Here is a 51,949-nt window from a genome sequence, read left to right on the forward strand (position 1 = left end):
GTGCGGTGCCGGGTCGGCCCCGGCCGGGTCGCCCCCGGCCAGAGCCGGCGCCGCCGGCGCAGCCGCGGCCAGCGCGCACAGACCCACTACGAGCGTACGTATCGAATGGCGGAACACGTTGTCCTCCTTCGGGGGCCTCTCGGGTGGCAGCACCCCCGCCTCATACGACCCGCTCTCGTACTCCGCTGCCCCCTTGGAGCAAGCCCTTCGGGTGACTGACGGAGCGTGACCGGCTTTCGACGTACCGTATGCACCGCGGGCGTGATATAGCGGCACCCCGGAGGCCCCCGGGACAGGCTCTCCATCACCGGTCCTCCGCCGCGGAGGCGCCGCGGAAGTCCTCCGCGGCGGCCATTCGGGTGGTGAGCCGGGCAGCCCGGCGATCCAGGCAGGGACAGGACAAGGAGGATTCAGACAGGGACAGGACAAGGAGGATTCAGACAGGGACAGGGCAAGACGGCGCAGGACCGGAAAGAACAGAGCGGGACGGGACAGGACGGGACCGGTTGCCACTCGCACTACCGCCCTGTCCGGGCCGTCCACCGACACCCTGCGTGACACCTCCACCCGGGGCCGCTCCACCCGGGGCCGCCCCGCCCGGGCCGGGAGCGAGCCCGCGAGCCCCCTGACGCGACCGGCCCGCGTCAAGGCGACCGGGTTCTTCTGCCGCGCCGGATGACATACGCGTGCCGGGACGGGCGAGGCGGCATGCTGGGATCCATGGCGACTGGCGTGGCGGTGGTTGCGGCACTGGCAGCCGCCTGCTGCTTCGCCGTCGCGGTCGTCATGCAGCAGGCCGCCGCGGCCTCGGAACCCGAGAGCGCGTCCCTGCGCCCGCGGCTGTTCCTGGACCTGTTGCGCAGACCGCTGTGGCTGGCCGGGGCCGCGATGTCGGTCTTCTCCTACGTCATCCAGGGCGTCGCTCTGGTGTTCGGTCCGCTGGTGCTCGTGCTGCCGCTGGCTGCGATGGACCTCGTCTTCGCCCTGCCCCTGGTCGCCTGGCGCCGCAGGAGGCGCCTCACCCGCAGGGAGGTGGTGGGCGCGCTGTGCACGGCGGGAGGCGTGGCCGCCTTCCTGGCGGTGCTGCCGCCGTCCACGGGAATCGCGGCGCCGGACCTGAGGGACTGGCTTCCCCTCCTGGCCCTGGCCACCGCCTGCGTGTGTGTCCTCGTGCCGGTCGGGCTGCGCAGGCCGGGCCGCGCCCGCACCGCCCTCTACGCGGCGGCCGCCGGCGTGCTGTTCGCCCTCCTCGACAGCCTGACCAAGAGCGTGGCCGGCCTCTTCCGCGACAACGGCGTCGGTGTGCTCGCGCACTGGGAACCGTACGGGCTGCTCCTCGTCGGAGGTACGGGCATGCTGCTTGCCCAAAGTGCCTTTCAGGCCGGCCCTCTGACGATCAGTCTGCCCATCATCGACACCCTCGAGCCGATCGGCGGCGTCCTGATGGGCGCCCTGGTCTTCCAGGAACGCCTGGCCACGTCCGGGGCGCTGGCCGTCCAGGGGCTGGGAGCCCTGGCAGCCGTGGCCGGCATCGTCGTCCTCGACAGGTCACCCTGAGCGCGCGACCGCGATGCACGGTTCCACGCCGCTGGACATCTCCGGACGCGGGACCGGGGCGGGGCCAAGAGCAGAGCGGCGCCGGTTCGCGCGGCTTCGGCTCTTTCTCCTGCCGGAGGCATCGCGGGTGCCGGCGCATCAGCCGGTCACCCGGCCGTCACCGGCCCTTGGTTCGCCTCGATCTCTGTGATCAGGGCCTCGATACGGGTCTTGATCTCGTCGCGGATCGGGCGTACGGCCTCGACGCCCTTGCCGGCCGGGTCTTCCAGCGTCCAGTCGAGGTACTTCCTGCCCGGGAAGACCGGACAGGCGTCGCCGCAGCCCATGGTGATGATGTAGTCGGACGCCTGGACCGCCTCGGCGGTGAGGACTTTCGGCCTCTGCCCGGCGATGTCGACGCCCATCTCCCGCATGGCTTCGACGGCGGCCGGGTTGACCTGGTCGGCGGGCAGGGAACCGGCGGAGCGGACCTCGATCCGGTCGCCCGCGAGGTGGGAGAGGAATCCGGCTGCCATCTGCGAACGCCCGGCGTTGTGGACGCAGACGAACAGCACGGAAGCGAGCGGGTCGGAGGGCACGGGGTCTTCCTTCACGAGTTGTACGGCTACGGGGCGGGCCGGGAGTGCCGGCGACGAAGCGGTGCCCGGCACGTTCCCGGTGAGGGCAGGCGGTGACGTCAGGTCGAGGGCGGCGCCATGGTCAGCAGCTTGCCCATCGCGGCCAGTACGGACGGCTCGACCCGGTAGTACACCCAGGTGCCGCGCCGCTCGGAGGTGAGCAGCCCGGCCTCCCTCAGCTTCTTCAGGTGGTGGGAGACGGTCGGCTGGGAGACGCCCACGTCGGAGATGTCGCACACGCATGCCTCGCCGTCCTCGTGCGAGGCGACCGCGGAGAACAGCCGCAGCCGCACCGGGTCGCCCAGGGCCTTGAACATCCGGGCGGCCGTCTCGGCCTCCTCCGCGGTGAACGGGCGCTCGGTGAGCGGCGGGCAGCACGGCGCCACAGCATCGGACTCGGGCTCGATCAGCGGCAGCACCTTCGTGTTCGACATAAATCTATGTTGACATATGTCGAACCAAGTGGACGAGGGGCGAACGGCTCAGCCGCGAGCGAGATGGGCCGCCAGATGCCGCGCAACGCGGGCCGCGTCCCGGCCGACGCCGCGCAGGGAGTTCGACGACAGGCTGCGCTGCCACTCCAGCCCGACGAACACCAGGCCCGGGTGGGCGGGGGAGACGCCGTCGCGCTGCCGAGGCCGGCCGGAGCCGTCGAGCGCCCCGTCCAGGTCGGCGAGATAGGGCAGGTCCGGCCGGTAGCCGGTGGCCAGCAGGATCGTGTCCACCTCCTCCCGCGCCCCGCCCGGCCAGATCACCTCGGCGCCGTCGACGCCGGTGAACAGCTCCCGCCGGTCCGGTGCTCCCTGGGCGAGTGCGGCGCGGTAGCGGCCGTCGTCGATGACCAGCTGTGTCGGCGGAGTGCGCACCAAGCGGCCGAGCGGGGCCGTGTCCAGGCCGGTGCGGGCGAGCCAGAAGTGCAGCTCACGGCCGAGGAGGCGCTGCCGGGCGAACCTCACCGGTTTCCGGCCTGCGAGCGTCACCCGTGCCGTCCGGGCGAGCTCGGCGGCGATCTGCACCGCTGAGTTCCCCGCCCCGACCACGACGATCCGCTGCCCGGCGAACGGGGAGGGGTTGCGGTAGTCGGCGGCGTGCAGCACCGAGCCGGTGAAGCCCGTCAGCCCCGGCAGTGCCGGCCGGTACGGGCGTCCGAAGGTGCCGGAGGCGGTGACCACGGCGCGTGCCGTCAGCCGGCTGCCGTTCTCCAGGTCCAGTTCGAACCCTCCATTGGTCCGTCGGGCGCGGGTGAGGCGGTGACGGGTGCGGATGTCGGCGTCCAGGTGCGCGGCGTACGCGGTCAGGTAGGCGACCACCTCGTCCCGGTGCGGGTAGCGGTCCGGATCCCCGCCGGGAAACGGCATTCCCGGCAGCGAGCTGTAGCGGGCGGGCGAGAACAGGGTGAGGCTGTCGTAGTAGCGCGGCCACGACCCGGCCGCCTGCTCGGATGCCTCCAGGACCACCGGCCGCACCCCGTGCCGCAGCAGAGTGTGCGCCGCGGCGAGCCCGGACTGTCCGCCGCCGATCACCGCCACGTCGATGTGCTCCACCAGAAGACCCCCTGGATTTGATGAATGTCTATGTTGACGCTTATCGAATCAGATGCCATGCTTGCCGCGCAAGCCATCGACGAATGTCGAAACAAAGGGGAATCTCGTGACCGCGCCCACCACCGACCAGCTGCCCGTCGTCGTCATCGGCGCAGGCCCCATCGGCCTGGCAGCCGCCGCCCACCTCGTCGAGCGCGGCCTCGAACCGTTGGTCCTGGAGGCCGGCCCCTCCGCCGGCACGGCCGTACGCGACTGGGCGCACGTGCGGCTGTTCTCCCCGTGGGCCGAGGTCACCGACCCGGCCGCCGAGAAGCTGCTCGCCCCCACCGGCTGGGTCCGCCCCGACGGCGCCACCTACCCCACCGGCGGTGACTGGGCCGAGCAGTACCTCCAGCCGCTCGCCGACGTCCTCGGCGACAAGGTCCGCTACGGCGCCACGGTGACCGGTGTCGCCCGCGCGGGCCGCGACCGCATCGTCGACGCAGACCGCGACGAGCAGCCCTTCACCGTGCACATCGAGCTGGCCGACGGCCGCGAGGAGCGGATCAGCGCCCGCGCCGTCATCGACGCTTCCGGCACCTGGTCCGCCCCCGGCCCGATGGGCGCCGACGGTCTGCCCGCCCTGGGCGAGAAGGCGGCGGCCGACCGCATCTCCTACCGCGTCCCCGACCTGGAGGACCCCGCCGTCCGCGCCCGGTACGCGGGCAAGCACACCGCCGTCATCGGCTCCGGAGCTTCCGCCTTCACCGCGCTCGCTCACCTCGCCGACCTGGCCAAGGACGAGCCGGGCACGCACGCTGCGTGGGTACTGCGCCGCGGCATCGGCGCGAACACCTTCGGCGGCGGCGAGGCCGACCAGCTCCCCGCCCGCGGCGCCCTGGGCCTGCGTGCCGAGGCCGCCGTCGAGGACGGCCACGCCTCCGCCGTGACCGGCTTCCGCACACAGGCCGCGGAGCGGGACGGCGACCGGCTGGTTCTGGTCGCCGAGGACGGCCGCCGCCTGGACCCGGTCGACGAGGTGATCGTGCTGACCGGCTTCCGGCCCGACCTGTCCTTCCTCTCCGAGGTCCGCCTCGGCCTCGACGAACGCCTCCAGGCCCCGACCGCGCTGGCCCCGCTCATCGACCCGAACGTCCACTCCTGCGGCACCGTCTACCCGCACGGCGTGGGCGAGCTCTCCCACCCGGAGAAGGACATCTACCTGGTCGGCGTGAAGTCCTACGGCCGCGCGCCCACATTCCTCGCGATGACCGGCTACGAGCAGGTCCGCTCCATCACCGCCGCGATCGCCGGCGACCACGAGGCCGCCGAGCGCGTCGAACTGACCCTGCCGGAGACCGGCGTGTGCGGCGGTGCGGGCCTGTACGACGACCCCGACGCCACCCAGGGGAGCCAGGACGGGGGTTGCTGCGCAGCCCCGGCCGCTCTCCAGATCGGGGTCGGCGCCCCGACCGCCCCCTCCGGCGGCTGCTGACCGGCCAACCCACCCCATCCAGCAGGAGGAACGCCATGTCCCGCGTCCAACTTGCGCTCCGCGTCGCCGACCTCGACGCGTCCATCGCCTTCTACAGCAAGCTGTTCGGCACCGAGCCCGCCAAGCTCCGCGACGGCTACGCCAACTTCGCCATCGCCGAGCCCCCGCTCAAACTCGTCCTGATCGAAGGCACGGCAGAAGAGGCAACCCGCCTGGACCATCTCGGCGTCGAAGTCGACACGACCGAGTCCGTCCACGCCGCCACCACCCGCCTGCGGGAGGCCGGCCTGGCCACCACCGAGGAGAACGACACGGCCTGTTGCTACGCCCTCCAGGACAAGGTCTGGGTCCACGGCCCCGGCCAGGAGCCCTGGGAGGTGTACGTCGTCAAGGCCGACGTCGGCACCCTCACCAAGCAGCAGAGCAGCACCTGCTGCACCGACCCGGCCACCGCCGACACCAAGGAACCCGCCGCCGAGGGCGGCTGCTGCTGACCAGCCCATGACGGACCTCCGCACCACCGGGGCCGCGACCGGAGCAGGGGACCGGTCGCGGCCCTGTCCGAGTACCGGTCAAGCCGGTTCGGCAGCCAGGGCGCGCAGTGCCGGGATGCCGGGACGGGTTCGGGATGACCACCCACGGACGCCCTGCGGAGGGGGAGCGGCAGTACCAACGAGCGGGGCCGCGCCTTCCGTACCTCGAACCGGCTCAGGGCCGCACCAGGCAGTACGGCTGGTGCCCCGCCTCGTGCAGCCGGTGGCTGAAGTCCTGACACTCATGCAGCGATCGGAGGCGGTGGGGTGCCGCGTTTCGGGCACTCGACCAGGTACTCGCCCGGTTACAGGTACGGGCGGGTGATGAGCTCAATCGCGTGACCGGCAGGGTCCTTGAAGTACACCCCTCGACCGCCGTGCCCGTTGTTGATCTCGCCCGGGCGCCGCATCTGCGGATCGGCCCAGTGCTCGATGCCGCGCTCGCACAGTCGCCGGTACGCCCGATCGAACAGCTCGTCGTCGACCAGGAACGCGTAGTGCTGCATCTGGATCTCCACCGGCGGCTCGGCGAACTGGAGCAGCACGCCGTCGGTGAGCTGGATGTTGGTGAACGGACCCCAGGACGGCGCTTCCGGAAGTTCCAGGAGTTCCCGGAAGAACCGGGCCGACTCGTCGCGGTCCTTGGCGGCGATGATGGTGTGGTTGAACGTGACTGCCATTCGGCTGACCTCGCTGTCGCTCGACACGGAGAAGGGACTCTCGGTGCACGAGCACGGGGAGGCCCACGTGCCGAACCGGGGAGGTGCTCTCTGCGCACCCGCTGTGCGATCAGCCCTCCACCGGACAGCCAATCCGTGTGTGGCGTAGCGCCGGTCCGGTGTTCACGTCGACCGACGTTACTTGATCTCACCGGCCGTGCCAACAGGACGGGAGGGGAGCCTCCTCACGGACGGGTGGCAGGCGATGGACGGTCTCCAGGACCGCCCCGCCAACCGTCCGATGCCCCGCGGAAAGCACTTGCGTCTGCTGTCCTCTCATGGGCAGGGCGCGGTGGTGATCGGGACGGAGAGCGAGCTCCCCGTGCGTCGACTTCGGCGGTCACGGTGAGGGCGTGCTGCTCGTTCATGGCGGTCCACGTGACGGCACCGTGGTACGCGTGAGCGCCGGCGAAACCGTGAAGTGCCCGGCCGGTGAGGAGCGCTGGCACAGCGCCACCGACACCACCCTCATGGCGTGCATCGCCCTCGTCGTTGGTGACGGCGACGGCAACGGCACCACCTGGCTGGAGCCGGTGACCGACGACCAGTACGCAAGCACCCTGGCCGGCAACTGAACACTCCCCGCCGTCCAGACCTCCACTCATGGGCCGTATCCCTCGATCTCCATGCCGGTGTGCGGCAGCGGCACCGCGCTGGGCGCCGTCGGAATCCTCGCTCTGCCCCTGCCCTTCATCCTGCGGCCGTACTGCCGCTCGCCGGCGCGGGCACGGTGAAGCGGGCGCTCCGCAAGGGGTGGCTCTGGTGCGGGGTCGGGGCCACCACGCCGGCTCTCCGCCTGCTGTTGCTCAGTGCCCGGCCCAGCGTTGCTGCCGGCGCCGTCGTGTTGGTGCAGGTTGTCCGCGCGGTGCGGTTGGCCCTCACGGGATGTCTGACCGTTCACTCGTTCGGACGGCTCTGGATAGTGGCAGGGCCCTTCCGCGGACACGGTGGACGCATCGGACGCCAGGAAGGACGACGCCATGACGCAGCAGCCGGCGACGCCGGAACACCATCCGCGAGACCAGGTCGGCGCGACGGGCGGGACAAGCTTCTGGGCGACGGGCGGGACGGTGTTCGCCGGGGTGGTGCTGCTGGTGGACGGCCTGCTGAACATTCTCAAGGGCATCACGGCCATCGCGTCCAACGACATCTACGCGCGCGTCAACGACTACGTCTACCACTTCAACCTGACCGGCTGGGGCTGGGCTCTGGTGATCGTGGGCGTGCTGGCCGTCACCACCGGCCTCGGCATCCTCACGGACGCGCTGTGGGCCCGGGTCGTGGGCGTGTTCATAGCCTCGGTCAGCCTGATCGCCAACTTCCTCTGGCTGCCCTACCTACCCCTCTGGGCCCTCATCTCCATCGGCCTGGACGCCTGGGTCATCTGGGCACTGACCGCCCACCGCTCACCGCGGTCCGCTGCCCTGTGACCGGTATGCGGGCAGACCCGCGCTGAACGAGTCCCACCGCGGAGAGCGCGGAGTCCGCCCGGGCGCCCTCTTGCCGAGTTCCTGCCTTGACTCTGCGCCGCCGCGGGCCGGTGACCCGGGTAATGACAACGTGCGGAGTCATAACGTGCGGAGTCATGAGGTGCCTCCCCGGAGAAGCTGCGACGAGGAAGGGCCGACCGGACCCTGCCGGCACCTGACGAGGGCGGGGCTCGAAAGCCCCGCCCAAGACCAGCGAAACCCCGGCTCAGGGCCACACCAGGCAGTACGGCTGATGCCCCGCCTCGTGCAGCCGGTGGCTGAAGTCCTGCCACTCGTGCAGCAGTTGGTACACGTTGAACGCGTCCCTCGGGCCGCCGCGGTCCGGGACCGTGGACCAGATGAAGGCGGCCGCGCCGACCGCTTCCTCGCCGATGCCGCGGAGGGGGTCGACGACCGTCATCGGAAGCTTGACGACCGCGTAGTCGGGGTGCAGGACGACCAGTTCCAGGGGCGGCACCTTGTGCAGGGGCACGCCCTCGATGCCGGTCAGCACCATGGCGGCCATCGTCTCCGGCTTGATCTTGGTGAACATGCCGTTCATGCCGAGTTCGTCGCCGCCGAGTTCCTCGGGGCGCATCGAGATCGGGACGCGGGCCGCCGTCGCGCCGTCGGGCGCACCGAAGTACTTGTACGTCACCCCCACCCGACCACCATTCCTGCTCCCTGCCCCGAGACGGTCGGACCGCTCGGACTCCCTCGCCCGACGTGCTTCGGCCGCTTCCTCAGCCTCGCGCCGGTGCCTTCCCCGCCGGGCACGCCGAGGACCCAGGCCGTCAGTCCCCTCGCCCAGTCCGCCACCGCGATGCATATCTCCACCCGACTGCTTTTCTAGGACGCGTGTCCCCCGCCGCGCAACCCGATCATCGTGACAGTGACCTCCCCCGCGGTCGCCCGCCGAAACGTGCGCCCAACCATCTGTCCGCGGGAGCTCGCGGTCCTCGACACGATCCTTCGCCTTGTACATACGGTTCATACGTACGCCGGGCCCAGTTTCGCAGATGAGCGGGGCGGAATCCTCGAATCCCGCCGTTCGTCACGCTCCGTAGTGGTCATGTGGCGCTTTCCGGCCCCCGGGCCCCCGGCGCCGCTGGCCTACCCTGAACAGGTCACTGCCCACCGGATTCGGAGAACCCCGAGAAACCCCCCGAGAAGTCGGAGAAGTCGCAGGTCATGAGCGAACTGCCATATCCATACGAAGCCCCCGTCTCGCAGACGCTGTTCGACCGTGCGGCGGCCGTCACGCCCGGCGGCGTGAACTCGCCGGTGCGTGCCTTCCGCGCCGTGGGCGGTACACCCCGGTTCATGGTGTCCGGCAGCGGTCCGTACCTGACGGACGCCGACGGCCGGGAGTACGTCGACCTGGTGTGCTCCTGGGGGCCGATGATCCTCGGGCACGCGCACCCCGAGGTGGTCGCCGCCGTGCAGGAGGCGGTGGTGCGCGGTACGTCCTTCGGTACGCCCGGTGAGGGCGAGGTCGCGCTCGCCGAGGAGATGGCCGGCCGGGTCGGGCCGCTGGAGCAGGTGCGGCTCGTCTCCAGCGGGACCGAGGCCACCATGTCCGCGATCCGGCTGGCCCGCGGGTTCACCCAGCAGTCCAAGGTGATCAAGTTCGCCGGCTGCTACCACGGGCATGTGGACTCGCTCCTCGCCGCCGCCGGGTCCGGGGTCGCCACCTTCGCCCTGCCCGACACCCCGGGCGTGACCGGCGCCCAGGCCGGTGACACGATCGTGCTGCCGTACAACGACCTCGACGCCGTACGCGCCGCTTTCGCCGCCCACCCGGACGAGATCGCCTGTGTGATCACCGAGGCCTCGCCCGGCAACATGGGTGTCGTTCCGCCGCTGCCCGGGTTCAACCAGGGGCTCAAGGACGTGTGCGCGGAGAACGGCGCGCTGTACATCTCCGACGAGGTCATGACCGGATTCCGGACCAGCCGCGCCGGGTGGTACGGCGTCGACGGGGTCGTGCCCGACCTCATGACCTTCGGCAAGGTGATGGGCGGCGGCTTCCCCGCCGCCGCGTTCGGCGGGCGCGCCGACGTCATGGCGCACCTCGCCCCGGCCGGGCCCGTCTACCAGGCCGGCACCCTGTCCGGGAACCCGGTCGCCACCGCCGCCGGGCTCGCCCAGCTGCGGCTGCTCGACGAGGCCGCGTACACCACGGTCGACGCCGTCTCGCAGCAGATCCAGGCCATGGTCTCCGAGGCGCTGACCAAGGAAGGCGTGGCGCACACCCTGCAGAACGCCTCCAACATGTTCTCCGTCTTCTTCACCGACCGCCCGGTGCGCGACTACGACGACGCCAGGGCGCAGGAGTCGTACCGCTTCACCGCGTTCTTCCACGCGATGCTGGCGAACGGCGTCTATCTGCCGCCCTCGTCCTTCGAGTCCTGGTTCGTCTCCACCGCGCACGACGAGACGGCACTCCAGCGGATCGCCGACGCCCTTCCGGCGGCGGCCCGGGCGGCCGCGGAGGCGACGGCGTGAGCGACGAGACCGGAAACAAGCAGAACGACGACATCACCGTCGTCCACCTCATGCGGCACGGCGAGGTGGAGAACCCGGACGGAGTCCTGTACGGGCGGCTGCCCGGCTACCACCTCTCCGAGCTGGGCCGGAAGATGGCCGAGCGGGTCGCCGAGCACCTCGCCCCCCGCGACATCACCTACGTCGTCGCCTCCCCGCTGGAGCGGGCGCAGGAGACGGCGGCGCCGATCGCCAAGGCGCACGGGCTGGACCTCGCCACGGACGAGCGGCTGATCGAGGCGGCCAACGTCTTCCAGGGCAAGACCTTCGGCGTCGGCGACGGCGCGCTGCGCCGGCCCGCCAACTGGAAGCACGTGGTCAACCCCTTCAGGCCGTCCTGGGGCGAGCCGTACATCGACCAGGTGGTGCGCATGATGGGCGCGCTGAACGCGGCGAAGGACAAGGCGCGCGGGCATGAGGCGGTGCTGGTCAGCCACCAGTTGCCGATCTGGATCGTGCGCTCCTACGTCGAGCGGCGCCGGCTGTGGCACGACCCGCGCAAGCGGCAGTGCACGCTCGCCTCGCTGACGACGTTCACCTACCGGGGCGACCGGATCGTCTCCGTCGGCTACAGCGAGCCGGCCCGCGATCTGGTCCCGGCCCATCTCCTCGCGGGCGCCAAGCCGGTGAAGGGGCAGGGCAAGGCGTTCGGCGCGTAGAGCACGGCGCGTAGAGCACGGAGTGTGAAGACGCAGTACGCCCTCGGTCACGTACGAACATATTCGTGATGTTTGTTATGAAATTCATATGAGGCCGAGGAACCCCCCGCGTTCGTCACGGCCTCTGAGTGGGTGACCACCAGAGGACGTGACGGATCGGGGAACTCCATGCGCACCTTCTCCCGAAGGGGAATGCTCGGCCTCGGCGCGGGCGCCGCGGCCACCGTCGGACTCGCGGGCTGCGGCAGCCTCAAGCCGTCGGACGGACCGAGCCGCACCAGCGGTTCCCAGGGCGCGAGCACGCCCGGCACGACACCCTCCGCACCCTCCACGTCCCCCACCCCCTCCGCGCGCCCCATCGGCGACGGCTCGACCTCCTTCACCGGCAAGCAGCCGCACCAGCCCGCGAGGCCGGTCCCGCTGGAGCCGGGCCAGACCCCGCCGCAGTTCGTCATCTTCTCCTGGGACGGGGCCGGCGAGGTCGGCAACGGCCTGTTCCCCCGCTTCCTGGACCTCGCCGAGCGGCACGAGGCCCACATGACCTTCTTCCTCTCCGGGATCTACCTGCTGCCCGAGTCGAAGAAGCGCCTGTACGACCCGCCGAACAACCCGCGCGGCGCCTCCGACATCGGCTACCTGACCGACGACCACATCAAGGACACCCTCACCAACCTCCGCCGCGCCTGGCTCGAGGGCCACGAGATCGGCACCCACTTCAACGGCCACTTCTGCTCCGGCAGCGGCTCGGTCGCCACCTGGACGCCCAGGCAGTGGCGCAGCGAGATCGACCAGGCCAAGAGCTTCGTGAAGCAGTGGAGGACCAACACCGGCTGGAGCGACCAGCCCGCCCTGCCCTTCGACTACGACAAGGAGCTCGTCGGCGGCCGTACCCCCTGCCTGCTCGGCCAGGACCGGCTGCTGTCCACCGCCCGCGAGCTCGGCTGGCGCTACGACGCCTCCTCGCCCGGCGGCCGTCAGGTGTGGCCGGAGAAGCGGCTGGGGATCTGGGACCTGCCGTTGCAGCAGATACCTTTCCCCGGCCGCGGGTTCGAGGTCCTCTCGATGGACTACAACATGCTCGCCAACCAGTCGGTCAACTCCACCAACGCCCCCGCCCACAACCACCCCGGCTGGCGCGAGCAGTCGACGCAGGCCTACATCCAGGGCTTCAAGCGGGCCTACGAGACGAACCGGGCCCCCTTCTTCATAGGCAACCACTTCGAGCAGTGGAACGGCGGCATCTACATGGACGCCGTCGAGAAGGCCCTCCAGCACATCGCGCGGGAGAAGGAGAAGGGCGAGGACGTGCGGATGGTCTCCTTCCGGCAGTTCGTCGACTGGCTGGACGTACAGCAGCCGGAGGTGCTCGCCAGGCTGCGTACCCTCGACGTCGGGCAGCGGCCGGCCGGCGGCTGGAAGGAGTTCCTCAAGGACACCGGCGGCGGTACGGGCACGCAGAGCGCGGAGGGCGCGCCGGACGCGGCCTGAGGGGCGGTTCCCCGGTGGTGAGGGGGGTGGGCAAGATCCCCGGAACGGGCATGCGAAACTTTTCACATGAGTGCCGTCAGTCGCGCCCCCCTGTGCTCGAACCGGGCGAACCGTTCGCCCCGTCCGCACCGCACGCTCCCGAGCCGCGTCCGTCGCCGCGCCGCCCTGCTCGCCGCCGGGACCGCCGTCGCCGCACTCACCCTGTCCGCGTGCGGGTCCGGAGGCACCTCCGGAGGCTCGGACAACACCAACTTCATCACCGGCTCCAACGGCATCGCGACCGTGAAGAAGGGCGAGCGCAAGCCCGCCCCCGACCTGTCCGGCGAGACGCTCGAGGGCAAGCAGCTCGACATGGCCGACTACAAGGGCAAGGTCGTCGTCCTCAACGTCTGGGGCTCCTGGTGCGCCCCCTGCCGCGCCGAGGCGCCGAACCTGGTGAAGGTGGCCGAGGAGACCGCCGCCAAGGACGTGCAGTTCATCGGCATCAACACCCGCGACACCAGCACCCAGCCGGCCCTCGCGTTCGAGAAGCAGTACGAGGTGCCGTACCCGAGCCTGTACGACCCCACGGGCAAGCTCATGCTCCGCTTCGAGAAGGGCACCCTCAACCCGCAGGCCATCCCGAGCACGATCGTCATCGACCGGGACGGGAAGATCGCCGCGCGCGCCCTGCAGGCACTCAGCGAGGAGAAGCTGCGCACGATGCTCGACCCGGTCGTCGCGGAGAAGTGAGCCGCCGTGCTGTTGGCCGCGGCCATTGACCCCAACCAGACGGTGTTCAGCGGAGCACTGCTGCTCGCGCTGCCCATCGCCGTGCTCGGCGGGCTCGTCTCCTTCTTCTCCCCGTGCGTCCTGCCGCTCGTCCCCGGCTACCTGTCGTATGTGACGGGCGTCACCGGTACCGACCTGGCGGAGGCCCGGCGCGGGCGGATGGCCCTCGGTGCCTCGCTCTTCGTGCTCGGCTTCACCGTGGTCTTCGTCTCCGGCGGGGCGCTGTTCGGATACTTCGGACAGACCCTGCAGGACTACAGGGGCACCCTGTCCAAGGTGCTGGGCGCGCTCATGATCCTCATGGGCCTGCTCTTCATGGGCCTGATGCCCTGGCTGACCCAGCGCGAGTTCCGCCTCCACCGGCGGCCGACCACGGGCCTGGTGGGCGCGCCCCTGCTCGGGGCCCTGTTCGGGATCGGCTGGACGCCGTGCATCGGCCCGACGCTCTCCGCGGTCCAGACGCTCTCCTTCGAGCAGGCCAGCGCCGGACGCGGCGCCCTGCTGACCGTCGCCTACTGCGCCGGGCTCGGCATCCCGTTCGTGCTCACCGCGATCGCCTTCCGCAGGGCGCTGGGCGCCTTCGGCTGGGTCAAGCGCCACTATGTCTGGGTGATGCGCATCGGCGGCACGATGATGATCGTGACCGGTGTGCTGCTGCTGACCGGCGCCTGGGACCTGCTGGTGCAGCAGATGCAGTCCTGGTCCACCGGCTTCACTGTGGGGATCTGAACATGAGCAAGACGCCAACCGGCAGCACGACGGCCGACGGGACCCCGGCTCCGGTGCCCCCCGGGGAGGAGGAGCTGGGCGCCGCCGGCACCCAGCTGTCCACCGCCCCCGCCGAGACGGCCGTCCCCGGCTCCTTCGGCGGCAACCGCGCGCCCGGCCTGGCCGGCGGGCTCGCCTGGACCGGCCGCGAGATCCTCGGCTGGGCCCGCTGGTTCTGGCGGCAGCTGACCTCCATGCGGGTCGCGCTGCTGCTGCTGTTCCTGCTCTCCCTCGGCGCCGTCCCCGGCTCGCTGATCCCGCAGGACGGCACCGACGCGATGAAGGTCGAGGACTTCAAGGAGGCGCACCGGACGCTCGGGCCGATCTACGACAAGCTCGGCCTGTTCCACGTCTACAGCTCGGTGTGGTTCTCCGCGATCTACATCCTGCTGTTCATCTCCCTCATCGGCTGCATCGTGCCCCGCACCTGGCAGTTCGTCGGCCAGCTGCGCGGCCGCCCGCCGGGCGCCCCCAGGCGGCTGACCCGGCTGCCCGCGTACGCCACCTGGCGCACCGCCGCCTCGCCCGAGGAGGTCCGCGAGGCCGCGCTGAAGGTGCTCGGGCAGCGCCGCTTCCGCACCGACCTCACCGGTGACGCCGTCGCCGCCGAGAAGGGCTACCTGCGCGAGGCCGGCAACCTCGTCTTCCACCTCGCGCTGATCGTGATGCTGGTCGCCTTCGCCTGGGGCCAGTTGTACAAGACCGAGGGCAACAAGCTGATCGTCGAGGGCGACGGCTTCGCCAACACCCTCGTCCAGTACGACGACTTCAAGTCCGGCAACCTCTTCAACGACGACGACCTCGTGCCGTTCAGCTTCAACCTGAAGCAGTTCACCGGCACCTACGAGCGCACCGGCCCCCAGCGGGGCACCCCGCGCGTCTTCAAGGCGGACGTCACCTACAGCGTGGGCGCCCACGGCAAGGAGCAGAAGGCCACCATCTCGCCCAACCACCCGCTGCAGGTCGACGACGCCCGGGTGTACCTGGTCAGCCACGGCTACGCCCCGACCGTCACCGTCCGCGACGGCAAGGGCGACGTGGTCTACCGGCAGGCCGTGCCGCTGCTGCCGGTGGACGGCAACGTCACCTCGCAGGGCGCGATCAAGGTGCTCGACGGCTACCGGAACGCCCGGGGCGAGACCGAGCAGCTCGGCTTCTCCGCGTTCTTCGTGCCGACCTTCGCCGGCGCCGGCAAGGGCACGATGTTCTCCCAGTTCCCCGCGCTGGACTTCCCCGTCCTCGCGCTGACCGGCTTCCACGGCGACCTGGGCGTCGACTCGGGCCTCCCGCAGAACGTCTACCAGCTGGACACCAAGAGCCCGAAGCTGAAGCAGTTCAAGGACGACAAGGGCGACATCGTCGCGGCCCGGCTGCTGCCCGGCGAGACGATGACGCTGCCGAACGGCGCCGGCTCCATCACCTTCGAGAAGGACATCAAGGAATGGGCCGGCTTCCAGATCGTCCAGCAGCCCGGCACCGGCTGGGCGCTCGCCGGCGCGCTCGCCGCGATCGCCGGCCTGGCCGGCTCCCTGTTCATCCAGCGCCGCCGCGTCTGGGTGCGCGCCGTGGAGGGTGCCGACGGCGTGACGGTCGTCGAGATGGCGGGCCTGGGCCGCAGCGAGTCCGCGAAACTCCCCGAGGAGCTCGGCGACCTGGCCGCCCTCGTCCACGACAAGGCACCCGCACAGACCGACGCCGACCCCGACCGGGAGCCGGACGCCGGCACCTCCGTACCTGCCGAAGGGGCTGAGAAGAAATGACTCTCGCCGCCGCCACCGAGCTAGCCACGGCGACGCTAGCCACGGCGACCAACGAAAACCTCGCGAACCTCAGCAACATGCTGATCTACTCCGCGATGGCCGTCTACACGCTGGCCTTCTTCGCCTACATCGTCGAATGGCTCTTCGGCAGCCGCAGCAAGGTGGCCCGCACGGCCGCCGCGCTGACCGCCGGGCCCGGCCAGGCCAAGGCGAAGGCGAAGGCGAAGGGTCCGGCGGTGACGGTCAAGTCCGCCGGGGGCACCACCGTCCTCGAACGGCCCGAAGTCGTCGTACGGTCCTCCGCCGGCGCCCGTGACGTACCCGACGGGCCCGGCGCGCACGGCGGCGACGAGCAGGGCGACCTGTACGGCCGGATCGCCGTGTCCCTCGGCGTGCTCGCCTTCCTCGTCCAGCTGGGCGGCGTGATCGCCCGCGCGGCCTCCGTGCAGCGGGCGCCGTGGGGCAACATGTACGAGTTCAACATCACCTTCTCCACGGTCGTGGTCGGTGTGTACCTGCTGCTGCTCGCGCTGAAGAAGAACGTGCGCTGGCTCGGCCTGTTCCTGACCACCACGGTCCTGCTCGACCTCGGCCTCGCGGTCACCGTCCTGTACACGGAGAGCGCCCAGCTGGTCCCGGCCCTGCAGTCGTACTGGCTCATCATCCACGTCTCCACCGCGATCTTCTGCGGCGCGGTCTTCTACGTCGGCGCGGTCGGCACCCTGCTGTACCTGTTCAAGGACTCCTACGAGAGCAAGCTCGCCGGCGGCGGCAAGCCCGGCCGCTTCGCGACCTCCGTCCTGGAGCGGCTGCCCGCCTCGGCGTCCCTGGACAAGTTCGCCTACCGCGTCAACGCGGCCGTCTTCCCGCTGTGGACGTTCACGATCATCGCGGGCGCCATCTGGGCCGAGTCCGCCTGGGGCCGCTACTGGGGCTGGGACCCCAAGGAGACCTGGTCGTTCATCACCTGGGTCGCCTACGCCTGCTACCTGCACGCCCGCTCCACGGCCGGCTGGAAGGGCCGCAAGGCGGCCTACATCGCGCTGATCGCCTTCGGCTGCTGGCTGTTCAACTACTACGGCGTCAACATCTTCGTGAGCGGCAAGCACTCGTACTCGGGCGTCTGAGCGGCCGCTCGGGGAGACTGGTGCCATGACCGGAACCATCGAACAGGGCACCAGCCAGACCCACGGGAACACGCACATCCTCGCCTTCCTGGTGCGGCTACCCCAGCCCATGGAGAAGGTCTGGCCCCGGCTGGCCACACCGGAAGGACTCGCGCGCTGGTTCACCGACGCCGACGAGCTGGAACCCCGGCTCGGCGGCGCGGTGACCCTGCGCGGGCTCGGCAGCGGGCGGATCACCGCGTGGGACGTGGACCGGGTCGCCGAGTACACCGTGGAGGGCGGCGGCCGGATCCGCTTCCACCTGGAGCGCCACGGGGACGACGGCGCCACCCTCCGTTTCACCCACGAGTTCCAGGGCGAGAGGGAGTCGGAGCAGGGCTGGCGGGCCCGCTTCGAACGTCTGCTTGAACTGACTGCGCGCCCTTGACCATGCGCCCATGACCACGCGCCGACGTCCTCGTCCGACTACGCGCCGATGTCCTCGTGCCACAGATCCGGATGCTTCTCGATGAAGCCCCGCATCAGCGCGACGCACTCCGGATCGTCCAGCACCACGACCTCCACGCCGTGCCCCGCGAGCCAGTCGTGCCCGCCCCGGAAGGTGGTCGCCTCACCGATCACCACCCGTGGGACGCCGAACCGGCGCACCAGGCCGCTGCAGTACCAGCAGGGCGAGAGGGTCGTCACCATCGTCGTACCCCGGTAGGAGCGCTGCCGGCCCGCGGCGCGGAACGCGGCCGTCTCCGCGTGCACGGACGGGTCGTCGTCCTGGACGCGGCGGTTGTGGCCGCGGCCGAGAAGGGTGCCGTCGGCCGCGTGGAGCGCGGCGCCGACGGGAACGCCGCCCTCGGCCGGCCCGGCGCGGGCCTCGGCGAGGGCGGTGGTGAGTCACGCACGCGCCCGTGCCTGATCCAGCGCCTGATTCCGTGCCTGGTCCATACGCACACTGTGCGGTCGCCACGACCGCCCGGCAACGCCGCCGGACCCACTGGGTACCCTGTCCCGACCATCGCCGCGTGTGCGGCGGTTGGGCCCGGGTGGGTGGGAGGAAACGGTCATGGTTGCTGCTCCGGTCCTGGAGGAGCTGCGGGAGGTCTGCCAGCCGCAGGCGAAGCTGGCGAGCCGCAACGGCGAGCACTGGGCGGGCCGCCTGTACATGCGGAAGATCTCCCTGCGCTTCACCCGGCAGCTGGTGCGCACGCCCGTCACCCCCGACCAGCTGACCTGGACGATGGTGGTGTGCGGGATCGCCTCCGGGGCCGCGCTGCTGATCCCGGGCCTGACCGGTCCCGTCCTGGCCGCCGTGCTGATGCAGCTCTTCCTGCTCTTCGACTGCGTGGACGGCGAGGTCGCCCGCTGGAAGGGCCAGAACAGCGCCACCGGCATCTACGTCGACCGGCTCGGCGCCTACCTCGCCGACGCCGCCCTGATGGTGGGCGCCGGCTTCCACGCGGCCCGCTCCGGCTTCGGCGGCTGGGTGTGCCTGGGCCTCGCGACCGCCCTCGGCGTGGTCCTGCTGAAGACCTCCACCGACCTGGTCGACGTGGCCCGAGCCCGGCGCGGCCTGCCCGTCGCCGACGACGAGTCGACCCGGCCGCGCTCCCAGGGCGTGGCCACGGTCCGCCGGCTGGCCGCCGCCTTCAAGGTCCACCGCCTGACCAACGGCATCGAGGCGTCCCTGCTCCTGCTCGCCGCGGCGATCGGCGACACGGTCACCGGCGGCGTCGACGTCACCCGCTGGGCCCTGATCGCCCTCGCCGCCATCACCTGGGTGATGGTCCCGGCCCACCTGCTGTCGATCCTGTCGTCGTCCCGGCTGCGCTGAGAGCCCGGCGCCCGGTCGTCCGGTCGTCCGGGCTCCCGTACCGCTGCCGTGACGTACCCGTCCGGCCCGGCGGACGCTAGGAACCCAGCAGCGCCAGGATGCGGTTCACCGCCTCGACGACCGGTCGGCCCACGGTCTCGACCGTCGCCGCGATGCCCGCGACGGCCATCAGCGCGCGGTGCCGCTCCTGGGGCGGCGCGGCGGGGTCGGCGGTGATGTCCGGCAGGGAGTCGTCGATGACCTGGGCGCTGGCCGGCGGCACACTGGCGCGCAGTTCCCGCACCAGCTGGAGCAGCTCGTCGACCGCGGCCTGAAGGGCGGGTGAGACGGCCGTGGTGTCGGCGGACGGCGCCTGGTGCTTGACGATGCCGGTGTTGCCGTGCCCGCCGTGCAGGGTGACGTTGTCGCCGAAGTAGTAGTTGTCGCCGCTCATGTGCTGATCCCCACGTTGCCCGTGCCGCCGTAGATGTTGACGTTGTCGCCGAAGTAGTAGTTCTTCGGGTCGACCGTGAGCTGGTCCACCCGGACGTGGAACTCCGCCTCCGGATTCTCGATCGCGTGGACGATGCTGCCGACGAGCTGGTCGAGGTACTGCGGATTGCCGCTGGTCACCATGGCGACGGACGGACCGGACGTCTCGACGGCCAGGACGTACTGCATGGGCGCCGACAGCACGGACGCCAGCTCCACGATGCTGAAGACGAGTGCGGCCACGGCGCCCAGCCAGACGAGCATGACGATGGTGCCGGCCACGTCCGCGCTCGCCAGACCCGTGAGGCCGCCGAGGATCGTGAGGGCGAAGGCCACCGACAGAATGATCGCGAGGCGCTTCAGGAAGAGCAGGGTGGCTTCCTTGCGCCTGGGTGTGAGGGTGAAGGTGTGCACCCGCGCGATGTTCTGCAGCGGATAGGCCGCCCGGCCGACCCACAGCAGCCGTTTGCCGACCCGCAGATCGACGCCGCGCATGGCCTGCGGCGGAACGGCGGGCGGTGGCGGGATGTCGTAATGCCCGGGCGGCTCGGCGCTCTCCAACGGTCCCCCTGAGGTACGGGTGATGTCCATCACTGAGTGAAGACCATTAACTCCGCACCGTGTCCTGGGTGCAAGCCGATAACCACCGACAACTGCGTGTCGGATGTGGAGGATTGGCGAAAGAGTGCGGCCGGGCCGTCCGGCAGGCCGCGACCGCGGTTCCCTCAGCCGTCCTTCGGCTCCTCGCCGTGCTCCTTGCGGCGCAGCTCCTCCTCGCGGCGGCGCAGGTCGGCCTCCCAGTTCTTCAGGAGCTGCTCGTCCTTCTTGTTCTCCTGGGCGAGGGACTTCAGGAACTCGGGGTTGTCGTCCGGGGCGACGTACTGGGCCCGGTGGCCGCGATGCCACTCCGAGGGCGTGCCGCCGCCCGCCGCGAGCTGCCGGTTCTTGCCGGCGACGAGCCAGACGATCGGACCGACGATCCAGAACAGCAGGATGATGAAGACCCAGGCGATCTTGGGCAGGTGCTTCACCTCGTCCTCGGGCGTGTTCAGGCAGTCGATGAACGCGAAGATCACCAGTGCCAGCGGCACGAGGAACATCAGCACCCTGAGCATGTCGACAAGACCCCTGGAAAACGACGGCGGGGCTCTGCGAGACGGCCCCGGTGACAGGGCCAGGGTAGCGGGTGGCGAAAATCGGGTCCTGCGATCAACCGTTCCGGGGGAGGAACCCGTGCGTCCGGCAGCCGTCGAACAGAACTTCCGCGTCCGCGCCGAACGTCTCACCGGCTGGGGAACCGCGCTCCTCGGCGTCGCCGCGCTCCTGTGGGGCCACGCGGCCCGGCAGGTGTTCACGCCCGACCGCGGCCGGTGACCACCCGGCTGCGCCGGCACCACGACGACCTGGAGCGGGCCACCCGGGACTGACGCGTGCCGGGCGGCGGTGTGGGGCGGTCGCAGGAGCCGCGGGCGCCTCGGCGATACTGGGACACATGGCTTACGACGATCTTCGCTCCCTGCTCAGGGCGCTGGAGCGCGAGGGTGACCTCAAGCGCATCAAGGCCGAGGTCGACCCGCACCTGGAGGTCGGTGAGATCGTCGACCGAGTGCAGAAGTCCGGCGGTCCCGCCCTGCTCTTCGAGAACGTGAAGGGCTCGGCCATGCCGCTGGCCATGAACGTCTTCGGCACCGACCGGCGCCTGCTCAAGGCCCTCGGCCTGAAGTCGTACGGCGAGATCACCGACAAGATCGGCGGGCTGCTGCGGCCCGAGCTGCCGCAGGGCTTCGTGGGCGTGCGGGAGGCCTTCGGCAAGCTCGGCGCGATGACGCACGTACCGCCGAAGAAGGTGAGGTCGGAGAACGCCCCCGTGCACGAGGTCGTCCTGCACGGCGACGACGTCGACCTCGACCGGCTGCCGGCGCTGTTCACCTGGCCCAAGGACGGCGGCTCCTTCTTCAACCTGGGCCTGACCCACACCAAGGACCCGGAGAGCGGCATCCGCAACCTGGGTCTGTACCGCCTGCAGCGCCACGACAAGCGCACCATCGGCATGCACTGGCAGATCCACAAGGACAGCCGCAACCACTACCAGGTGGCCGCCCGGCGCGGCGAGCGCCTGCCGGTGGCCATCGCCTTCGGCTGCCCCCCGGCGGTGACGTACGCCTCGACCGCTCCGCTCCCCGGGGACATCGACGAGTACCTGTTCGCCGGATTCCTCGCGGGCAAGCGGACCGAGATGGTCGACTGCAAGACCGTACCGCTGCAGGTCCCGGCGAACGCCGAGGTCGTCCTGGAGGGCTGGCTGGAGCCGGGCGAGATGCTGCCGGAGGGCCCCTACGGCGACCACACCGGCTTCTACACCCCGCAGGAACCCTTCCCGGCGCTGACCATCGACTGCGTGACGATGCGCAGGCGGCCCCTGCTGCAGTCGATCGTCGTCGGCCGCCCCCCGACGGAGGACGGCCCGCTCGGCCGCGCGACGGAGCGGTTCTTCCTCCCCCTGCTGAAGATCATCGTCCCGGACATCGTGGACTACCACCTCCCCGAGGCCGGCGGCTTCCACAACTGCGCGATCGTCTCCATCGACAAGAAGTACCCCAAGCACGCCCAGAAGGTGATGCACGCCATCTGGGGGGCACACATGATGTCGCTGACCAAGCTGATCGTGATCGTCGACGCCGACTGCGACGTGCACGACCTGCACGAGGTCGCCTGGCGGGCCCTGGGCAACACGGACTACTCCCGCGACCTCACGGTCGTGGAAGGCCCCGTCGACCACCTCGACCACGCCTCCTACCAGCAGTTCTGGGGCGGCAAGGCGGGCATCGACGCGACGAAGAAGCTGCCCGAGGAGGGCTACACGCGCGACGGCGGGTGGCCGGAGATGGTGCTGTCCGACCCGGAGACGGCCGCGAAGGTCGACCGCCGCTGGAAGGAGTACGGCTTGTGACCTCGGCATCCGCCGCGCTGCCGCAACCAGGACGCACCAGGGCCTTCCTGCGCCTGGTCATGATCGAGCACTCGATCTTCGCGCTGCCCTTCGCCTACATCGCCTCCCTCACGGCGATGTACGAGTGGGACAGGACCATCCACTGGGGCAGGCTGCTGCTGGTCACGGTCTGCATGGTGGGCCTGCGCACCTTCGCCATGGCGGTCAACCGGATCATCGACCGGGAGATCGACGCCCGTAACCCCAGGACCGCGCACCGCGAACTGGTCACGGGCGCCATGTCCGTCCGCCACGCGTGGACCGGCGCCCTGATCGCCCTGGTGGTCTTCCTGGCGGCGGCGGCCCTGCTGAACCCGCTCTGCCTGGCGCTCGCCCCCCTCGCGGTGATCCCGATGGTGGTCTACCCCTACGGCAAGCGGTTCACGAACTTCCCGCAGGCCATCCTGGGCCTGGCCCAGGCGATCGGCCCGGTCGGCGGCTGGCTGGCGATCTCCGGCGCCTGGTCCTGGGAGGCGGTGATACTGGGCCTGGCCGTCGGCATCTGGATCGGCGGCTTCGACTTGATCTACGCCTGCCAGGACGTGGAGACCGACCGCGAGACCGGCGTCAAGTCGGTCCCGGCCCGCTTCGGCATCCCGGCCGCCATCTGGTCGGCCCGGGCCTGCCACCTGGTCACCACCGCCCTGTTCGTCTGGTACGCCGTCGTCACCGACGCCGGCGCCTTCTTCTGGCTGGGCCTGCTCATCGTCGCGGGCGCGTTCGTCTACGAACACACCATCGTCCGCCCGCACGACCTGTCCCGCGTCGACCGGGCGTTCTTCTCGACGAACGGCTTCATCGGCATCAGCCTCTTCGTCTGCGCGTTGATCGACCTGCTGATGCGTGGGCTCACCTTGTAGCCCTTCCGGGTGGTCGTGTTCGATTTACGGTTGCAGGAGAGCGAGCGGGCCGTAGGTTCCCCTCGTGCTCCCTGATCCGGGGATGTCCCGAGGGCTACGTCTGTGCTCCGGCCCCGAGGACGTCGAGCAGGGCTCGGGTGGCCGGGCTGGGGTTGAACCGGCTCCACGCCAGGTATTCGATGCGGTGCGGTCCGTCGACCACCGGGACCAGCGCCAGCCCGGGGTCGTCGGCGGCCAGTGGCCGGATGAACGCCGACGGCAGCAGTGCGACGCCGAGCCCGCGCGCGATCAGCCGGGTGATCAGTTCGACGACACCGGCTTCGTACGCGACGTCGCGGGTCAGACCGGCAGCGGCGAACGCCTGGTCGGACTGGGCCCGGCCGGGTGTCCCGCTCGCGAAGTCCACGAACGTCTCCTCGGCGATCTCCTGCAGCGTGACCCGGGAGACGCCCGCGAGCCGGTGCCCGGCCGGCACCACCAGGACGTGCTCGTCGTGATCGAGGGCGATGCTTTCCACACCGGACGGCCGTTCGCCCTCCGGCAGGCCGAGGAAGGCGATGTCCAGCTCGCCGCTCCGGATCGCCGCCGCCAGTTCGTCGCTGCGTCCGGAACGGAGGAGGACGTGGACGTCCGGATACCGGGCGCGATACCGCTGCAGCAGTTCGGGTACGTCGACGGCGGCCGTGGTCACGATCACGCCGACGGCGAGCCGGCCGCGTACCACGCCGGTCGCGGCGACAGCGTCGGCAATCGCGCGGTCGGCGGCGGCCAGGCACTCGCGCGCGCCGACGAGGAACGCCTCTCCGGCGCCGGTCAGCTCGACGCGGCGGCTGGACCGGGCGAACAGCTTGACCCCGAGCTCCCGTTCCAGGCCGGCGATCCGGTGACTGAGTGAGGACTGCACCACGGAGCAGCGCTCCGCGGCGCGGGTGAAGTTGCGGGTTTCGGCGACGGCGACGACGTAGCGCATCTGCTGGAGATCCACGCTGCCATCGTGCTGGTTCATGGTTGCCATGGCAAGCATGCTTTGCGTTCATGGCGGGATGCTGCCGAGACTTCCTCGCATGCGTTCCCTGACCGAGCGGCCACCGGGCCGGGCGCGGACCTCGTACGTGGCGGGCCCGGTGGCAACCGTCGCACTGACCGCACTCGCTCCCGCGTCCTGGGGCACCACGTACGCCGTGACCACGGAGCTGCTGCCGCCCGGGCATCCGATGTTCGCCGGGCTGATGCGCGCCCTGCCCGCCGGGCTGCTCGCGCTGTCGATCATCCGCGTGCTCCCCCGAGGGGACTGGTGGTGGAAGGCCGCCGTCCTCGGCGTGCTCAACATCGGTGCCTTCTTCCCCCTGTTGTTCCTGGCTGCCGAACGACTCCCCGGTGGTGTCGCCGCCACCCTCGGCGCCGCGCAGCCGCTGCTGGTCGCCGCCTTGGCCATCGTGGTGCTCCGCGACCGGCCGAAGGCCTGGCGACTGGCCTGGGGTGTGATCGGCGTGGTCGGCGTCGGATTCGTCGTGCTCGGGCCGGGGGCCCGGCTGGACGTCGTCGGGGTGCTCGCCGGCCTCGGCGGTACGGCCACCATGGCAGGCGGGGTCGTCCTCACCAAGCGCTGGGGCCGCCCCCCGGGGGTCGGCCCACTGACCCTGGCCGGTTGGCAACTGACGGTCGGTGGCCTGCTGTTGCTCCCGCTCACCCTCGCGTTCGAGGGGGTGCCGCAGCGGATCGACGCCGGAGCTGTCGGCGGTTATCTGTGGCTCGGCAGCATGGGCGGGCTGATCGCGTACACGCTGTGGTTCCGCGGGATCGGAAGGCTGCCGGTCGGCGCGTCCGCACCGCTGGTGCTGCTGTCTCCGCTGGTGGCGGCCGTCGTCGGCGTCGTGCTGGGCGAGTCACTGAGCCCGCTGCAGACCCTTGGTTTCGTCCTCGCCCTCGCCGCCCTGCTTGCCGCGCAGTTCAACTCCCCGAACCTGTCCGGCCGCACCGCGCGCGGCCGGCCCGCAGCAGAACGGATGCGGGAAGAACGGATGCGGGAAGAACAGATGCGAGGAAGACAGGTGCGATGAAGGCAAGTCCGACGAGGACGGGCATGACGATCGCCGTGCCCGGCGCCACCGGGATGGTCGGCAGCCGGGCCATCGCCGAGGCCGGTGCACGCGGACACGCCACGCACGAGGCGCTCGCAGGCTCTGCCTCCGATGGCGCCGCAGACGCCGCCGTGCTGATCGTGTGGACCACCCCGTTGGCGCCGACGGCCGATCGTGGATCAGCGCCGAGGATCTGGCCGTCGCCGTGGTCGACGAACCCGAGGTCCCTTCACGGTGACCGCAGCGTGGCACTCGACCTCGCGTGGCCTGTGCATTCCGAGTACTTGACCGGCTGCACCGCCCGGCGGGAGGCGATCTCCCGGAGGCTCATGGCACCCACCCTGCTGAAAAGGGTGAGCACCCGGCAGGCGGATGTCACTCGCGCACTCAAATGAGCGGCATGTGAACACCGGAGGCCGGGATGCTCACCCTTTCCAGCCGGGGGTAGGTGCCTCCTGGCCGGGTGGCGAGGGGCCGTGTCCCACGGCGCGGTGCAGGCGATCGAGCCCTTCACCCCCACCTGCGGATTCCGGCGCCTTGATCCCCTGCACCACCTGACGGAACGCCAACGGGCGTCGTCAGGTGTACGGCCTCATCATCAAATCAAATGAATGGTGCTAGCATCAGTAGCACCATGTTGCTGCGTTTGGACAAGCGAGACACTCGCCCTCTGCACGAGCAGGTGGCAGGCGCCGTCCGCCGTGCCATCGCCGAGGGTGAATGCCGACCGGGGGATCGCCTGCCATCGGCACGTGACCTCTCCCAGGCGCTTGGCGTCAACGTCAATACCGTCCTGCGGGGCCTGCGCAGCCTCAGGGACGACGGCCTGCTGGAGTTCCGCAGGGGGCGGGGAGTGACCGTGGCCGAAGGAGCCGAACAACGGTCGGATCTGTTGGAGCGAGTACACGCGCTGGTGACCGAGGCCGCGCGTCTGGGGTACAGCAGGGCCGACCTCGTCGAGATGATCAGGGGGATGCCGTGAACAGCCGTAGAGGGACTGAGCGCGGACCACGCTGGGGCACCGTGGCCTGGACAGCGGGCACCGCGGCTCTGATCGCCGCACTGCCGTGGGCTGCGAGCGGACGGCTGCCGGACAGGCTGGCCACACATTGGAACTTCGGGCGCAGTGAGCCCGACAGTTCGATGCCCTTCTGGGCCGCCTCTGTCTTCCCTGCCTTGATCTGGGTCATCCTGGCGGCCGGCGTGGTCCTGACCCTGCGAAGGGGCGGAGAGGCCTCTCGTGCGGCAGCGCGACCGTGGGCGGTCACCGCACTGCTGTCCGGCGGCGTCCTCCTGGCCGGTGCGCAGGCATCCGTCGTTCGTGCGAACCTCGACCGTGCGGACTGGCATCAGGCATCCCAGCCGACCCCCTGGCTCGTCGCCACCCTCGTGGCGACGGTTGCCGCAGGTGCTGCCGGCTGGCTGGTGACCACACGTGGACAGGCCACCGCCGCCCCCGTCCCGCCGGAGCACCGAGAAGGGCCGATTCTGCGGATCCCGGAGGGACAGCGCCTGGTGTGGTTCTCCCGTACCATCAACCCCTGGCTCCAAGCACTGGCGGCCCTGATGGGCCTGGTGGCCGTGGCAGCGGTCATCGCCCTCGTCAGTGGCCTTGCCGACTCAGGGCCGTTGTGGGCGCTGTTCGCCCCGTTCGCGTTCGCCTCCATCGCGGTGGCCGGCTGTGCGGCGGTGCAGGCGCGGGTGTCGGAGCGGGGCCTGGAAGTGGCGTTCGGCCCGCTCGGCTGGCCCGTGCGGCGCTGGGCCGCCGCGGACATCGAGTCCGCCCGCACCGAGCACCGCACTCCCGCACAGGTCGGCGGCTGGGGTTACCGGCTCAGCGGCCTCGGCACCACGGTCATGCTGCGCAGCGGGGAATGCCTCGTCATCCGTACGCGGGGCAAGAGAAAGGAATTCGCCGTCAGCGTCGATGACGCCGAGCGGGGCGCGGCTCTGCTGAACGCACTGGGTTCCACCCAGTCAGGTTGAGCAATGCTGCCGGGAGCGTGGCTTCTTCAGGTCGTGTCCTGCGCCCCGGCGCGGGCGTTCTCGAGGATGGCGCCGCGTTGGGGGAGACGAAGGAGCCCAGGCCGGGTTCGGTGTAGATGAGACCTTCCTTCTTCAGGTTCTGGTTCACCTGATCTCTGGCGAGGAGGCCCCGGCGTTCATGCCGGGGTGGGGGTACCTCCCGCCTGCGGGGGAGAATCGCATCCCGTGACGCTGTGGAATCCCGGCCCCGACGGCTACCGGGGCCGGGACACGGTCCCGTACGGGCCGGAACTGACCGTCGACTCCCCGCTCGGCAAGCTGACGATCCCCACCGATCGCCTTCCCGTGGATCCGAAGGTGTCCGGCCGGTCCTGAGTTCCGCGCGCCACGCCGGTAGGCTCGACGTGTGAACGTAGGAGAAACACAGCGCGCGCCTTGGATCGTGGGGGTGTCCGGGGCCTCCGGCACCCCGTATGCGGCGGCTGTGCTGCGGGCGTTGCTCGATGCCGGAGAGGGCGTCGACCTGGTGGTCAGTCGGGCCTCGCGGCTCACCCTGCTCGACGAGACCGGGATCTCCTTCCGGGACGCGCACTGGCAGGACGACCTGCGGGAATGGCTGTCCCTGGGGGCCGACGGCAAGCCCGGGACCTTCGACGTGGACGTCACGGGGGTACGGCACTGGCGCGCCGGTGACCTGGCGGCCGGGCCGTCCTCCGGATCGTACCCGGCGAAGGGCATGCTGATCGTGCCCGCCTCCACGGCCTGCGTGGCGGGGGTCGCCCTCGGGCTGTCGAAGGACCTGCTGCAGCGGGCGGCGAGCGTGACCCTCAAGGAGGGCAGGCCGCTGGTCGTGGCCGTACGGGAGACCCCGCTGCACGGCCAGACGCTGCGGCACCTGGTGACACTGGACGACGCGGGCGCCACCGTCCTGCCCGCCTCGCCCGCCTTCTACGCCGGAGCCACGCACATCCAGCACCTGGTGGACTTCGTGGCCGGCCGGGCCCTCGATGCCGTGGGCGTACCCCACCGCCTCTACCGCCGCTGGGAGGGCGAACTGGGCGGCGGCTCCCGGCCCGTGTGAGCAACAGCCCACGTGAGCAACAAGCAGTACCGGCAATACCAGTACCACTCGACACACTTCAGGAACTTCTCAAGATCTCTCACGGATCTCTTCAGTGGAAGGCTTCGATCGCATGGACGCGGTGGACAGGCAGCTCATCCAGGCCCTGAGGGAGAACGGCCGGGCCTCGTACGCGGAGCTGGGGCGCCTCGTCGGCCTGTCGGGACCGAGTGTTACCGATCGCATCAACCGGCTGGAGACGGCCGGAGTCATCACCGGCTACCGCGCCACCGTGGACGCCGCCTCGCTCGGCCTCGGCGTCACCGCCCTGATCGGCATCTCGCTCTCCGACGCCGCCGACCACGAGGACGTGGCGCAGCGGCTGAAGGACCTGTCCGAGATCGAGGACTGCTGGTTCATCGCGGGCGAGGACTCCTTCATGCTCAAGGTGCGCGCGTCGGACGTCGACGCACTGGAGAGCATCATCCGGCGGCTGTCCGGAACCAAGGGCGTCTCCCGGACCCGTACCACGATCGTGCTCTCCACGAAGTGGGAGAACCGGGTGGGTGAGCTGCCCGAGGAGGTCTGATCGTTCGGGCGTACGGTTGTCGGAGTCTTCGAGGAAAGAGGTAGGGGCATGGACGTCGGGCTCAAGCGTGAGCTGGAGGAGAAGGTCCGCTCCGGTGAGCGGCTGACCCGCGAGGACGGCATCGCGCTGTACGAGTCGGACGACCTGGCGTGGCTCGGCGGCCTCGCCCACGAGGTGCGCACCCGCAAGAACGGCGACGTGGTGCACTTCAACGTCAACCGGCACCTCAACATGACGAACGTGTGCACCGCGTCCTGCGCCTACTGCTCCTTCCAGCGCAAGCCGGGCGAGAAGGACGCGTACACGATGCGCATCGAGGAGGCCGTCAAGCTGGCCAAGGCGATGGAGTCGGAGAACCTGACCGAGCTGCACATCGTCAACGGCCTCCACCCCAACCTGCCGTGGCGTTACTACCCGCGCTCCCTGCGGGAGTTGAAGGCCGCCCTGCCCGAGGTGTCGCTGAAGGCGTTCACGGCCACCGAGATCCACCACTTCGAGACGATCTCCGGAATGTCCGCCTCCGAGATCCTCGACGAGCTGATCGACGCCGGGCTGGAGTCCCTCACCGGCGGCGGCGCGGAGATCTTCGACTGGGAGGTCCGGCAGCACATCGTGGACCACCGGACCCACTGGGAGGACTGGTCGAGGATTCACCGGCTGGCGCACGAGAAGGGGCTCAAGACCCCCTGCACCATGCTGTACGGCCACATCGAGGAGCCCCGCCACCGCGTGGACCACGTGCTGCGGCTGCGTGAGCTGCAGGACGAGACCGGCGGCTTCCAGGTCTTCATCCCGCTGCGCTACCAGCACGACTTCGTGGACATGAAGGACGGCAAGGTCCGCAACCGGCTCCAGGCCCGTACGACGATGGCGACCGGCGCCGAGGCCCTGAAGACCTTCGCCGTCTCGCGGCTGCTGTTCGACAACGTCCCGCACGTCAAGGTCTTCTGGGTGATGCACGGCGTGCAGACCGCGCAGCTCGCCCTGCAGCACGGCGCCGACGACATGGACGGCTCGGTCGTCGAGTACAAGATCACGCACGACGCGGACAACTTCGGCACCCCGAACAAGCTGACCCGCGACGACCTGCTGGAGCTGATCCGCGACGCGGGCTTCCGGCCGGTGGAGCGCAACACGCGGTACGAGATCATCCGGGAGTACGACGGCCCGGACCCCGCGCGTCGCGAGTCGCCGCAGCCCATGCGGGTGTGACAGCAGAGGTGTGACCGCGAAGCTGTGACCGCCGGAGCGCGGTGAGGCCGGTGGCCGGGCGGGTACCCGTCCGGCATGGCCACCACGAAGCCGAAGGCCGCCGGGAGCCCCGAGGCTCCCGAGGACGCCTACACCGCCGAGCCCTTCGTCCCGGCCCACGCGGATCTGGCCGCCCTGCGCGAGGCGGCGGCCGGCTGCCGCGGCTGCCCGCTGCACCGGGACGCCACGCAGACCGTGTTCGGCGCCGGGGACACCGACGCCCGGGTCATGCTCGTCGGCGAGCAGCCCGGGGACCAGGAGGACCGGCAGGGCAGGCCGTTCGTCGGGCCGGCCGGGAAGCTGCTGGACCGGGCGCTGGCCGAGGCGGGCATCGACCCGGACGAGGCGTACGTCACCAACGCGGTCAAGCACTTCAAGTTCACGCGGGCCGGGCCGCGCGGGCGCCGTATCCACAAGGCGCCCACCCTGCGGGAGACGAAGGCGTGCGGGCCCTGGCTGGCGGCCGAGCTGGCGCTCGTCGAGCCCGAGCTGATCGTGGTCCTGGGCGCGACGGCCGGCAAGGCGCTGCTGGGCTCGTCGTTCCGGGTGACCGAGGTGCGCGGGACCGTGCTGGAGCAGGAGATCCACGGGCGCCGGGAGCGGCTCGTGCCGACCGTGCACCCCTCGTCCGTGCTGCGGGCGGAGGACCGGGAGGGGGCGTACCGGGGGCTGGTCTCCGATCTGAAAGTGGCAGCGGGGGCGCTGAGGTAATAAGTACTATGCGCCAATGCCCCTTACTTTCACTCTTGACCCCGCCGTCGACCCCGCCCTGCGCGACGGCATCCTCGACCTGTGGACCGACGTCTCGAACGCGGGCGGCGCGGTCGGCTTCGTGCCGCCGGTGACGCGGGAGGCGATACGGCCCGAGCTGGTGAAGCAGTTCATGGCGCTGACCGAGGGCCGTGCCCGGCTGCTGGTCGGCCACGACGAGGAGGGGCGGGTCGCCGCGACGGCCTTCCTGACCTTCAACACCCACCGGTTGATGACCCACTGGCTGTGGCTCTACACGGTGATGGTGCACCCGCGCCACCAGGGCCGGGGCTACGGCCGGGACCTGCTGGCGGTCGCGGCGGACGCGGCCCGCGGCTTCGACGGCATCGAGGCGATCCGGCTCACCTGCCGCGGCGGGCTCGGCCTGGAGCGGTTCTACGCCTCCTGCGGCTACAAGGAGGTCGGGCGGGTGCCCGACGCCATCCGGGTCGCGCCGGGCGACGACCGCGACGACGTGACCATGCTCCTGCCGCTGACCTGAGGCTGCTCCCCTGGCGTCCCGGTATCCCCTCGGTACCCCCTTTCACGATCGGGTGCCGGTCGTGCTTCACTGGACGTTGCCCTGTGGAAAATGTCCGGAACGGAAGAGTGGGTTGCGATGCTCCGCTACACGCTGATGCGCCTCGGGATCTTCGTGGGCTGCCTCGTGGTCGTCTGGGGCCTCGTCTACTCCGGCATCGCCCCGCGCGGCCTCGGCAGCTCCAACGGCCTGTGGGTCGTGACGCTCGCCCTGGTGATTTCGGCCCCGATCAGCTTCGTCGTCCTGCGCAAGGAGCGGGACCGGGCGTCGGCCCAGGTCGTCCGGCGGGTGGACCGCATGAAGGAGAACTTCCAGGCCAGCGCCGGCCAGGAGGACGCGGCCGACGACCAGGCGCGGGCACGGAGCCAGGCGTCCTGATTCGGTCGATCCGGTCCCGGTCGGCCCGTTCGGCGGGCCGGCGGCCGGTACCCCGAACGTAGGCTTGCCCGCATGGGTGCCGTGAAGACCAAGCGGAAGCCGAGGGCGGTGCGCGAGCGGCAGATGCTCGACGCCGCCGTACAGATCTTCGGACAGCGCGGCTACACGGCCGCGTCGATGGACGAGATAGCGGAACTGGCGGGCGTCTCCAAGCCGTTGGTCTACCTGTATCTGAACTCCAAGGAAGACCTCTTCAGCGCCTGCATCCGCCGCGAGGCCGGCGCGCTGACCGAGGCCGTGCGGGCCGGGGTCCGTCCCGACGTGCCCGCCGACCGTCAACTCTGGGAGGGGTCGCGGGCGTTCTTCGCGCACACCGCGCAGCACCCGGAGGGCTGGACGGTGCTGCACCGGCAGGCCCGTACGCACGGGGAGCCGTTCGCGGCCGAGGTCGCCGCGGTGCGCACGGAGTTCGTCGCGTTCGTCGCACAGTTGATCCTCGCCGCCGCCCGGGACGGGGCCGCCCCCTGCACGGGCGCGGCCGGCAGTGGGAGGGCCGGGAGCGGGAGTCCGGGGGAGCACGGGGAGCACCCCGGCCCCGGTCTGCCCGAGCACGAGGTCGCCGGGCTCGCCGAGGCCCTGGTCGGCGCCGCCGAGTCCCTTGCCGCCTGGGCCAACGCCACCCCGGGCGTCACGGCCCGCCAGGCGGCGGCGACCCTGATGAACTTCGCCTGGGCGGGCCTGGGCAACCTCATGGAGGGCCGGGCCTGGGCTCCGGCCGCGGTCTGAGGCTCAGATGAGCAGGGGGAGCACCTCGCCGGTCAGGTGGGTGCGCTGTTCCGAGGGGGCGCGCAGTTCGAAGCGGCCGATGTCGTCGGCGGCGTAGACGGCCGTGCCCGGCAGCAGGACGGGTGCCCGGAACTCGGCCCGGACCAGGGCGGCTTCGGGGGTGCCGTGGGCGGCGAGGCAGCGGGCCACGGTCCACATGCCGTGCGCGATCGCCCGGGGGAAGCCGAACAGGCGGGCGGTGAGCGGGTGGAGGTGGATGGGGTTGCGGTCGCCGGACGCGGCGCCGTAGCGCCGGCCCAGGTCCGCGGTGAGCCGCCACTCGGCGACGGCGGGCAGGGGGCCGCGCTTCTGCCGGGCGGCGCCGGGGTGCTCGGGCACGGGCCGGACGGTGCGGTGGCGGGCCAGGTAGGTGCTCGTCGACTCCCATACGACGTCTGCGCCCGCCGTCCTCATCACGGTGACGACGGTGGCCTGGGTGCCGCGCCGGTGGGGTGCCAAGTCGGCCAGATACACGGTCAGTTCGTAGCTGCCCGTCGCGGGCAGCGTGGCGTGCCGGGTGATGTCGATCGAGGTGTGCACCAGGCCGAGCAGCGGCAGCGGGAAGTCCGCGCCGCTCATCAGGCTCATGGCCTGCGGGAAGCCGAGCACGTGCGGATAGGTGATCGGCAGGGCGTCGTCGCCGGTCGCGAAGCCGCACACCCGCTCGTAGGCGGCCAGCCGCGCGAGGTCCACGCGGACGGAGGGCAGGACGAGCCGGGTGCGGGGGAAGGGCGCGTCCGGGCGGGGCCGCTTGAAGGGGGAGCGCAGGGCACCGCGGGCGAGCAGCGGGGCGAGGGCGGGGGAGCGGGGGAGGACGACGGTGTCCACAGCGGATCCGGTACCGGTCATCTCTCTGTGCCCCCTCAGGCAGGCCGCCCTTGTTACCGCAGGTAAGCCTACGTCACGGGTAGGGGAGGGGCGAGAGGAGCCCCCTCGGACCCCTCGCCCCCGTACTGGGCCGCCCCGGCTCCGGGTCCTCCGTCGACGGGCGCGGCCACGGTGGCGCCTCCGTACCCCGTCGATGAAGCTGCGCCGCCGGGCGATCCTGCGGGGCTTCGGGGGGGAGGAGGTGGAGGGGCTGTACGGGGGGAGAGAACCGTCCTTCGCGCGGACTACGACGGCTTGCGGGCCATCAGGAACGCGTGCGGTGACGACTCCGCGACCGTCTCGTCCCGTTCTCGTACGGTGCTGGAGCGGAGGGCGAAGCCGGCCGACGTCAGCAGCTCGGTGATCCGCTCCGGGCGGCGTCGCTGGAAGTCCAGGGACACCGGGTGGCCGAAGGGCTCGGAGAGGTGGAGCGGCTCGTCGCCGACCTGGAAGGCGAGCAGCAGGTGGCCCCCCGGCGCCAGGACGCGGTGGAACTCGGTGAAGAGGGCGGGAAGGAGGTCGAAGGGGGTGTGGATCGTCGAGTACCAGGAGACGGCGCCCGCGAGTTCCCCGTCGGGAAGGTCCAGGTCCAGGATCGAGCCCTGCTCGAACCGCAGACCCGGGTTCTCCCTGCGGGCCACGGCGAGCATCGACGCCGACAGATCCAGGCCGAACACGGACAGACCCAGCGAGTCCAGGTGCGCGGTGATCCGCCCGGGCCCGCACCCGAGGTCGGCCACCTGTCCGCCCGGGCCGACGAGCTCGGCGAAGGCCGCGAGCAGGGCGCGCTCCAGGGGTCTGGCCGCGAGTTCCCCGTGGAAATGTTCGGCGTAGTCCTCGGCGATGGCGTCGTAGAAGGTCCGGGTGGTGGTGAGGAAGTCGGTGCCGGAATCCGTATAGGTGTCTGTTTCTGTTCCGGTTCCTGTGTCTGCGCCCGTGTCTGTTCCTGTGCCTGTGTCGGTCATGGCCGTGGACGTTAGCGGGGCCCGCTGACAGCGGGCGGGGTTCGCGCGTCATTCAGGCCACCTCTGCGGCGGCCCGCCATTCCTTTCCGGGAACGTATGGGCGGGTTCGCCGGAAATTCACCGGACCGTGGGCCGGCAAAGGCAGGAGCCCCGTCGCCGGACGGCGCGGGGCTCCTTGGGTACTGCTCTCAGACCGGGGTGACGTTCTCCGCCTGCGGGCCCTTCGGGCCCTGCGTGACGTCGAAGCTCACCTGCTGGTTCTCTTCGAGGGAGCGGAAACCGCTCGCGTTGATCGCGGAGTAGTGGACGAAGACGTCGGGGCCGCCGCCTTCCTGGGCAATGAAGCCAAAGCCCTTTTCGGCGTTGAACCACTTCACGGTTCCGGTAGCCATAAGCCCTCCTTGGGCTCAAAGGGTCGCCCTGCTCCAGAACCTGCAAGTGTGATAACGAAATCGCCGCACAACTGCATACGTCTGAAAACGACCAGAGCCCGCGGTCACATGCTCCGCAGGCTCTGTACTGCAAGGGAAACCAAACTGCAACTTGCTGGCGAGCCTAGCACGCGGGCGGCCAAGCGCAATAGAGGCCAAGATCACGTCACCCGGATGTTTGAAGGTTCTGGCGAGAGGTTGACGCAGAGAGACCGGTTTGGCCTGACAGAAGGTTGGCACGGAATCGGCCGATCGGGGCAACCGGGTGGGCGCGGAAGCGGAGACGGGGGCGACGGCGGGACCGCGCCGGGGAGGGTCTAGTCTCGCGATGTGGACAATTCTCGCAACCGGCCGCGCGTCGGCCACATCCAGTTCCTCAACTGCCTTCCCCTGTACTGGGGGCTCGCGAGAACGGGCACGCTCCTCGACTTCGAGCTGACGAAGGACACCCCGGAGAAGCTCAGCGAGCAGCTGGTGCGGGGCGACCTCGACATCGGGCCGATCACCCTCGTCGAATTCCTCAGGCACGCGGACGATCTGGTCGCCTTCCCCGACATCGCCGTGGGCTGCGACGGCCCGGTGATGTCGTGCGTGATCGTCTCGCAGGTCCCGCTGGACCGGCTCGACGGCGCCCGGGTCGCCCTCGGGTCGACCTCCCGCACCTCCGTCCGCCTCGCCCAGCTGCTGCTGGCCGAGCGGTACGGGGTCGCACCGGACTACTACACCTGCCCGCCCGACCTGAGCCTGATGATGCAGGAGGCGGAGGCGGCGGTGCTCATCGGCGACGCGGCCCTGCGCGCCAACCTGCACGACGGCCCGCGCTACGGCCTCGACGTGCACGACCTGGGACAGCTGTGGAAGGAGTGGACGGGCCTGCCGTTCGTCTTCGCGGTCTGGGCGGCGCGCCGCGACTACCTCGGCCGCGAGCCGGACATCACCCGCAAGGTCCACGAGGCCTTCCTGTCCTCCCGCAACCTCTCCCTGGAGGAGGTCGGCAAGGTCGCCGAGCAGGCGGCCCGCTGGGAGGCCTTCGACCAGCAGGTCCTCGAGCAGTACTTCACCACCCTGGACTTCAGCTTCGGCGGCCCGCAGCTGTCGGCGGTCGCCGAGTTCGCACGGCGGGTCGGTCCGACGACCGGGTTCCCGGCGAATGTGAAGGTGGATCTGCTGCAGCCGTAGAGCCACAGCGCACTACCCTGCTGGGAGGCGTACGGGGGGCGTACGGGGGAGGGGTGGACACCATGCAGCCGCTGGAAGCCGACGAGCCCACCGCCGTGGGTCCCTACCGGCTGCTCGGCCGGCTGGGCTCCGGCGGCATGGGCCGCGTCTACCTGGGCCGCAGTGCGGGCGGCCGCACGGTCGCGGTGAAGATCGTGCACCCGCACTTCGCGCTCGACGAGGGGTTCCGCGCCCGCTTCCGCCGCGAGGTCGAGGCCGCGCGCCGGGTGGGCGGCGCCTGGACCGCATCGGTCCTGGACGCCGACCCCGAGGCGCCGGTGCCCTGGGTCGCCACCGCCTACGTGGCCGGCCCCTCCCTGACGGCGGCGGTCGTGGAGAGCGGTCCGCTGCCGCCGCACTCCGTACGGGTCCTGGGCGCCGGCCTCGCCGAGGCACTGGCGGCGGTGCACGAACTGGGCCTGGTGCACCGCGACGTGAAGCCCTCCAACGTCCTGCTCACCGTCGACGGCCCCCTCCTGATCGACTTCGGCATCGCCCGCGCCACCGACGGCACGGCGCCCCTGACCGAGACCGGAGTCTCGATCGGCTCGCCCGGCTACATGTCGCCCGAGCAGATCCTGGGCAAGGGCGTCACCGGAGCGACGGACGTCTTCTCCCTGGGCGCGGTCCTGGTCTACGCCGCGACCGGCGTGCCCCCCTTCCCGGGCGACTCCGTGGTGGTGCCCCTGTACAAGGTGATCCACGAGGAGCCCGAACTGGGCGCGATGGACGGAGACTTGCGGGAGCTGGCGGCGGCCTGCCTGGCCAAGGAGCCGGCTGCCCGCCCGACCCCGGGCGACGTGGCCCGCCGCCTCGCCCCCGAGGGCGCGTCCCGCCTGGTCGCGGCCGGCTGGCTCCCGTCCCGCCTGGTCGAACAGGTCAGCCGCAGCGCCGTACGGCTGCTGAACCTGGAGGCGGTGGACACGGGACCGGGAGCGCCGCAACCGGTGTCCGGTCCGCTGGATTCCAGCAGGGCCTCGACGGAAGGCCCGACGCCCTCCGCACACCCTGTCCCCGGGGGACAGTTCGGCCCGCCGCCGCTCATGCCGACCGCCGCACCGCCGCCCGGCCCCGGCCGCTCCTCGGGCACCGCGGGTGCGGCCGGCGAGGAGAGGCAGCGCCGCCGGCCGAGCCGCGGCGTGGTTCTCGCGGTCGCGGGCGCGCTGGCGGCGGTGACGGCCGGTTCACTGTTGTTGCTGCTCCCGCTCCGCCCCGGCGACAGCGGAACCGGCAGCAGCGGAACCGGCGGCAGAACACCCGGCAGCGGCCACTCCTCGACGCCGTCCGCCACCTCCTCCTCGATCCCCGCCCGCTACCTCGGCACTTGGGAGGGCCAGGGCGCCGCCCTCAAAGGCACCCTGCCGATGGGAACCTTCCGTGTGACGGTCCGCCAGGCCGCCGTGGGAAAGAAGGTGGGCGCGGTGCGCAACACGGACCACATCGGCGGCGTCTGCATCGACGTACTCACGCTGAAGCAGGTGACGGGGAAGGAGCTCGTCCTGTCGTCCAAGGGCGCCGGAACCAACCACCGCAACTGCGTCCAGGCCGAGCACACGGTCCGCCTCAGTCCGGTCGGGGACGACCTCATGTACAAGTCGGAGAGTTCCGATTCGGGATACCCGGAGGCGCGGCTGTTCAAGGCCGAGTAGACGCCGGCCGTCGTCGACGCGGCCTGAGGTGAGGAGCGTGAAACCCCTGACGTAGGCTGGTTCGGTCTGCCCACCCGTCTCCCACCACCACCCTTGTTTCGAGCGCTTCGCGCACACATCCTGTCCACCCCTTACGAACTCTTGCGAAAGGGACGCCGGTGACCGAGAAGGCCGACCTTCAGTCCGTCCTCGACCGTGCCGCCGGGGGCGGACGGATCACCCCCGAGGAGGCCCTCGTCCTCTACCGCGACGCGCCGCTGCACGCGCTGGGCGCCGCGGCCGACGCCGTACGCCGCCGGAAGTACGCGGGCACCGAGCACATCGCGACGTACATCATCGAGCGCAACATCAACTACACGAACGTGTGCGTCACGGCGTGCAAGTTCTGCGCCTTCTACGCCGCCCCCAAGGACACCGCGAAGGGGTGGACGCGCGACCTGGACGACATCCTGCGGCGCTGCGCGGAGACCGTCGAGCTCGGCGGTACGCAGATCATGTTCCAGGGCGGCCACCACCCGGACTACGGCGTGGAGTACTACGAGAGGCACTTCCGCGCCATCAAGGAGGCCTTCCCGCAGCTGGTGATCCACTCCCTGGGCGCCTCCGAGGTGGAGCACATGGCGCGGATCTCGGGCGTGTCGGTGGAGGAGGCCATCACCCGGATCCACGAGGCCGGCCTGGACTCCTTCGCCGGTGCCGGCGCCGAGCTGCTGCCGGAGCGGCCGCGCAAGGCCATCGCCCCGCTGAAGGAGTCCGGCGAGCGCTGGCTGGAGATCATGGAGGCCGCGCACCGGCTGGGCGTGGAGTCCACCTCGACGATGCTGATGGGCACCGGTGAGACGAACGCCGAGCGGATCGAGCACCTGCGGATGATCCGGGACGTACAGGACCGCACGGGTGGCTTCCGGGCGTTCATCCCGTACACCTACCAGCCGGAGAACAACCATCTGAAGGGCCGCACCCAGGCCACCCTCTTCGAGTACCTGCGGATGATCGCCATCGCCCGCCTCTTCCTCGACAACGTGATGCACATCCAGGGCTCCTGGCTGACCACCGGCAAGGACGTCGGCCAGCTGACCCTGCACTACGGCGCCGACGACCTCGGTTCGATCATGCTGGAGGAGAACGTCGTCTCCTCCGCGGGCGCCAAGCACCGGTCCAACCGGATGGAGATCATCGAGCTCATCCGGAAGGCGGGGCGGGTCCCGGCGCAGCGGTCGACGACGTACGAGCACCTCGTCGTCCACGACGACCCGGCGAACGACCCGGTCGACGACCGCGTGATGTCCCACATCTCCTCGACGGCGATCTCGGGCGGGACGGCCCACCCGGAACTCAAGCTCCTCACCTCCAACTGACACGGCACCAGGTGGGCCGTTCATGCTGACGATTCACGCCGCCGACCTGCTGGTCACCGCGGACCGGGTGCGTCCCGCCGTCGTGCCGGGCGGTGCGGTGCTCGTGGACGGCCGGGTGCTCGCGGGCCTCGGGACGTACCAGGAGCTGGCCGCCGCCCGTCCACAGGCCCGTGTCCGGCGCTGGCCGGGGCTCATCGCGCCGGGCCTGGTCAACCCGTACGGGCCCGAACTGCTGGAGCAGACCTACCATCCGGACCCGCGCGAGGCGGAGGAGCTGGGCACCGAGCCGGTCACCGGCGCGGCCCTCGCGTCGCTGCCCATGACCGACGCCCGCTGGGGCGCGAGCGCACGGCGCGGGGTGCAGCGGATGCTGGCGCACGGGACGGTCGCCGTGGCGGGGGAGCTGCGGCACCCGGCGGTGGTGGACGCGGTGCGCCGGGCGGGGCTGACGGTCGAGGAGCGGTTCGGGGACCCCACCGGCCCGCCCGCCCTGGACCCGCTGGCCGGACGCAGCCTCGCGGATGCGGTCCTGATGCCGCTGGCGCCGCTCGACGGCATGGACGCGACGTTCGCCGTCTTCGACGTCCCGGACGAGGCCGCGCTGGCCGTACGCGGAGCGGCGAGCTGCGTGGCGACCGTCCTCGGCGGCCGCCTGGTGTACCGCCGCCGCTGAGCCCTGCCGAAGGAGACGCGCAGGGTGCCGCCCGACTTCCGCAGCCGTGAAGTCCGTGCGGCCACTTGCTCGTTGTCGCTGCCGGAGGCCGTCGTGTCGCTCACGTACGGGGCGTACGACGTGCCGGCGGTGCGCTCGGGCACCTTCGGGGCCGCGTCCGAGGTGTCGCCGGAACCCGAGGAGCAGCCCGCGGCGGCCAGGGTGAACAGGCAGGCGAGCCCGGCCCCTGCCGGCTTCGGGAGACTCCTCATCAGGCATGCGCCAGCTCTCGTCGCGTCCGTCCGGGGACCGGGACAAATCGGGGTTCCGGGCCGGAGACATCCCACATCCGGCTGGGCCCGTGCGGTGGTACGCGAGAAGCCGCGGCTGCTGCCGTGACACCGCGGGGCCGCCTGCAACAATGGGCCCGTGACCCGCGCATCCCTGGACAAGCAGCCGCACGACGTCGCCTCGATGTTCGACGACGTGGCGGAACGGTACGACCTGACCAACGACGTGCTGTCCCTGGGACAGGACCGGCGGTGGCGCAAGGAGGTCGCGCGCGCCGTCGACGCCCGGCCGGCGCAGAAGGTCCTCGACCTCGCCGCCGGTACGGCCACCTCCTCGCTGCCCTTCACCCGCGCCGGCGCCTACGTCGTCCCCTGCGACTTCTCCCTCGGGATGCTGCGGGTGGGCAAGCGGCGGCACACCTGGCTGCCGTTCACGGCCGGCGACGCGACACGGCTGCCGTTCAAGGACGCCACCTTCGACGCCGTCACCATCTCCTTCGGGTTGCGCAACGTACAGGACTTCGACCAGGCCCTGCGCGAGATGTACCGGGTGACCAGGCCCGGTGGGCGGGTGGTCATCTGCGAGTTCTCCCACCCCACGTGGGCGCCGTTCCGCACCGTCTACACCGAGTACCTGATGCGAGCCCTGCCGCCCGTGGCGCGCGCGGTGTCCTCCAGCCCCGACGCCTACGTCTACCTCGCCGAGTCCATCCGGGCCTGGCCCGACCAGCCGGCGCTGGCCGGGCGGCTGCGGGCGGCCGGCTGGTCGAAGGTGGCGTGGCGCAACCTCAGCGGCGGAATCGTCGCCCTGCACCGGGGTTTCAAGGCCTGACGGTCACGCTGTCCCGCTGTGACGGTGCCACGTTGTGACGGTGTGACGGTGTCATGTTGTGACGGTGTCATGTGGGGCTGACCGCGTAGGGATCGCCCGGCTCGTCGAGCTCGCGCTGGAGCCCGCCCGTGGGCGGCCTCGGGATGCGCGGCTCGCGGACACCTCCGCCGCCCTCGCCCGGACCGAAGTCGAACCACACGTACACCAAGGAGTCCCGCGGGACCTCGGCCCCGGGCTGCGGGTACTGGCGTACGACGTGGTCGACGACGGTGAGGTGGAAGTCCGGACGGTCCGGCGCGTCGATGAACAGGCCCCGCGCCCGGGCGGTCTCGCGGGCGTCCACGGCCATCAGTCCGACCAGGCGCGGTACGCGCACTTCGGGTGTCTTGGGTGTCATGTGCACAGACGTCACCCCCAGCGGTAACCGGCAGGGTAACCGGCCAGGGGTGCCACCCGGAAGCGTCGGGTTTCTTTCCGTGACAATTGACTACCGTGAGTCACGGTCCTGTAGGTCGAGCCGGTAGCAGTGACCCTGTCGCTGCGACGTCGGCGTCACGAACGTCTCCGCGAGGCGCATGCCGAGCCGCCGGGCGACCGCGATGGACCGCTCGTTGCGGGCGTCGACCATGGCCACCACGCTCGGCAGGCCGGCCGCGCGCAGCCGCTCCAGGGTCATGTGGGCGGCCGCCGTGACGTATCCGCGGCCCCAGAACTCCCGGCCGAGCCGCCAGCCGATCTCCGTCTCCCCCGTGGGACCCCAGTCCCGCTCCCACGGCTGGGCGCCGGTGAAGCCCATGACCTGGCCGGAGTCGTCGAGCATCGTCCACAGGCAGAAGCCGCGCTCGGCGTCGTGCCGCCGCTGACGGGCGGTGAGTTCCTCGTAGACGGAGAGCTCCGCGGGCCTGCCGCCCTGGAACTCCATGACGTCCGGGTCGTCGAAGAGGTGGTGCCAGGCTATGGCGTCCTCGTCGGTGGGAACGCGCAGCCGTACGACGGGGAGAGCTCGGTTCACGGGGGACAGCCCTTCAGCCGGGTGATCAATTCTGCTGCATAGACTGCCCATGTCCGGTGCCGGTCGGCACGCACATTACGAACCTTGGGGAGATCCCGCCGTGACCGTCGAGACCGAGCCCCAGTCCGAGCCCCAGCCCGAATCCCCTTCCGAGGCCCTCTCCGGGAACAGAGCGGATGTGATCGTCGTGGGCGCGGGGCCGGCCGGCTCCACCACCGCGTACCACCTCGCCCGGGCCGGACTCGACGTACTCCTGCTGGAGAAGACCGAGTTCCCGCGGGAGAAGGTCTGCGGCGACGGTCTCACCCCGCGCGCCGTCAAGCAGCTCGTCGGGATGGGCATCGACATCTCCGAGGAGGCCGGCTGGCTGCGCAACAAGGGCCTGAGGATCATCGGCGGTGGTGTGCGCCTGCAGCTGGACTGGCCGGATCTCGCCTCCTTCCCGGACTACGGACTCGTGCGCAAGCGCGACGACTTCGACGAGCAGCTCGCCCGGCAGGCGCAGAAGGCGGGCGCGCGGCTGTACGAGCGCTGCAACGTGAGCGCCCCGATCGTCGACGACCGCACCGGCCGTATCACCGGGGTGAAGGCCAGGCTCGGCGAGGACAAGCGCGAGGTCACCTTCCACGCGCCGCTCGTCGTCGCCGCCGACGGCAACTCCACCCGGCTGTCCCTGGCGATGGGCCTGCACCGCCGCGAGGACCGCCCGATGGGCGTCGCGGTCCGGACGTACTTCGAGTCCCCCCGCCATGACGACGACTACCTGGAGTCCTGGCTGGAGCTGTGGGACCGGCGGGGCGCGCAGGACCGGCTGCTGCCGGGCTACGGCTGGATCTTCGGCATGGGCGACGGCACCTCCAACGTCGGCCTCGGGGTGCTCAACACCTCCGCGTCCTTCAAGGAGCTCGACTGGCGCGAGATCCTGAAGGCCTGGTGCGCGTCCATGCCCGAGGACTGGGGCTACACCCCTGAGAACATGACCGGCCCGATCCGCGGCGCGGCTCTGCCCATGGCCTTCAACCGCCAGCCCCACTACACCAGGGGCCTGCTGCTCGTCGGTGACGCCGGCGGTCTGGTGAACCCCTTCAACGGCGAGGGCATCGCCTACGCCATGGAGTCCGGCCAGCTCGCCGCCGAGATCATCGCCCAGGCCCAGTGCCGGGCCACGCCCGCCCAGCGCGAACTCGCCCTGCGGCGCTACCCGCGCGTCCTGAAGGACACCTACGGCGGCTACTACACGCTGGGCCGCGCCTTCGTGAAGCTCATCGGCAACCCGAAGGTCATGCAGATCGCCACCCAGCGCGGGCTGACCCACCCGCTGCTGATGAAGTTCACCCTCAAGCTGCTGGCCAACCTCACCGACCCGACGGGCGGCGACGCGATGGACCGCGTCATCAACGGCCTGAGCAAGGTGGCGCCCAAGGCGTGAGCCGGCTCGGCGGTCGAGGGCCGCCGAAGGCCGCCGAGGGGCGCTCACCGCGTGGTGAGCGCCCCTCGTGCGTTGCCGGAGTGCCGGGGTGCCGGGGTGTGCCCGAAGCCTGGAGTGCGCGCAGGCGCGCCGGAAGGGCCGCTGCCCCCGAGCGGCTGCGGCCCTTCACCCCGTACGGCTGTCGCAGGTGTCCTCAGAGCACCCGGACGGCGCCGGTCGGCGGGTCGTAGGACAGCGGCTTCTCGACGATGCCCGTGGACGCGTTCTGCGCACCGATGAACATACCGTTGCCGGAGTACACCGCCACGTGGTAAGCGCTGCCCGCGCTGCCCCAGTAGAGGATGTCGCCCGGCTGCAGGTTGGACAGCGACACCTGGGTGCCGACGGTCGACTGGCTCTGGGAGACGCGCGGCAGGCTGATGCCCGCCTGCTTGAAAGCGGCCTGCATGAGGCTGGAGCAGTCCCAGGAGTTCGGACCGGAGGCGCCCAGAACATACGCGTCACCGATCTGCGCACGGGCGAAGGCGATGACCGCCGCGGCGGAACCGGTCGCCGTGGACCTGCTCGTGGTGGCGGTGGTGCTGGTGCCGGCGCTCGCCGGGGCGGCGAGCGTGGTCCGCTTGGTGGTGCGGGAGGCGCGCTCGGCGGCGGCCTTGCGGGCGGCCTCGGCGGCCTTCTTGCGGGCTTCGGCCTTCTTCTTGGCGTCGGCGAGGTCCGCCTTGGCCTGCTTCGCGGCCTTCGCGGCGGCCGCGTCGCGCTCGGCCTGCAGCTGGTAGTTCGCGGCGGCCTGCTGCGTGGCGTCCGCCGACTGGGCCACCTGGGCGGCCAGATCTGCTGTCAGGGTGGGCAGTTCGAGGGTCTGGGTCACCGGCTCGGCGGCGTTCGCCGACGAGGCCGTTGTGCCGGCCACTGCCAGCGTGCCGAAAACGCCACTGGCAACTCCGGCCCGCATCGCGAGTTTCGGCGCGCTACGGCGGGGCTTCCGGTGGCTGCGTATGTGAGCGGTGTGGGACATGGGAACTACCGGTACCAGGGGCTCCTTCATATCTTCAAGGAACGTGTGCTGTGCCACATTTGCTCAATGGAGTGCCCAAAATCCCGGGCCCGGTTCCTTATTGACGGCGTAACGGACATTGCGGGCGCACGTGATCATGCCTGTGATCATGGGCTTTCGCTGTTACGTCCGAATTGCTCCCGACCTATCACCGGTTGGGATCGTTGGCCAAGCCCGACTCCCGGGCGTCCCTCGCGAGTGTGATGGAGGTCACGGAACGGTCGCCGCCTCGCGGCGCGTCCGCGCGCCGGAGCTCAGCAGTCCCTTATGTCACTTGAGCCCCATGCGTGAGAGGGGGTGCCGGCGGGGACTGCGGGGCGCGCCCTCCGGCTTGTGAAGGGGTGAACGTGTCCACATCTCGTGTCGCCGCCCCTCCGAGGTGTGAAAAGCCGCCCTATACCAAGGTCTTGACGAGCTCCGCCACTTTGCGCCGGACGTCGGGCATCTGATAGTGAACACCCCCTCCGACCTGCGAATACGCGATAAAATGTAACCAGTAGTGATCGCACAGGTGCTTCGCGTGCGAAGGTCACCGCTCATCCGGCTTGATGATCGTTCGTCAGGTGGTGAAGATCACAAAGCTCATGCGATACCCCGTGTCGCAGATCACAGAGCGTGGGGCATAGGATGCGAGGCAGTTGGGCTTGTGACCTGCTTCACATGTTCTCGATCTTCGTCGGCACAAGCGGGGGTGGTGGGGCATGTGAGGCGACTACGAGTCCACTACCGCCAGCAGTCAGTGCCGACTGAGAGGAGCGAGGAGCGGTGAACGCATATGCGCCCATCCTCGTACTGGGAGCCCTCGGGGCAGGCTTTGCGATCTTCTCCGTGATCATGGCCGCTCTGATCGGGCCGAAGCGGTACAACCGCGCCAAGCTCGAGGCCTATGAGTGCGGTATCGAGCCGACCCCCACGCCGGCCGGCGGCGGGCGTTTCCCCATCAAGTACTACCTGACGGCGATGCTCTTCATCGTCTTCGACATCGAGATCGTCTTCCTCTACCCCTGGGCCGTCACCTTCGACGCCCTGGGTGTTTTCGGGCTCGTGGAGATGCTGCTCTTCGTGCTCACCGTCTTCGTCGCGTACGCGTACGTATGGCGGCGCGGCGGCCTGGAATGGGACTGAGGGGCTTTATCAGACATGGGACTCGAAGAAAAGCTGCCGAGCGGTTTCCTGCTGACCACCGTCGAGCAGGCCGCGGGCTGGGTGCGCAAGGCGTCCGTCTTCCCGGCCACCTTCGGCCTCGCCTGCTGCGCGATCGAGATGATGACCACCGGCGCCGGCCGCTACGACCTGGCGCGCTTCGGCATGGAGGTCTTCCGTGGTTCGCCCCGGCAGGCGGACCTGATGATCGTGGCCGGCCGGGTCAGCCAGAAGATGGCGCCGGTCCTCAGGCAGGTCTACGACCAGATGCCCAACCCCAAGTGGGTGATCTCCATGGGTGTCTGCGCCTCCTCGGGCGGCATGTTCAACAACTACGCGATCGTCCAGGGCGTCGACCACGTCGTCCCCGTCGACATCTACCTGCCGGGCTGCCCGCCGCGGCCCGAGATGCTGGTGGACGCGATCCTCAAGCTCCACCAGAAGATCCAGTCCACCAAGCTCGGTGTGAACGCCGAGGAGGCGGCCCGCGAGGCGGAGGAGGCGGCGCTCAAGGCTCTGCCCACGATCGAGATGAAGGGGCTGCTGCGATGAGTGACGCCAACGGCAAGGGCGTGAACGGCTCCGCGGGCGGGGCCACGAACGGGTCCACGAACGGGGTCAACCCCGAAAAGGACCTCGCCGTCGACAACCTCCCCGGTCAGCGTGGCCAGGGCGGCGAGGAGATCCGCGTCCAGCGCGGCATGTTCGGTGCCAGCAACGGCGGCGACACCTCCGGTTACGGCGGCCTGGTCCGCTCGGTCCGGCTCCCGGGACCGGCCGGCCGGCCCTACGGCGGGTGGTTCGACGAGGTCGCCGACGAACTCGAGGGCGCGCTGGAGGAGCAGGGCCTCCTGCCCGAGAACGCGATCGAGAAGACGGTCGTCGACCGCGGCGAGCTCACCTTCCACATCGAGCGCGAGCACCTGGTCCGCGTCGCCCGCACCCTGCGCGACGACCCGGCCCTGCGCTTCGAGCTGTGCACCGGTGTCAGCGGCGTCCACTACCCGAACGACAAGGGCCGCGAGCTGCACGCCGTCTACCACCTGCGTTCGATCACCCACAACCGGCTGATCCGCCTCGAGGTCAGCGCCCCCGACAGCGACCGGCACATCCCGTCGCTGGTCCCCGTCTATCCGACGAACGACTGGCACGAGCGCGAGACCTACGACTTCTTCGGGATCGTCTTCGACGGTCACCCGGCCCTGACGCGGATCATGATGCCGGACGACTGGCAGGGCCATCCGCAGCGCAAGGACTACCCCCTCGGCGGCATCCCCGTCGAGTACAAGGGCGCCCAGATCCCGGCTCCGGACCAGCGGAGGTCGTACTCGTGAGCACGCAGTCAGCATCTGCCGCGTCGGCCGCTTCGGCACGCGACACCACCGAGGGCACCGTCTACACGGTCACCGGTGGCGACTGGGACGAGGTCGCCCAGTCCGCGGCCCGCGCCGACGACGAGCGCATCGTCGTCAACATGGGTCCCCAGCACCCCTCCACCCACGGAGTGCTGCGGCTGATCCTGGAGATCGACGGCGAGACGGTCACCGAGGCCCGCTGCGGCATCGGCTATTTGCACACCGGTATCGAGAAGAACCTCGAGTTCCGCACGTGGACGCAGGGCACCACCTTCGTCACGCGCATGGACTACCTGACGTCCTTCTTCAACGAGACCGCCTACTGTCTCGCCGTCGAGAAACTCCTCGGCATCGAGGACCAGATCACCGAGCGCGCCAACATCATCCGGGTGCTCCTGATGGAGCTGAACCGGCTCTCCTCCCACCTGGTGTGCATCGCCACCGGCGGCATGGAACTCGGCGCCACCACGATCATGATCTACGGATTCCGTGACCGTGAAATGATCCTCGACCTCTACGAGCTCATCACGGGCCTGCGGATGAACCACGCGTACATCCGGCCGGGCGGACTCGCCCAGGACCTGCCGCCCGGTGCGGTGGACCAGATCCGCGAGTTCGTGAAGAAGATGAAGAAGAACCTCCCGGAGTACGACGCGCTCGCCACCGGGAACCCCATCTTCAAGGCCCGTATGCAGGACATCGGCTACCTCGACCTGGCCGGCTGCATGTCCCTCGGCGCCACCGGCCCGATCCTGCGCGCCACCGGCCTGCCGCACGACCTGCGCAAGGCGCAGCCCTACTGCGGCTACGAGACGTACGACTTCGACATCCCGACCGCCGACACCTGCGACTCCTACGGCCGCTTCCTGATCCGCCTGGAGGAGATGCGCCAGTCGCTCAGGATCGTCGAGCAGTGCCTGGACCGGCTGCAGCCGGGCCCGGTCATGGTCGCCGACAAGAAGATCGCCTGGCCCGCCCAGCTCGCCCTGGGGCCGGACGGGCTGGGCAACTCCCTCGACCACATCAAGAAGATCATGGGCACCTCCATGGAGGCGCTGATCCACCACTTCAAGCTGGTCACCGAGGGCTTCCGCGTCCCGCCGGGACAGGCGTACGCGGCGGTCGAGTCGCCCAAGGGCGAACTCGGGGTGCACGTAGTCTCCGACGGCGGCACCCGCCCCTACCGGGTCCACTTCCGCGACCCGTCCTTCACCAACCTGCAGTCGATGGCGGCGATGTGCGAGGGCGGCCAGGTCGCCGACGTCATCGTCGCCGTCGCGTCCATCGACCCCGTGATGGGAGGCGTCGACCGGTGACCACCAGTTCTTCGGGGCAGGGCGTCAGCCTGGGCATGCCCGAACTGCCCGCACCCGACTACCCGGACGACGTCCGCGCCCGGCTCGAGCAGGACGCGCGCGAGATCATCGCCCGCTACCCGGACTCCCGGTCGGCCCTGCTGCCGCTGCTGCACCTGGTGCAGTCGGAGGAGGGGTACGTCACGCGCACCGGGATGCGGTTCTGCGCGGACGTGCTCGGCCTGACCACGGCCGAGGTCACCGCGGTCGCCACCTTCTACACCATGTACCGGCGCAGGCCGTCCGGTGACTACCAGGTGGGCGTCTGCACCAACACCCTGTGCGCCGTGATGGGCGGCGACGCCATCTTCGAGGCGCTCCAGGAACACCTCGGCGTCGGCAACGGCGAGACCACCGACGACGGCAAGGTCACCGTGGAGCACATCGAGTGCAACGCGGCCTGCGACTACGCGCCGGTCGTGATGGTCAACTGGGAGTTCTTCGACAACCAGACCCCGGCGAGCGTCAAGCGCCTGGTCGACGACCTCCGCGCGGGGCGGCCGGTGACGCCCACGCGCGGCGCGCCGCTGTGCACCTTCAAGGAGACCGCCCGGATCCTGGCGGGCTTCCCCGACGAGCGCGAAGGGGCCACGGAGGCCGGCGGCAGCGCGGGACCCGCCTCGCTGATGGGCCTCCGCCTGGCCAAGGGAGAGGCCGCACCCGCGCGCGTGGTCCACCCGCGCGACGGCGGACCGGACGACGGCGGACCGCACGGCCGGCCGCGGGACGCCGCCGTGCACCTGAGCTCGCACGACGCGCCGCAGGAGACATCGGCCTCCGATCCGTCCCATCCGCAGGGACCCGTCGGAGAGGAGGGGGAGGGATGACCTTGGCACCCGAGATCGACGAGAGCAGCCCCGAGAAGCTGCTCGTACCCGTGCTGTCGGCCTTCTGGGACGAGGACAGGTCCTGGACGCTGGACGTGTACCGGAGGCACGAGGGATACGAAGGGCTCCGCAAGGCGCTCGCCATGTCGCCGGACGACGTGATCGCGTACGTCAAGGACTCCGGCCTGCGCGGGCGCGGCGGCGCGGGATTCCCGACGGGAATGAAATGGCAGTTCATTCCCCAAGGTGATGGAAAACCGCACTATCTAGTTGTCAACGCCGACGAATCGGAGCCCGGAACCTGCAAGGACATCCCGCTCCTCTTCGCGAACCCGCACAGCCTCATCGAGGGCATTGTGATCGCGTGCTACGCCATCAGGTCGTCGCATGCCTTCATCTATCTGCGGGGTGAAGTCGTCCCCGTACTGCGGCGGCTGCACTCGGCCGTGCGTGAGGCCTACGCGGCCGGCTACCTCGGCGAGAACATCCTGGGCAGCGGCCTCGACCTCGACATCACCGTGCACGCGGGCGCGGGCGCGTACATCTGCGGTGAGGAGACCGCGCTGCTGGACTCGCTCGAAGGCCGCCGCGGTCAACCGCGGCTCCGTCCCCCCTTCCCCGCTGTCGCGGGCCTCTACGCGTGCCCGACTGTCGTGAACAACGTCGAGTCGATCGCGTCGGTTCCCGCGATCCTGAAAAACGGCAAGGACTGGTTCAGGTCGATGGGCAGCGAGAAGTCCCCGGGCTTCACGCTCTACTCGCTCAGCGGCCATGTCGCGAACCCCGGCCAGTACGAGGCCCCGCTCGGCATCACGCTGCGTCAGCTGCTCGACATGAGCGGCGGCATGCGCCCCGGGCACCGGCTGAAGTTCTGGACACCGGGCGGCTCCTCGACGCCGATGTTCACCGACGAGCACCTCGACGTCCCGCTCGACTACGAGGGGGTGGGCGCCGCGGGGTCCATGCTCGGCACCAAGGCCCTGCAGTGCTTCGACGAGACGACGTGCGTGGTGCGGGCCGTGACCCGGTGGACCGAGTTCTACGCCCACGAGTCCTGCGGCAAGTGCACGCCGTGCCGCGAGGGGACGTACTGGATGGTGCAGTTGATGCGGGACCTCGAGGCCGGCAAGGGCGCCATGTCCGACCTCGACAAGCTGTACGACATCGCTGACAACGTCAACGGCAAGTCCTTCTGCGCCCTCGGCGACGGCTCCGCCCAACCGATCTTCTCCTCCCTGAAGTACTTCCGCGAGGAGTACGAGCAGCACATCACGGGCCGGGGCTGCCCCTTCGACCCGGCCAAGTCCACGGCCTGGGCCGACCGTAAGGAGGTGTCCGCATGACCGTGACCACCAACGTTCCCGCGGGCGGAGGAGAGGCGGCGGTCCCGCCGGAAGACCTCGTGACGCTGACGATCGACGGGATCGAGATCAGCGTGCCCAAGGGCACCCTGGTCATCCGGGCCGCCGAACAGCTCGGCATCGAGATCCCCCGGTTCTGCGACCACCCCCTGCTCGACCCGGTCGGCGCCTGCCGGCAGTGCATCGTCGAGGTCGAGGGCCAGCGCAAGCCGATGGCGTCCTGCACGATCACCTGTACGGACGGAATGGTCGTCAGGACCCATCTCACCTCGCCGGTCGCCGAGAAGGCCCAGAAGGGTGTGATGGAGCTGCTGCTCATCAACCACCCGCTGGACTGCCCGGTCTGCGACAAGGGCGGCGAGTGCCCGCTGCAGAACCAGGCCATGTCGCACGGCAACGCCGAGTCCCGCTTCGACGGGAGGAAGCGGACGTACGAGAAGCCCGTCCCGATCTCCACGCAGGTGCTGCTCGACCGCGAGCGGTGCGTGCTGTGCGCCCGCTGCACCCGGTTCTCCAACCAGGTCGCCGGCGACCCGATGATCGACCTGCTCGAGCGGGGCGCGCTGCAGCAGGTCGGCACCGGCGAGGGCGACCCCTTCGAGTCGTACTTCTCCGGCAACACCATCCAGATCTGCCCGGTCGGCGCGCTCACCTCGGCCGCCTACCGGTTCCGCGCCCGCCCCTTCGACCTCATCTCCTCGCCGTCGGTGTGCGAGCACTGCGCGGGCGGCTGCGCCACCCGCACCGACCACCGGCGCGGCAAGGTCATGCGGCGGCTCGCCGCCGACGACCCCGAGGTCAACGAGGAGTGGATCTGCGACAAGGGGCGCTTCGCGTTCCGGTACGCGCAGATGCGGGACCGGCTCACCACGCCCCTGGTGCGCAACCCCGAGGGCGAGCTGGTGCCGGCGTCCTGGCCGGAGGCGCTGGAGATCGCCGCCCAGGGCCTGCTCGCCTCGCGCGGGCGGACCGGTGTGCTCACCGGCGGCCGGCTCACCGTCGAGGACGCCTACGCCTACAGCAAGTTCGCGCGCGTGGCGCTCGACACCAACGACATCGACTTCCGCGCGCGCGTGCACAGCGGCGAGGAGGCCGACTTCCTGGCCGCCCGGATCGCCGGACGCGGCCGGGACCTGGACGGCGGCGGTGTCACCTACACCTCCCTGGAGAAGGCGCCCGCCGTCCTGCTCGTCGGGTTCGAGTCCGAGGAGGAGGCACCCGGCGTCTTCCTCCGGCTGCGCAAGGCCTGGCGGAAGCACGGGCAGAAGGTGTTCGCACTGGCCACGCACGCCACGCGGGGCCTGCAGAAGGCGGGCGGCACGCTGCTGCCGGCCGCGCCCGGCACCGAGAACGAGTGGCTGGACGCGCTCGCGGGCGGTGTCGGCCTGGAGGGCGAGGGCACCGAGGCCGCCGAGGCGCTGCGCGAGCAGGGCGCGGTCATCGTCGTCGGCGAACGGCTCGCGGGAGTCGCCGGCGGCCCGACCGCCGCCGTACGGGCCGCGACCGCCACCG

The 51,949-nt window shown here is 70.6% G+C and carries 57 protein-coding genes and 1 pseudogene; 42 read left to right on the top strand and 16 right to left on the bottom strand.

The features are described 5' to 3' along the window. Positions 1-720: 720 nt before the first annotated feature. Positions 721-1,557: a DMT family transporter gene (locus tag DEP02_RS26660; protein WP_112470279.1), complete on the top strand. Its 837-nt coding sequence runs from the start codon at positions 721-723 to the stop codon at positions 1,555-1,557. A 146-nt stretch (positions 1,558-1,703) separates the two neighbouring features. On the opposite strand, the gene DEP02_RS26665 is transcribed toward DEP02_RS26660, so the two are convergent. From DEP02_RS26665 to DEP02_RS26675, 3 genes are all read right to left on the bottom strand, one after another. Then, complete coding sequence (locus tag DEP02_RS26665; protein ID WP_112470233.1) at positions 1,704-2,135, bottom strand: arsenate reductase ArsC; 432 nt, start codon at positions 2,133-2,135, stop codon at positions 1,704-1,706. Positions 2,136-2,233: 98 nt separating this feature from the next. Continuing rightward, positions 2,234-2,608 carry an ArsR/SmtB family transcription factor gene (locus DEP02_RS26670; protein WP_112470234.1) on the bottom strand — a complete coding sequence of 125 codons (375 nt, stop codon included), beginning with the start codon at positions 2,606-2,608 and terminating at the stop codon, positions 2,234-2,236. Positions 2,609-2,656: 48 nt separating this feature from the next. Then, entirely contained in the window at positions 2,657-3,718 is a 1,062-nt protein-coding gene (locus DEP02_RS26675; RefSeq protein WP_112470235.1) for a flavin-containing monooxygenase, read from the bottom strand. A 106-nt stretch (positions 3,719-3,824) separates the two neighbouring features. On the opposite strand from DEP02_RS26675, the gene DEP02_RS26680 reads away from it, so the two are divergent. Beyond that, complete coding sequence (locus tag DEP02_RS26680) at positions 3,825-5,192, top strand: FAD-dependent oxidoreductase (protein ID WP_112470236.1); 1,368 nt, start codon at positions 3,825-3,827, stop codon at positions 5,190-5,192. A 35-nt stretch (positions 5,193-5,227) separates the two neighbouring features. Beyond that, positions 5,228-5,686: an ArsI/CadI family heavy metal resistance metalloenzyme gene (locus DEP02_RS26685; protein ID WP_112470237.1), complete on the top strand. Its 459-nt coding sequence runs from the start codon at positions 5,228-5,230 to the stop codon at positions 5,684-5,686. 344 nt (positions 5,687-6,030) lie between these two features. On the opposite strand, the gene DEP02_RS26690 is transcribed toward DEP02_RS26685, so the two are convergent. Then, on the bottom strand, positions 6,031-6,405 hold the full coding sequence (locus DEP02_RS26690; protein WP_112470238.1) for a VOC family protein: 375 nt from the start codon (positions 6,403-6,405) through the stop codon (positions 6,031-6,033). 437 nt (positions 6,406-6,842) lie between these two features. Between DEP02_RS26690 and DEP02_RS26695 the strand changes: the two genes are divergently transcribed. After that, positions 6,843-7,019, top strand: coding sequence for a cupin domain-containing protein (locus tag DEP02_RS26695; RefSeq protein WP_232839290.1), 177 nt, complete (start codon positions 6,843-6,845; stop codon positions 7,017-7,019). Between the two features lie 405 nt (positions 7,020-7,424). Then, positions 7,425-7,874 carry a DUF7144 family membrane protein gene (locus DEP02_RS26700; RefSeq protein WP_112470239.1) on the top strand — a complete coding sequence of 150 codons (450 nt, stop codon included), beginning with the start codon at positions 7,425-7,427 and terminating at the stop codon, positions 7,872-7,874. Between the two features lie 265 nt (positions 7,875-8,139). Here DEP02_RS26700 and DEP02_RS26705 read toward each other — a convergent pair whose 3' ends face one another. Beyond that, positions 8,140-8,577 (bottom strand): hypothetical protein, encoded by a 438-nt coding sequence (locus DEP02_RS26705; protein ID WP_003974483.1) that lies wholly within the window; start codon positions 8,575-8,577, stop codon positions 8,140-8,142. Between the two features lie 527 nt (positions 8,578-9,104). Here DEP02_RS26705 and hemL point away from each other — a divergent pair. From hemL to DEP02_RS26750, 8 genes are all read left to right on the top strand, one after another. After that, positions 9,105-10,421: a glutamate-1-semialdehyde 2,1-aminomutase gene (gene hemL, locus DEP02_RS26715; RefSeq protein ID WP_112470241.1), complete on the top strand. Its 1,317-nt coding sequence runs from the start codon at positions 9,105-9,107 to the stop codon at positions 10,419-10,421. A gap of 50 nt (positions 10,422-10,471) precedes the next feature. After that, positions 10,472-11,119, top strand: a complete 648-nt coding sequence (locus tag DEP02_RS26720) for a histidine phosphatase family protein (RefSeq protein WP_112470280.1) — start codon at positions 10,472-10,474, stop codon at positions 11,117-11,119. A 168-nt stretch (positions 11,120-11,287) separates the two neighbouring features. Then, positions 11,288-12,607, top strand: coding sequence for a polysaccharide deacetylase family protein (locus tag DEP02_RS26725; RefSeq protein ID WP_112470242.1), 1,320 nt, complete (start codon positions 11,288-11,290; stop codon positions 12,605-12,607). Between the two features lie 66 nt (positions 12,608-12,673). Beyond that, a complete protein-coding gene (locus DEP02_RS26730) occupies positions 12,674-13,339 on the top strand; it encodes a TlpA family protein disulfide reductase (protein WP_112470243.1) in 666 nt (221 codons plus the stop codon). A gap of 6 nt (positions 13,340-13,345) precedes the next feature. Further along, the gene (locus tag DEP02_RS26735; protein ID WP_112470244.1) at positions 13,346-14,107 is read left to right on the top strand and encodes a cytochrome c biogenesis CcdA family protein; all 762 of its coding nucleotides are present in this window, start codon (positions 13,346-13,348) and stop codon (positions 14,105-14,107) included. 2 nt (positions 14,108-14,109) lie between these two features. After that, positions 14,110-15,906 (top strand): cytochrome c biogenesis protein ResB, encoded by a 1,797-nt coding sequence (gene resB, locus DEP02_RS26740; protein ID WP_112470245.1) that lies wholly within the window; start codon positions 14,110-14,112, stop codon positions 15,904-15,906. Then, on the top strand, positions 15,903-17,033 hold the full coding sequence (ccsB, locus tag DEP02_RS26745) for a c-type cytochrome biogenesis protein CcsB (protein ID WP_112470246.1): 1,131 nt from the start codon (positions 15,903-15,905) through the stop codon (positions 17,031-17,033). The genes resB and ccsB overlap by 4 nt, the downstream gene beginning before the upstream one ends. A gap of 25 nt (positions 17,034-17,058) precedes the next feature. Further along, on the top strand, positions 17,059-17,460 hold the full coding sequence (locus tag DEP02_RS26750) for an SRPBCC domain-containing protein (protein WP_112470247.1): 402 nt from the start codon (positions 17,059-17,061) through the stop codon (positions 17,458-17,460). 38 nt (positions 17,461-17,498) lie between these two features. On the opposite strand, the pseudogene DEP02_RS26755 reads toward DEP02_RS26750, so the two are convergent. After that, positions 17,499-17,972 (bottom strand): annotated as a pseudogene (locus tag DEP02_RS26755) (nucleoside deaminase). 118 nt (positions 17,973-18,090) lie between these two features. On the opposite strand from DEP02_RS26755, the gene DEP02_RS26760 reads away from it, so the two are divergent. Continuing rightward, positions 18,091-18,858 (top strand): CDP-alcohol phosphatidyltransferase family protein, encoded by a 768-nt coding sequence (locus DEP02_RS26760; RefSeq protein WP_112470248.1) that lies wholly within the window; start codon positions 18,091-18,093, stop codon positions 18,856-18,858. 76 nt (positions 18,859-18,934) lie between these two features. Here the strand turns inward: DEP02_RS26760 and DEP02_RS26765 are convergent, their stop codons facing one another. The 3 genes from DEP02_RS26765 to DEP02_RS26775 all read right to left on the bottom strand — a co-directional run bounded on the left by DEP02_RS26765 (position 18,935) and on the right by DEP02_RS26775 (position 20,444). After that, positions 18,935-19,291, bottom strand: coding sequence for a hypothetical protein (locus tag DEP02_RS26765; protein ID WP_112470249.1), 357 nt, complete (start codon positions 19,289-19,291; stop codon positions 18,935-18,937). Then, positions 19,288-19,920, bottom strand: coding sequence for a DUF6232 family protein (locus DEP02_RS26770; RefSeq protein ID WP_232839291.1), 633 nt, complete (start codon positions 19,918-19,920; stop codon positions 19,288-19,290). The genes DEP02_RS26765 and DEP02_RS26770 overlap by 4 nt, the downstream gene beginning before the upstream one ends. Positions 19,921-20,054: 134 nt before the next feature. After that, positions 20,055-20,444, bottom strand: a complete 390-nt coding sequence (locus DEP02_RS26775; RefSeq protein ID WP_112470250.1) for a PLD nuclease N-terminal domain-containing protein — start codon at positions 20,442-20,444, stop codon at positions 20,055-20,057. Positions 20,445-20,562: 118 nt separating this feature from the next. On the opposite strand from DEP02_RS26775, the gene DEP02_RS33700 reads away from it, so the two are divergent. From DEP02_RS33700 to mqnP, 3 genes are all read left to right on the top strand, one after another. Further along, positions 20,563-20,703 carry a hypothetical protein gene (locus DEP02_RS33700; protein ID WP_157977550.1) on the top strand — a complete coding sequence of 47 codons (141 nt, stop codon included), beginning with the start codon at positions 20,563-20,565 and terminating at the stop codon, positions 20,701-20,703. Positions 20,704-20,821: 118 nt separating this feature from the next. Beyond that, a complete protein-coding gene (locus tag DEP02_RS26780; RefSeq protein WP_112470251.1) occupies positions 20,822-22,279 on the top strand; it encodes a menaquinone biosynthesis decarboxylase in 1,458 nt (485 codons plus the stop codon). Continuing rightward, positions 22,276-23,178: a menaquinone biosynthesis prenyltransferase MqnP gene (gene mqnP, locus DEP02_RS26785; protein ID WP_112470252.1), complete on the top strand. Its 903-nt coding sequence runs from the start codon at positions 22,276-22,278 to the stop codon at positions 23,176-23,178. Before DEP02_RS26780 ends, mqnP begins: the two co-directional genes overlap by 4 nt. A gap of 94 nt (positions 23,179-23,272) precedes the next feature. On the opposite strand, the gene DEP02_RS26790 is transcribed toward mqnP, so the two are convergent. Further along, positions 23,273-24,163 carry a LysR family transcriptional regulator gene (locus DEP02_RS26790; protein ID WP_112470282.1) on the bottom strand — a complete coding sequence of 297 codons (891 nt, stop codon included), beginning with the start codon at positions 24,161-24,163 and terminating at the stop codon, positions 23,273-23,275. A gap of 79 nt (positions 24,164-24,242) precedes the next feature. Here DEP02_RS26790 and DEP02_RS26795 point away from each other — a divergent pair, with 79 nt between their 5' ends. From DEP02_RS26795 to DEP02_RS26850, 12 genes are all read left to right on the top strand, one after another. Beyond that, a complete protein-coding gene (locus DEP02_RS26795) occupies positions 24,243-25,238 on the top strand; it encodes an EamA family transporter (RefSeq protein ID WP_112470253.1) in 996 nt (331 codons plus the stop codon). Between the two features lie 23 nt (positions 25,239-25,261). Then, positions 25,262-25,654 carry a hypothetical protein gene (locus tag DEP02_RS26800; protein ID WP_157977551.1) on the top strand — a complete coding sequence of 131 codons (393 nt, stop codon included), beginning with the start codon at positions 25,262-25,264 and terminating at the stop codon, positions 25,652-25,654. A gap of 239 nt (positions 25,655-25,893) precedes the next feature. Next, positions 25,894-26,241 (top strand): GntR family transcriptional regulator, encoded by a 348-nt coding sequence (locus tag DEP02_RS26805; protein WP_112470255.1) that lies wholly within the window; start codon positions 25,894-25,896, stop codon positions 26,239-26,241. A gap of 194 nt (positions 26,242-26,435) precedes the next feature. Then, positions 26,436-27,245, top strand: a complete 810-nt coding sequence (locus DEP02_RS26810; RefSeq protein WP_332872004.1) for a DUF1648 domain-containing protein — start codon at positions 26,436-26,438, stop codon at positions 27,243-27,245. A gap of 225 nt (positions 27,246-27,470) precedes the next feature. After that, positions 27,471-27,620: a hypothetical protein gene (locus DEP02_RS26815; protein WP_232839292.1), complete on the top strand. Its 150-nt coding sequence runs from the start codon at positions 27,471-27,473 to the stop codon at positions 27,618-27,620. A gap of 31 nt (positions 27,621-27,651) precedes the next feature. Further along, on the top strand, positions 27,652-28,326 hold the full coding sequence (locus DEP02_RS26820) for a UbiX family flavin prenyltransferase (protein ID WP_112470257.1): 675 nt from the start codon (positions 27,652-27,654) through the stop codon (positions 28,324-28,326). A 112-nt stretch (positions 28,327-28,438) separates the two neighbouring features. Then, a complete protein-coding gene (locus tag DEP02_RS26825) occupies positions 28,439-28,894 on the top strand; it encodes an Lrp/AsnC family transcriptional regulator (protein ID WP_112470258.1) in 456 nt (151 codons plus the stop codon). Positions 28,895-28,942: 48 nt separating this feature from the next. Beyond that, a complete protein-coding gene (gene mqnE, locus DEP02_RS26830; RefSeq protein WP_112470259.1) occupies positions 28,943-30,106 on the top strand; it encodes an aminofutalosine synthase MqnE in 1,164 nt (387 codons plus the stop codon). 75 nt (positions 30,107-30,181) lie between these two features. After that, complete coding sequence (locus DEP02_RS26835) at positions 30,182-30,856, top strand: UdgX family uracil-DNA binding protein (protein ID WP_112470260.1); 675 nt, start codon at positions 30,182-30,184, stop codon at positions 30,854-30,856. A gap of 16 nt (positions 30,857-30,872) precedes the next feature. Then, entirely contained in the window at positions 30,873-31,397 is a 525-nt protein-coding gene (locus DEP02_RS26840; RefSeq protein WP_112470261.1) for a GNAT family N-acetyltransferase, read from the top strand. Between the two features lie 117 nt (positions 31,398-31,514). Next, the gene (locus DEP02_RS26845) at positions 31,515-31,814 is read left to right on the top strand and encodes a DUF4229 domain-containing protein (protein ID WP_112470262.1); all 300 of its coding nucleotides are present in this window, start codon (positions 31,515-31,517) and stop codon (positions 31,812-31,814) included. Positions 31,815-31,886: 72 nt separating this feature from the next. Next, the gene (locus DEP02_RS26850; protein ID WP_112470263.1) at positions 31,887-32,600 is read left to right on the top strand and encodes a TetR/AcrR family transcriptional regulator; all 714 of its coding nucleotides are present in this window, start codon (positions 31,887-31,889) and stop codon (positions 32,598-32,600) included. A 3-nt stretch (positions 32,601-32,603) separates the two neighbouring features. Here DEP02_RS26850 and DEP02_RS26855 read toward each other — a convergent pair whose 3' ends face one another. From DEP02_RS26855 to DEP02_RS26865, 3 genes are all read right to left on the bottom strand, one after another. Beyond that, positions 32,604-33,488 (bottom strand): MaoC family dehydratase, encoded by an 885-nt coding sequence (locus DEP02_RS26855; protein WP_112470264.1) that lies wholly within the window; start codon positions 33,486-33,488, stop codon positions 32,604-32,606. A gap of 263 nt (positions 33,489-33,751) precedes the next feature. Beyond that, the gene (locus DEP02_RS26860; RefSeq protein WP_112470265.1) at positions 33,752-34,471 is read right to left on the bottom strand and encodes a class I SAM-dependent DNA methyltransferase; all 720 of its coding nucleotides are present in this window, start codon (positions 34,469-34,471) and stop codon (positions 33,752-33,754) included. Between the two features lie 188 nt (positions 34,472-34,659). After that, positions 34,660-34,863 carry a cold-shock protein gene (locus DEP02_RS26865; RefSeq protein WP_003992177.1) on the bottom strand — a complete coding sequence of 68 codons (204 nt, stop codon included), beginning with the start codon at positions 34,861-34,863 and terminating at the stop codon, positions 34,660-34,662. Positions 34,864-35,232: 369 nt separating this feature from the next. Here DEP02_RS26865 and DEP02_RS26870 point away from each other — a divergent pair, with 369 nt between their 5' ends. The 5 genes from DEP02_RS26870 (at position 35,233) to DEP02_RS26895 (ending at position 40,901) form a co-directional block, all read left to right on the top strand. Then, complete coding sequence (locus DEP02_RS26870) at positions 35,233-36,081, top strand: menaquinone biosynthetic enzyme MqnA/MqnD family protein (RefSeq protein WP_112470266.1); 849 nt, start codon at positions 35,233-35,235, stop codon at positions 36,079-36,081. Between the two features lie 62 nt (positions 36,082-36,143). After that, complete coding sequence (locus DEP02_RS26875; RefSeq protein WP_112470283.1) at positions 36,144-37,769, top strand: serine/threonine-protein kinase; 1,626 nt, start codon at positions 36,144-36,146, stop codon at positions 37,767-37,769. Between the two features lie 158 nt (positions 37,770-37,927). Further along, complete coding sequence (mqnC, locus tag DEP02_RS26880) at positions 37,928-39,127, top strand: cyclic dehypoxanthinyl futalosine synthase (RefSeq protein WP_112470267.1); 1,200 nt, start codon at positions 37,928-37,930, stop codon at positions 39,125-39,127. Positions 39,128-39,149: 22 nt separating this feature from the next. Then, the gene (locus DEP02_RS26885) at positions 39,150-39,800 is read left to right on the top strand and encodes a hypothetical protein (RefSeq protein WP_112470268.1); all 651 of its coding nucleotides are present in this window, start codon (positions 39,150-39,152) and stop codon (positions 39,798-39,800) included. Positions 39,801-40,208: 408 nt separating this feature from the next. After that, entirely contained in the window at positions 40,209-40,901 is a 693-nt protein-coding gene (locus DEP02_RS26895; protein WP_112470270.1) for a demethylmenaquinone methyltransferase, read from the top strand. Positions 40,902-40,968: 67 nt separating this feature from the next. Here DEP02_RS26895 and DEP02_RS26900 read toward each other — a convergent pair whose 3' ends face one another. Next, the gene (locus DEP02_RS26900; protein ID WP_112470271.1) at positions 40,969-41,298 is read right to left on the bottom strand and encodes a PASTA domain-containing protein; all 330 of its coding nucleotides are present in this window, start codon (positions 41,296-41,298) and stop codon (positions 40,969-40,971) included. A gap of 90 nt (positions 41,299-41,388) precedes the next feature. Then, positions 41,389-41,913, bottom strand: a complete 525-nt coding sequence (locus DEP02_RS26905) for a GNAT family N-acetyltransferase (protein ID WP_112470272.1) — start codon at positions 41,911-41,913, stop codon at positions 41,389-41,391. Between the two features lie 100 nt (positions 41,914-42,013). On the opposite strand from DEP02_RS26905, the gene DEP02_RS26910 reads away from it, so the two are divergent. Continuing rightward, entirely contained in the window at positions 42,014-43,342 is a 1,329-nt protein-coding gene (locus DEP02_RS26910) for a geranylgeranyl reductase family protein (protein ID WP_438947802.1), read from the top strand. 193 nt (positions 43,343-43,535) lie between these two features. Here the strand turns inward: DEP02_RS26910 and DEP02_RS26915 are convergent, their stop codons facing one another. Beyond that, positions 43,536-44,357: a C40 family peptidase gene (locus tag DEP02_RS26915; protein WP_112470273.1), complete on the bottom strand. Its 822-nt coding sequence runs from the start codon at positions 44,355-44,357 to the stop codon at positions 43,536-43,538. 804 nt (positions 44,358-45,161) lie between these two features. On the opposite strand from DEP02_RS26915, the gene DEP02_RS26920 reads away from it, so the two are divergent. The 7 genes from DEP02_RS26920 to DEP02_RS26950 form a co-directional block, all read left to right on the top strand. Further along, positions 45,162-45,521, top strand: a complete 360-nt coding sequence (locus DEP02_RS26920; RefSeq protein ID WP_018543830.1) for an NADH-quinone oxidoreductase subunit A — start codon at positions 45,162-45,164, stop codon at positions 45,519-45,521. A gap of 15 nt (positions 45,522-45,536) precedes the next feature. Further along, complete coding sequence (locus tag DEP02_RS26925) at positions 45,537-46,091, top strand: NuoB/complex I 20 kDa subunit family protein (RefSeq protein WP_112470274.1); 555 nt, start codon at positions 45,537-45,539, stop codon at positions 46,089-46,091. After that, the gene (locus DEP02_RS26930) at positions 46,088-46,873 is read left to right on the top strand and encodes an NADH-quinone oxidoreductase subunit C (RefSeq protein WP_112470275.1); all 786 of its coding nucleotides are present in this window, start codon (positions 46,088-46,090) and stop codon (positions 46,871-46,873) included. The genes DEP02_RS26925 and DEP02_RS26930 overlap by 4 nt, the downstream gene beginning before the upstream one ends. Continuing rightward, the gene (locus DEP02_RS26935) at positions 46,870-48,210 is read left to right on the top strand and encodes an NADH-quinone oxidoreductase subunit D (protein WP_112470276.1); all 1,341 of its coding nucleotides are present in this window, start codon (positions 46,870-46,872) and stop codon (positions 48,208-48,210) included. Before DEP02_RS26930 ends, DEP02_RS26935 begins: the two co-directional genes overlap by 4 nt. Further along, positions 48,207-49,076, top strand: a complete 870-nt coding sequence (gene nuoE / locus DEP02_RS26940; protein WP_112470277.1) for an NADH-quinone oxidoreductase subunit NuoE — start codon at positions 48,207-48,209, stop codon at positions 49,074-49,076. The genes DEP02_RS26935 and nuoE overlap by 4 nt, the downstream gene beginning before the upstream one ends. After that, complete coding sequence (nuoF, locus tag DEP02_RS26945; RefSeq protein ID WP_112470278.1) at positions 49,073-50,419, top strand: NADH-quinone oxidoreductase subunit NuoF; 1,347 nt, start codon at positions 49,073-49,075, stop codon at positions 50,417-50,419. Before nuoE ends, nuoF begins: the two co-directional genes overlap by 4 nt. Continuing rightward, positions 50,416-51,949: NADH-quinone oxidoreductase subunit G (locus tag DEP02_RS26950; protein ID WP_117434538.1), on the top strand; the 1,534-nt coding region annotated here is incomplete at its 3' end. The genes nuoF and DEP02_RS26950, both read left to right, overlap by 4 nt.

The sequence above is a fragment of the Streptomyces triticisoli genome (assembly GCF_003270085.1).
GTDB lineage: Bacteria > Actinomycetota > Actinomycetes > Streptomycetales > Streptomycetaceae > Streptomyces > Streptomyces triticisoli.

Bases quoted from the DNA above. Each gene is read 5' to 3' on its own strand.
- DEP02_RS26850 (WP_112470263.1), top strand. From the start codon at position 31,887: ATGGGTGCCGTGAAGACCAAGCGGAAGCCGAGGGCGGTGCGCGAGCGG.
- DEP02_RS26855 (WP_112470264.1), bottom strand. From the start codon at position 33,488: ATGACCGGTACCGGATCCGCTGTGGACACCGTCGTCCTCCCCCGCTCC.
- DEP02_RS26825 (WP_112470258.1), top strand. From the start codon at position 28,439: ATGGACGCGGTGGACAGGCAGCTCATCCAGGCCCTGAGGGAGAACGGC.
- DEP02_RS26750 (WP_112470247.1), top strand. From the start codon at position 17,059: ATGACCGGAACCATCGAACAGGGCACCAGCCAGACCCACGGGAACACG.
- DEP02_RS26780 (WP_112470251.1), top strand. From the start codon at position 20,822: ATGGCTTACGACGATCTTCGCTCCCTGCTCAGGGCGCTGGAGCGCGAG.
- DEP02_RS26845 (WP_112470262.1), top strand. From the start codon at position 31,515: ATGCTCCGCTACACGCTGATGCGCCTCGGGATCTTCGTGGGCTGCCTC.
- resB (WP_112470245.1), top strand. From the start codon at position 14,110: ATGAGCAAGACGCCAACCGGCAGCACGACGGCCGACGGGACCCCGGCT.
- DEP02_RS26885 (WP_112470268.1), top strand. From the start codon at position 39,150: ATGCTGACGATTCACGCCGCCGACCTGCTGGTCACCGCGGACCGGGTG.
- mqnE (WP_112470259.1), top strand. From the start codon at position 28,943: ATGGACGTCGGGCTCAAGCGTGAGCTGGAGGAGAAGGTCCGCTCCGGT.
- DEP02_RS26930 (WP_112470275.1), top strand. From the start codon at position 46,088: ATGAGTGACGCCAACGGCAAGGGCGTGAACGGCTCCGCGGGCGGGGCC.
- DEP02_RS26730 (WP_112470243.1), top strand. From the start codon at position 12,674: ATGAGTGCCGTCAGTCGCGCCCCCCTGTGCTCGAACCGGGCGAACCGT.
- DEP02_RS26690 (WP_112470238.1), bottom strand. From the start codon at position 6,405: ATGGCAGTCACGTTCAACCACACCATCATCGCCGCCAAGGACCGCGAC.
- DEP02_RS26805 (WP_112470255.1), top strand. From the start codon at position 25,894: ATGTTGCTGCGTTTGGACAAGCGAGACACTCGCCCTCTGCACGAGCAG.
- nuoF (WP_112470278.1), top strand. From the start codon at position 49,073: ATGACCTTGGCACCCGAGATCGACGAGAGCAGCCCCGAGAAGCTGCTC.
- DEP02_RS26835 (WP_112470260.1), top strand. From the start codon at position 30,182: ATGGCCACCACGAAGCCGAAGGCCGCCGGGAGCCCCGAGGCTCCCGAG.
- hemL (WP_112470241.1), top strand. From the start codon at position 9,105: ATGAGCGAACTGCCATATCCATACGAAGCCCCCGTCTCGCAGACGCTG.
- DEP02_RS26860 (WP_112470265.1), bottom strand. From the start codon at position 34,471: ATGACCGACACAGGCACAGGAACAGACACGGGCGCAGACACAGGAACC.
- DEP02_RS26795 (WP_112470253.1), top strand. From the start codon at position 24,243: ATGCGTTCCCTGACCGAGCGGCCACCGGGCCGGGCGCGGACCTCGTAC.
- DEP02_RS26865 (WP_003992177.1), bottom strand. From the start codon at position 34,863: ATGGCTACCGGAACCGTGAAGTGGTTCAACGCCGAAAAGGGCTTTGGC.
- DEP02_RS26670 (WP_112470234.1), bottom strand. From the start codon at position 2,608: ATGTCGAACACGAAGGTGCTGCCGCTGATCGAGCCCGAGTCCGATGCT.
- DEP02_RS26775 (WP_112470250.1), bottom strand. From the start codon at position 20,444: ATGCTCAGGGTGCTGATGTTCCTCGTGCCGCTGGCACTGGTGATCTTC.
- DEP02_RS26925 (WP_112470274.1), top strand. From the start codon at position 45,537: ATGGGACTCGAAGAAAAGCTGCCGAGCGGTTTCCTGCTGACCACCGTC.
- DEP02_RS26875 (WP_112470283.1), top strand. From the start codon at position 36,144: ATGCAGCCGCTGGAAGCCGACGAGCCCACCGCCGTGGGTCCCTACCGG.
- DEP02_RS26840 (WP_112470261.1), top strand. From the start codon at position 30,873: ATGCCCCTTACTTTCACTCTTGACCCCGCCGTCGACCCCGCCCTGCGC.
- DEP02_RS26915 (WP_112470273.1), bottom strand. From the start codon at position 44,357: ATGTCCCACACCGCTCACATACGCAGCCACCGGAAGCCCCGCCGTAGC.
- DEP02_RS26760 (WP_112470248.1), top strand. From the start codon at position 18,091: ATGGTTGCTGCTCCGGTCCTGGAGGAGCTGCGGGAGGTCTGCCAGCCG.
- DEP02_RS26900 (WP_112470271.1), bottom strand. From the start codon at position 41,298: ATGACACCCAAGACACCCGAAGTGCGCGTACCGCGCCTGGTCGGACTG.
- DEP02_RS26700 (WP_112470239.1), top strand. From the start codon at position 7,425: ATGACGCAGCAGCCGGCGACGCCGGAACACCATCCGCGAGACCAGGTC.
- DEP02_RS26725 (WP_112470242.1), top strand. From the start codon at position 11,288: ATGCGCACCTTCTCCCGAAGGGGAATGCTCGGCCTCGGCGCGGGCGCC.
- DEP02_RS26685 (WP_112470237.1), top strand. From the start codon at position 5,228: ATGTCCCGCGTCCAACTTGCGCTCCGCGTCGCCGACCTCGACGCGTCC.
- DEP02_RS26770 (WP_232839291.1), bottom strand. From the start codon at position 19,920: ATGGACATCACCCGTACCTCAGGGGGACCGTTGGAGAGCGCCGAGCCG.
- DEP02_RS26720 (WP_112470280.1), top strand. From the start codon at position 10,472: ATGCGGCACGGCGAGGTGGAGAACCCGGACGGAGTCCTGTACGGGCGG.
- ccsB (WP_112470246.1), top strand. From the start codon at position 15,903: ATGACTCTCGCCGCCGCCACCGAGCTAGCCACGGCGACGCTAGCCACG.
- DEP02_RS26660 (WP_112470279.1), top strand. From the start codon at position 721: ATGGCGACTGGCGTGGCGGTGGTTGCGGCACTGGCAGCCGCCTGCTGC.
- DEP02_RS26800 (WP_157977551.1), top strand. From the start codon at position 25,262: ATGACGATCGCCGTGCCCGGCGCCACCGGGATGGTCGGCAGCCGGGCC.
- DEP02_RS26765 (WP_112470249.1), bottom strand. From the start codon at position 19,291: ATGAGCGGCGACAACTACTACTTCGGCGACAACGTCACCCTGCACGGC.